The sequence below is a fragment of the Spirillospora sp. NPDC048911 genome (genome assembly GCF_043198015.1).
Classification (GTDB): domain Bacteria; phylum Actinomycetota; class Actinomycetes; order Streptosporangiales; family Streptosporangiaceae; genus Spirillospora.
The window spans coordinates 1-56,873 of record NZ_JBICUD010000021.1 but is presented as its reverse complement, the minus strand read 5'-3'; the positions used below and the strand labels follow the sequence as shown (position 1 = coordinate 56,873).

Genomic DNA, 56,873 nt, shown 5'->3' with positions numbered 1-56,873 from the left:
GCTTTCATACTGGAAGTATGTAACTGTGATTCGGAAGTTACCTACCCCGGGTATGACCGTCAAGAGGGTTGTGGATATCCGTTCGAAACTGTTCGAACACCGCAGGTGGGAGGGGAGCCCAGATGGCACGCCGGAGCCAGGCCGAACGGTCCGGCGCGACGACGGGCGAGTTGCTGACCGCGGCGCGGCGCCTGTTCGGGGCGGACGGCTACGCCGCCACCTCGATCGACGCGGTGGCCGCGGCGGCGGGCGTCACCAAGGGCGCGGCCTACCACCACTTCAAGGGCAAGGCCGACCTCTTCCGAGCGGTGTTCGTGCGCGAGCAGGAGGGGATCGCCGCCGAGCTCGAACGGGTGGCGCTGGCTGCGCCCGACTCGTGGACCGCGCTGCGGCGGGGCGTACGGACGTTCCTCGAACGGTGCACCGACCCCGCGTTCCGGCGGATCGTCCTGCTGGACGGGCCCGCGGTGCTCGGCTGGGACGGGGTCCGCGAGATCGAGTACGACCACACCCTGCGCGTCCTCACCGTGGGCATCCGCGCCGCGGCCGCGGACGGGCGACTCGCCGGCGGCGACCTGGCCGCCCGCGCTCAGATGATCTTCGGTGCGCTCTGCGAGGCGGGCATGCTCCTCGCCCGGTCGGGTGACCCCGCCGCCGCGCTGCCCGCCGTCGCGGCCGAGGCGGAGCATTTGCTGAGCGCATTCGCCCTGGCCCCGCTGAACGGGTCGGCTCAGCGCCAGTAGCCGGTCAGCCCCAGTAGCCCAGGAGGAGGCGCTCGATCATGCCGTGCAGCACGCCGGTCTCGTGCGCGTCGTCCCCGCTCTTGTAGATCTCCTCGTGGCGCTCGATCACCGCCTCGGTGATCTGCCACCCGCCGCCCTCGGCGGGCCGGAAGAAGGCCTCGAAGATCTTGTAGCCGGTCCAGCTGCGATGGAAATGGAGCCGGTCAGCCTCGACGTAGGCGAACCACTTCTCCTCCATCTCCGCCGGGATGACGCCCCGGCGGATCGTCTCCCACTCGTACTGCGTCCAGACGCGCTCCGGCGGCGGCAGCGGCGCGGGCCGCCGCATCGGCTCGGTCTTCCAGTCGCGGGCGGTCGCGGTGGCCGGTCTCGTCAGCGGCGGGAACACGAGCCACTCGGGCAGGTCCTCGGTGCCACGGTCCCACCAGACGGGCAGCGCGCCGGGCTCCATCCCGGCCGCCACCATCCCGCCGACGATCGCGCAGGTGGTGTCGACGTCCCCGCCGACCTGGGCGGTCGACCAGATCGCCTCTTCGAAGTCGCCGGCGTGCTTGGCGGCGGCCCAGAGCGTGAACGGCACCGTCTCCTGGGTGCTCATGTCGCGCCCGTTCCCCAGCTCGGCCGCCACGGTGTGCGCGTCGCCGAGCGTGAGCAGCCGCCGGGCCGCCACGATGCCGTCGCGGACGCGGCTCTCGGCGACATGCTCCAGGACGGCGTCGATGATCTGCCCGGGGGAGCGGCGGCCGGACGCGATCGTCGCGGCGGCGACGGCGACCGCCACCGCTCCGGCGACCGCCTCGGGATGGGTGTGGGTCACGGCGGCCGAACGCGCGGCCTGGTGGGCGGCGCGCCGCGGGCTGCCCGCGTAGTACGCCCCGAGGGGCGCCACCCGCATCGCCGCGCCGTTGCCCCAGGAACCCTGGCCGTCGAAGAGGCCCGCGAGCTGCTCGCGCCAGTCGGCTCCCTCCCGGACGAGCCGCAGGAACCGGTTGGTGGACGGCCCGTAGCCGCGGTCGAAGTCGTGGTGCCGGGCGAAGCGCCCGATGAGCCGGTCCTGGTCGAGGTCGCCGTCGCCGAAGGCGAGTTCGAGGACGAGGGCGCTCGCCATCTCGGTGTCGTCCGTCCACCGCCACGGCGCGGGCGGCATCGAACGGGAGTCGAGCAGGGGACGGTTGGCGGGAACGAAGAACTGGGAACCGAGCGCGTCCCCCACCGCGAGTCCCCGCAGCGAGACGAGCGCGCGCTCAAGTCGATCAATGGTCATCGCGGGACATTCTCGCACTTGGCGCCCACTCCAGGGGCGAGCGTCCCGCCGTCTCATGCCCTGCGGCTCGGCCCCGCGGCTCGCCGACCGGGCCGATCAGTCCTGTGCGGGCTTGCCGTTCTTGTCACGGCCCACCCTGCCGCGGACCTTCTGCCACTGCTCGTGGAAGCGGCCCCGGGCCCAGTCGTTCACCCGCTTGGCGGCCTCGAACTCGGTGGCCAGCAGCGCCAGCCCGGCGAAGATCGCCAGGATGCCGGGGCCCGGCAGCACGATCATCGCGACGCCCGCGACGATGAGCGCGGTGCCGCCGGCGCCGACCACGACCTTACGCAGCAGCCGTGTCCCGGGATGGCGCGGCGACCCGGTCCCGGTCGCCTCCGTCGTCGCGGGCCTCAGGCCGGTGCCGGTCGGGGATGCCATGTGTCCTCCTGTGGGCGTCGGGTGCGGCCTGCTTCGGCGGCCGCAGGGTCGCAATGGTCACAACGAGCACGGCCGTCGCAACGATCCCGTCCAGCCAGTAATGATTCGCCGTGGCGACCACCACGAACGCGGTGACCAGGGGATGAAGGACGATCAGCCAGCGCCAGGGGCCCCGGGTGGCCGCGATGATCCCGACCGCCACCAGCACCGCCCAGCCGACGTGGAGCGAGGGCATCGCCGCGAACTGGTTGGCAAGGTGATCGCTCTGCGGTGATCCGTACACGGCCGGTCCGTAGCGGGCCCCCGTGTCGACGAAGCCGAGGCCGTTCAGCATGCGCGGCGGGGCGAGCGGCACCGCGAAGTGCACGACGAGCGCGAGGCCGGTCAGCACCACGAGCACGGTGCGCGCCCAGCGATAGTGGACGGGGCGCCGGAGATAGAGCCACACCAGAAAAGCCGCCGTGACCGGGAAATGGGCGAACTTGTAATAGACGTTTGCCGCCCGGACCGCGTCCGGCTCGTTCAGCAACCAGCCCTGCACCCGCGCCTCGTCGGGCAGCCGCAGCGTCCGCTCCAGGTTCCACAGGCGGTCGGCGTTGGCGAAGGCCGTGGCGACATGGTCGGCGGCCAGGACGCGTCCGAGCTTGTAGGCGGCGAAGAGCACGGCGAGCAGGAGCAGCTCTTTGACCGCGCGCCGCCAGAGGGTCGGAACGGTCGGTGCGAACGCGGAATGCATGGAGGCCTCACCCCGTTGTGAAGAACACTCTTCGTTCCCTTTCTTTCAGCATTGACCCGTTCCAAGAAAAAAGGAATGGTCGTTTTATATGGCGCTCGTCACATCGGAGCGTCCAGGACGGGCCATTCGGGGGCGTCTCTCCTGGGCGGGAGGGGCCGTGGCTCCGGGGTGTCGGCACCCGGTCGCCGCGGCCCCCTCCCCCGGCCGCCCAGTCCCGCGGATCGCCGCCGGTGTTGAGGAACGGCCGCGGCCGTTCCTGCCCCCCACCTGCCCGGCAGCACCTCCGCAGGATTCGATGAAGCTAGCCCGGTACTGCGTAGTAGGTTCACGGCTCCGCCAGGGCAAGCGATGAGCGGCTCCTGAGGTGCGATGAGCGGTGACCTATTCGTTACAGAGCGTTATTTTGCGTCTCGCAGAGGGCTCACAGCGTCGGCCAGAACTTCGGTGACCGTGCCGGGGCGAACGCCCGTGCGGGCAGCCACATGGGCTACTTGGCGGGCGATATCAGACACCTCGGCGGAACCGTCGAGCGCAGCCGCGGCGCGGGCGATGATGCGAACGGCGGCGCGAACGGCGGTCAGGCGCTGTTCGTGTGTCTCCAGGACGCCGCCGGATCGTTCGATGGCGGCGTCCAAGACCAGATCGCTGAGCGTCTTCTCGTTGCGAAGGGCCGCACGTACGGCGGCCCGCCCCTGAGCCCCCAGAAGCCCGGCCGGGTCTTGATCTTGGCCGAACGACACCGCGCCGATCGGGCCGCGGACCTGGGCGTCCGTCAGCTTGTGCCACACGCGCAGGCTGCCCGCCCTCCCGGCCTCGTCGTCGTCGAGGGCGACGACCAGCCCCGCGATGTCCAGGTCGGTGACGCGGGAGAGGGCGCCGATCTGGGCGGTGGTGAGGGAGACACCGCAGGTCGCGACGGCGGCGTGCGTACGGGCCGCGGCGACGTTGACCGCGATCGCGTCGAGTGGCCCTTCGACGAGGACGGGGCGCACGCCGCGGCTCAGGCGGTCGCTGGTCTCGTGCAGGCCGTAGAGCAGCTCACCCTTGTGGAAATGCTCGGTGTCCGGGCTGTTGAGGTACTTCGGTCCCTTCGCGCCGTCCGGGAGGCGGCCGATGAACCCCGCGATCGCACCGTCCTGACTGCGGATGGCGAACATGGCGCGATCCCGGAACCTGTCGTACAGGACGCCAGAACGTCGGCGGCGGGCCAGCCCGGCGGACACGATGGCGTCGTCGGCATGGCCCAGCGAACGCAGGCGCGCGGTGAGGGCCTGTCCGTTCTCCGGTGCGTATCCGATCTGCCAGCGTCTTTGCACGGCACGGGAGAAACCGCGCTCGGCCAGGTAATCCGGCACCCATGAGCCGTCCAGGCAGTCTCGGAAGAAACGGTGTGCCGCACGCATGAGATCGGTCGAACGGTCGTAGTACTGGAGGCGGCGGCTCACACCGAGGATGCGATCCCCGATCTCGGGCCCGGCCCACCCGGCGACCGGCGGGAAGGACAGGCGCGGCGGTGCCAGTCCCAGATGGGCGAGGACGAGGTAGGCGACGGAATCCGCCTCCACGCGGCGCAGGCCGTGACAGCCATTCGTAGCGCCCGTAGCGGCCCCTCCGGCGGCCGCCGCTCCGGTAGCGCCCGCTCCGGGTGGGTCTGGACGGTCGCCGCGCCGAATCACATGGGCCAGCTGATGGGCCAGGACCGCGAGATCCTCCCCCTGCGGCGCCTGGTAGCCGAGACGAGCGGCGATGCGCTGAAGCTGCTCCCGGGCGTCGGCGACCGGTCGGTCCGGCAGGGGCAGCCCGTCGGTCTGGGCCACGTCGAAGACCGCCCGCAGCCTGCCGTCCCGGCCGATGACGCGGATCGCGACCTCGCCCTTGCGCACCTGCCGTCCGGCCGCCCGCCACGCCTCGTACGGGCGGACGTCGCTCGCCGCACGCCACTGGGCGGCGATCAGCAACGTGTTGGTGAACCCGTACCGCCCGTAGCGCGCCGCGCGTTCGAGCCACCACGTCCAGGGCAGCGTGCCGTCGCGCAGGCGCGCCGTCTCCTGCTCGGCGATCCCGCGCAGCACGGCCAGCAGCCGCCGCGTCTCCGCGTCGTCGCCCATGGGGCAAGTCTCGCCCGCGGCCCGCTACAGGTACAGGCCGCTACAGGTACAGGCCGCTACAGGTACAGGCCGCTACAGGTACAGGCCGATGAGCTCCGCCGGCTGCTCCCACAGGGCAGGGAGGTCGTCGGCGGTGAGCGTGACGAGCCCCCGCTTGCTGGGCTTGCGCCGGATGGTGGCGAGGCGCTGGGCCTGGTTGGCCACGGCGAGGTCGAGCAGGTTGCGCATCAGCCGGCCGTTGCCGAACGAGGGGCCGCGGGGGACGCGGGACAGCATCGACCGGAGCAGCTCGGTGGTCCCGGGGTCGAGCCGGAAGCCGTCCGCCGTCGCGAGCCGCTCGAACACGGCGACCAGCTCGTCGTCGCTGTAGTCGGGGAAGTGCAGCTGCTTGGGGAAGCGGGAGTCGAGGCCCGGGTTGGTGGCCAGGAACTCGGCCATCTGCTGCTCGTACCCGGCGACGATGACGATCAGGTCGTCGCGGTGGTCCTCCATCAGCTTGACCAGCTCGGCGATGGCCTCGTGGCCGTAGTCGCTCTTCAACGGCGACTGCGTCAGCGTGTAGGCCTCGTCGATGAAGAGCACGCCGCCGAGCGCCCGTTCGACCAGGCGGCGGGTCCGGGGCGCGGTCTGGCCGATGTACTCGCCGACCAGATGCGCGCGGGACGCCTCGACGAGATGACCGGACGACAGCACGCCGAGCCGCTTGAAGATCTGGCCGAGCAGCCTCGCGACCATCGTCTTGCCCGTGCCGGGATTGCCGGTGAACACCATGTGCCGGGTCGGCGTGCTCACCTTCAGCCCGGAGTCGCGGCGCAGCTGGGTGGCGCGGGCGGTGGCCACGACCAGGCCGAGCTCGTGCTTGACCGACTCCAGGCCGGGCAGCTCGCGCAGCTCGGCCCGCGGGTCGTCGGCCCCGCCGGACAGGTGCAGGACGCGCGGGATGTCCGCCTTGCCGATGACGATCTCGCCGTCCCCGGCCGCCGACCGCACCAGGATGTCGGCCAGGTGGGGCGCGAGCCGGGCGTTCCGCAGGGTCTGCACGGGCGGGGTCGCGGCGAGCAGCTCACCGGCGGCGGCGATGGCGTGCCGGGTGCCGCGCGCACCGCGCTCCCGCAGCGCGCGCCGGAACAGCTCCGCGTGCCCCTCGGCGGTGAATGGGCGGGTGCGGGCGACCCGGAAGCGCTGGGGCAGCACCGGGTTGATCTCGCCGATCCGCTCGTCACCGGTGGCGTCGCACAGCGCCACGACGTTCAGCTCGTCGTGCACGGCCAGCAGCCGGTGCAGCTCTTCGGCGAGGGCCTCGCCGTTGCCCGGATCGGTGATGATCTCGTCCAGGCCCTCGATGATCAGGAGCCGTTCGCCGGCGCAGTCGCGGGCGTCGGCCTGGAGCCGCGCCACCGCGTCGGACAGCCGCTGCCCGGCGAGGAGGTTGCCGGTGAGCCAGAGCGGGTCGCGGCCCAGCGCCAGCGCCTTGCCGAGCTCCTGCGCCGCGTCGCGCTTGCCGGTGCCGTCCGGCCCGACGAGCAGCAGCCGCACAGGGGTCCTGCCCGGCGTTTTCGCCTTGGCGGCGGCCGTTTTCGCCTGTCCGGCGGCCGCCGGCGTCTCACCCGTCGCCGCGGCCTCGGGCTTGCCGTCGCCATTGGTGAGCTCGGCCAGGACCGCGATCAGCTCGGGCTGGTCGACCAGCTTGGTCATCAGGTCGGGACGGGCGGCCGGCGACGACGTCCGCGCGCCCTCCTCGACCTTGAGCGTGTCGGTGAGCGGGTTCACGACACGGCGGCGCGCGGCGTACAGGCGGCGCAGGTCGGTCTGGAACTGGCCGACCGGGATCCACTCGGTCTTGGGGAACCACGGGTCGCCGGGCAGCCCCTGCACGGTCGCGACGAAGCGCATCGCCATGTCGAGCCACGCGCGGCACGCGTCGGCCGCTCCCGCGACCAGGGCACGCACCAGCCAGGCCCGGGTCTTCTCCTGCCACGCGCCCGGCTTGAAACCGCGCTTCTCGGCGGCGAACCGCTCCTGGAGCTCGCCGTAACGCTCTTCGCCGAGCGCCAGCGTCAGCTCCGCCGGAACGTGCTCCATGCTGCCCTGCAACAGCAGCTGGATCAGATGCGTCTCGACCGTCTCGTCCCGCGGCGCCACGCTCGTCAGGTGCTCGTACGCGGCCAGCAGCCCGGCGCACACCCACTCCAGGTAGCCGACCGGGCCCAGGAGCTCCGGCACCGCCGCGAGGATCTCGTCGTCGGCGTGCCAGTGCCAGAGCTCGCGCATCTCCATCTTGGGGAGGTTCACGTCGTGCACGGGCGGGTCGTCGTACAGCCGGATCAGGGCCTTCCGGCGCTGCTCCAGGGGCTCGATGCCGGCCAGCACGTCCAGGCACTCGCGCGCCAGCTCGATCGCCAGCCCCCGGTCGGGCGCCTCGATCAGCCAGTCGACCGGCGGCCGCCACCGGCCGCCGGGCGCGTCCCACCGCGTCATCCGGGTGCTGATCGGGCTCGGGTTGACCAGATGCCCGCGCAGCAGCCGCTCGGGCAGCTGCGACCACGAACCGGCCTTGATCGCCCCGCCGCCGGGCAGGAACGCCAGCATGCCGAAGATCTCGGCGATCACCAGGGAGGCGGGCAGCGTCAGCAGCTTGTGCTCGTCGGTGGTGAGCCCGGCCGCGCGCGGGTCGCGCGCCAGCCCGTCGACGCGCGCGCTGATCTCCTCGAACAGGCCGTCGGGCACCCGCCAGGGACCGTACGAGTAGACGTCGAGGACCGGCTCGTCGGTGAGCAGGAGCTCCAGATGCTCCGGAAGCCGCACACGTTCTCCCTTTTCGGGGGGTCAAGGCGGATAACAGCCTACGGTTCCGGAGGGGATGAGATACCCGTCATCGCGGTGACGGCGGCGGCCGCGAGCTCGCGGGCGCCGGCTCGCGCCTCGTTCTCCGGCATGGCCTTCTGCCCGGCGAAGACCTCGTCGCCGAACCGGTCGAGCCGGTTGGTGCCGCCCTTGAACGTGACCTCGATGACGGCGTTGCGGACGCGCACGTGGACGGTTCCGACGCCCGTTTCACCGACGACCTTCTGGACCGCGTACGTGACGAACGCCTCGTCGCCCAGACCGGGCAGCTCCTGGTAGTGGACCCGACCGCCGCTCTGCCAGGCGCTGACCGGGCTCTTGTCGGGGTTCTGGGCCCACCAGCGTTCCTGGGCCGTCTGCCTGGCGGCGGTGTAGGTCGCCGATCGCCGCCCGGCCGCCTGCTTGATCGTGATCGTGGCGGTCAGCTCCCGGGTGACGCGGGTCTTGCGGTCGGCGCCCGCGTTCTGGCTGGACTTCCAGGCGCAGGTCCACTCCTCGGTGCCCCGCCCGGGCCGCCCGGTCGCGGCCGGAACGAGGCGGGCCAGCGCCGGTTTGGGGAACAGGGCACAGGCGTTCTCGATCTGCTTGAACTCGGGGCCCGAGGGGGTCGTCATCCGAGGATCGGGCTCGACCCCGCCCAGCTGGGCGGGCAAGCTCGGCGCGGTGGCCGAGGGGATCGAGATCGAGGGGACAGGGGTTCCGGGATCTGCGGCGCGGGTGTCGCGGGAATCTCGGTCCTTCTTCGTGTCTCCGGTGACGGCCACCGCCACGCCGACGGCGGCGCCCAGCGGCACGACCGCCGCCAGCACCGCCGCGATCATGAAGGGCCGTCGCCGCGGCGAGGCCGTGCCGCCGGCCGCGGGGTCGGCGGGCGGTGGCTGCGGGGCGTACGCCGGGTCGCTCCACGGCGACCGATGATCCCGCTCCTGCATTCGTCCCGCCTTTCCTTCTCGTGGATGTGCGCCGGCCGCGTCAGGACGAGCGCTGGATCGCCGCCGCCAGCCAGCGGGCCGCCTTGATCGCCTGATCGTGGACCTGGGCGGGCGTGCGGCCCCGGTCGGATTCGAACCGGACGTCCACGAGGAGGCTCCCGGTCCGGAAGTACACCGTCGCCTTGGGCTTCGTGGCCGGTTCGACCACGACGAACGCCTGGTCGCCCGGATCCTTGATGTCGTTGAAGGGGCGGCCCGGGTCGGGAGTGCCGCCGCGCGGTGCGTAGAGGTCCCGCTTCTCGGCGAAGCGGGCCCGCGTGGACCCGGCGGCCGCCCCGGGCGCTTCGCCCTCGGCCGTCACGGCGAGCCGGTCTTCGCCCGTCGAGCCTCCGGCCACCGATGTGCTCCAGATGCAGCCCCGGCTGGGCCGCTTCGTGGACGCGTCGGTCGCGGCCTGCGGGGCGACGGTGAAGCCCGGAACGAGTTGTCCTGCCTGCGCCGGGGTGAGGAGCGTGCAGACGGAGGGAAGTTTCGCTGGAGCGGCGGCGGACGGCGCGGCCGAACGAGGCGACCCCGTTGAGGAGCCGCTCGGGCTCGTCCGGGGCTCGCTCCCGTTGCCGTCCGGCCAGAACACGATCGCGAGCGCCACCGTCACGACCGCGATCACGGCGATGGCGGCGGCCGCCAGCGGGGCCCGGCGACGTCCTCCGGGGCCGCCCGGTTCGGTCGGCCGTTCGAGGGGCCCGGCTGCCGGTGGCCCCGGTGGAAGCTGGACGGGCCGAGTCCGTGGCACGGGCTTGCCTGCGGCCACGGCGCCGAGCCACTGCTCCGCTCCCTGCGCGTTCAGCCGTACGGCCGGATCCTTGGCCAGCAACGCGAGCACCACCGGAGCCAGCGGCCCGGCTTCGCGCGGCGGCTCGACAGGCTCGGTGAGCACCGCGCCGAGCGTGCCCATGACGGTCGTCCGGCTGAACGGTGTGCGCCCCTCCACCAGCACGTACAGCGTCACGCCGAGCGACCACAGGTCCGACTCGGGGCCGCCGCGTTCGTGCCGGACGCGTTCAGGGGCCATGTAGGCGGGCGACCCGATCAGCGCCCCGGTCTCGGTCAGCGTGGTGTCGCCCGCGAGCGAGGCGATCCCGAAGTCGGTGAGCACCGCGCGCCCGTCGTCCCGCAGGAAGATGTTGGCGGGCTTGACGTCGCGGTGCAGGATGCCGCGTTCATGGGCGGTCCGCAGCGCGGCCAGCACGTCCAGGCCGATCTCGGCGACGCGTTCCGGCGGCAGCGGCCCGTCGCCGGACAGGACGGCGTCCAGCGAACGGCCGGGCAGCAGGTCCATGACGATGCAGGGCCGGCCGTCGTCCTGGACGACGTCGTGCACGGTGACGATCGACGGATGCTTGACCAGGGCCGCCGCGCGGGCCTCGCGCATGGCCCGCTGAGCCGCCGTCGCCCGCCGGTCCGCGGGGACCCCGGCGGGCAGGAGGAGCTCCTTGACCGCGACGTCCCGGCCGAGGGCCTCGTCCCGGGCCTGCCAGACCACGCCCATGGCGCCCTGGCCGAGCCGCCGCACCAGGCGATAGCGCCCGGCGAGCATCCGTTCGCCGGTCATGCCTGCCTGGCCAGTGCCTGCGCCGCCCATCGCGCGGCCTGGAGCGCGTCACCCGGGCCGCCCGCCCCCCGGAAGTAGGCGTATTCGACCTCCACGACCCTCGTCTTGAGGCGGAAGACGAGGGCCGCCTTGTCCATGGGCTTGTCCACGCCCCGGGTCTCGAACGAGTAGGCCTCGTCACCGAGACCCCGCACCGCCTGCGGGGGAGTCGTCCGCCCCCGTCCGCCGGTGAAGCCGAACTCTTCCCAGCCCCACACATGCGTCGACGGCTTCGTGTCGTTCGTCCTGGAGCTCACGAACTGCAGATGCGCTTCCGCGGGCGTCTCCGGCTTGATGGCGCTTTCGTAGCGGGGATTCAGCTCGACGGAAAGCCCGCGGCGCTGCACGCCCCACGCACAGCCCAGTACGCCCTTCTGCTGCTGGCGCTGGGGCTTGCCGTTGGGCAACAGCCGTCCCAGCTGCTCCGGCGTCAGCAGGGCGCAAACGTCGAGCTTGGCCGCGGTCGGCGTGGACTTCTCCGTAGGCGTGACGGGCGTTACGGGCTTGGTGGTCTGCTTGGTCGGATCGCCGCTGCCGCGGCTCTTGCCGTCGTCGTTCTGCGAGAGCGTGACCGCCGACGTCGCGACCACCGCGATAACGGCGACCGCCCCGACCCCTGCCAGGACGAAGCCCGTCTTGCCTCGCCCCTTGGGTTGGGCAGACGGCGGAGCCGCGGGTGGGGCTGGATCCCGCAGCCCAGACGGCCGTCCCCGCGCCACGTTCTGGAGCACCTGGCGCGTCGCCTGTACCGACAGGCGCGCGGCCGGGTCCTTGCTGAGGAGATACCAGAGGAGCGGTGCCAGCGATCCCGACCGGCTCGGCGGCAGCGGCTCCTCGGTGAGGACGGCGCCGAGCACGGCCATCGAGCTCTCGCGTTCGAACGGGGCCCGGCCCTCGACCGCCGCGTACAGCGTCGCGCCCAGCGACCACAGGTCCGACTCCGGCCCGGCGGCCTCCTCCCGCAGCCGTTCGGGCGCGATGTAGCCGGGCGACCCGACCAGCGCCCCCGTCCTGGTCAGCGACGAGTCGGCCTCGACGTCGGCGATCCCGAAGTCGGTGAGGACGACCCGGTCGCCGGCGAGCAGCACGTTGCTCGGCTTGACGTCCCGGTGCAGCACCCCGCGCGCGTGCGCGGCCTCCAGAGCGTCCAGCAGCCGCAGCCCGATCCGCGCGGCCTCCGCCGGCGGCCGAGGCCCCTGCTCCCGGATCACCTGGTCCAGCGAGACGCCCCGGACGAGCTCCATGACGATCCACGGCCGCTCGTCCTCGATCACCACGTCGTGCACCGTGATCACGCTGGGATGGTCGATCAGCGCCGCCGCCCGCGCCTCCCGCTGTGCCCGCTCGGACACGACGCGACGGTCGGCGGCCGGCAGCTCGTCCGGCAGCCGGATCTCCTTGACCGCCACCTCGCGCCGGAGCACGTCGTCCACGGCGGCCCACACCGTTCCCATGCCGCCACTGCCGAGCCGCGAGACGAGGCGGTACCGGCCGGCCAGCACACGATCGGACATGCGTGAATCCCCCTCCAAGCGCCCACACGATACCGAGCAAGCCCAAACAGGGCTGAACAGACCGCCGGATCAGGTGGGGCGGCGGAGGGCTTCTACGGCCAGGCGGGCGGAGGTGCCGATGACCGCGTCCGCTTGGGGGAGGACCGCGATCGGGAGGAGGGAGCGGGTGAAGACGGCCACCGCGTAGCGGCCGCCGTCGGGGTACTCGACGACGCCGATCTCGTTGCGGATCGTGGGCAGCGTGCCGGTCTTGCCGCTCACCCGGACGTCGTCGTAGGGGAAGCCCGACGACAGCCGGTGCGGCCATACCTGGAAGCCGAACAGCCGCCGCATCTCGGCGCACTCGTCCGGCGGGGCGGCCTCGTCCCGCCAGATCAGGCCCATCAGCCGGGCCATCTCGCGCGGCGTGCTGTGGCTGGTGGTCAGCGGGTCGAGGACGCGCAGGCGGCCGAGCATGCCGGGCTCGTCCAGCAGCCCCCACAGCTCGCCGAGGCTCTCCACGCCGCCGTCCTGGAGCATCGTCTCGAAGAGGTCGATGCCGTTGCCCGCGATGTGGGTGCGGCGCAGGCCGAGGTCGGCGACGGTGTCGTTGACCATGCCGAGGCCGACCCGGTCCATGATCGCGTCGGCCGCGGTGTTGTCGCTCACCGTGATCATGAGGCAGGCCAGGTCGCGCAGCGACATCCGCACCTCGTCGTGCATGATCGAGATGCCGGTGGGCCCGTCGCCGCGCGTCCGCGGGGCCAGCGTGACCGGCTCGCGCGGATCGAGCAGCCCGGCGGCCGCCCGCCGATAGAACGTGACCAGCAGCGGCACCTTGAAGACCGAGGCCAGCACGACCGGCTCGTCGCCCCGCACGCCGAGCTCGCGCCCGGTGTCGAGGTCGGTGGCGTGCAGGAAGCCGGTGACGCCCGCGTCCCGGAACGCCGCCTCGATCCGTGCGGTGGCGTCGAGCGGGTGGCCGGAGCTCGCGACGCGGGTCATGCCAGGAACCCCGACGCCGGCCGGGGCACGACGCGCCGCGCCGGGCCGGGCTCCAGCGGCGCCATGCCCGCCTCGCGCTTCAGCACGGCGGTGGCCACGGCGGCGAACTCCTTGACGGCGTGCTCGTCGCCGCCGCCCGACCGCCAGGCGCAGGACGTCCGCCACATCAGCGGCGCGCCGATGAGCGGGCGCCAGGTGACCCCGGCGGTGTCGTCCGTGCGGGCGGCGAGCGCCACCGCGGTGCCGGCGAGCACGAGGCCGAACGCGAACTGCGGATGTCTCGCCTCGTGGACCACCGGCGGATCGTAACCGTTCCGGCGGCACCCCGCGAGCAGCTCGTCGTAGGTGCCGGGGGCCTCCTCGCGCGGCGGGACGACCAGCTCATGGCCCGCGAGGTCGGCGATGTGGAGCTCGGCGGCGGCCGCGAGCGGGCCGGCGGCGGGCACGAGCACGCCGATCTGCTGGCTGAGCATCGGGCCGAGGCCGAGATCGCGCGAGTCGCACGGGTGCCGGACGACGCCGACGTCCAGGGCCCCCTCGGTGAGCGCGCGCACCTGCTCGGCGGTGCCGATCTCGCGCAGGTCCAGGCGCAGGTCGGGGCAGCGCTCGCGGAACGCGGCGATCAGCGCGGCGACCACGGCGCCGCCCAGGTCGGGCGGGAGTCCCGCGCGCACGGTGCCGATCTCGCCCAGCCTGGCCCGTTCCGCGAGCGAGTGCACACGTTCCACGCGGGTGAGGATCTCACGCGCCTCGTCCAGCAGGAGCCGCCCGGCGGCGGTGAGCTCCACCCGGCGGCTGGACCGGTCGAAGAGCCGCACGCCGAGCTCCTTCTCCAGCCGCTGGATCCGCTGGCTGAGCGGGGGCTGGGCCATGCCGAGCCGCTCCGCCGCGTGCCCGAAGTGGAGTTCTTCGGCGACGACGACGAAGCAGTTGAGATGCCCGACCAGATTCACGACCAGGAACTATATCAATCTTCATATTCCACCGAAATCGATACGCATCTTGGACTTTTGCCTGGTCAGCTGGTGTCCTACGGGCATGTCCAAATCGCGTAAAGTCATCGCCCTGGCCGCGGCCCTCGCCGTGCTGCTGGGAGGAGGAGCCGCCTGGTGGCTCCTGAAGGGCGACGACGGACCGGGGGACACCGCGAAGGACTACCTCGCCGCCTGGCAACGCGGCGACGTCGCCGCGATGCGCGCCCTCACCGCCGACCCGCCCGCCGACTTCGACAAACGGTTCGCGCAGCTGCGCGAGGACCTCGGGGTGGTACGGCAGAAGTACGAGCCGGGCTCGATCGGCAAGCCGAAGGACGGCGCGGCGGGCGGCTCCTACGAGGCCACGCTCACCCTCGCCGGAAACCGGGACTGGTCGTACGTCGGCATGCTCCCGTTCACCAAGCGGGACGGCGAATGGCGGGTGGCGTGGTCGCCGCAGGTCATCTATCCGGCCCTCAAGGAGGGGCAGCGGCTCAAGGCCGCCCGCACCTGGCCGGCCCGGGCGGGCATCACGGCCGCCGACGGAAGCAGCCTGGAGCAGTCGTCGTCGGGCTCGGTCCAGCAGCTCGCCGGACCGGTCAGCCCGGCCACCGCCGACGCCGCCAAGAAGCTGGGCGCCCCCTACCGTCAGGGCGACCCGGTGGGCGCCGACGGTCTCCAGCGGCAGTACGAACGTCGGCTGGCGGGGACCCCGGCGCTGGCCGTGCAGATCGTCGGGGCCGACGGGAAGGCCGTGAAGACGGTGCAGCGGTTCGGCGGCAAGGACGGGCGGCTCGTGCGCACGACCCTCGACCCGAAGGTGCAGAAGGCCGCGGGCGAGGCGCTCGCCGGCGTCGGCAAGTCCGCCTCGATGGTGGCGTTGCGCCCGTCCACCGGCGAGATCCTCGCGGTCGCGAACAAGCCCGGCGGGTACAACCGGGCGCTGATGGGCCGCTACCCGCCGGGCTCCACGTTCAAGGTGGTCACCGCCGCCGCGCTCGTGGCCGACGGGCTCGACGCCCAGAGCAGGGTGCCGTGCCCGGCGACGACCAACGTCGGCGGCCGCCAGTTCAAGAACTACAAGAACGAGGACTTCGGCACGGTCTCGTTCCGCGACGCGTTCGCGCACTCGTGCAACACCACGTTCGCGCGCCTCGCGGTCGACAAGCTGGGCCAGAAGCGGCTGGCACAGGTGGCGGCCCAGTTCGGCTTCAACGCGCCGGTCATCGCGGGGCTGCCCGCCGTCCGGGCCTCATTCCCGCAGGCCAAGGACGACACCGCGTTCGCGTCCGCCTCGTTCGGGCAAGGCGAGGTGCTGACCAGCCCGCTCAACATGGCGAGCGTCGCGGCCGCCGCCGCAAGCGGGACGTGGCGGTCGCCGCGCCTGGTCGACGCCGCGCTGGCGTCGCAGGCGGTGGACGCGGGCGGGCGCAAGCCCGAGCAGCCGCACCAGCTGGAGCCGGGCGTGCGGCGGGCCCTGCGCACGCTGATGCCCGCGGTCGTCAAGGAGGGCACGGCGGCGAACGTCGACTTCCCCGCCGGGACGGCGGGCAAGACCGGAACCGCCGAGTTCGGGTCCGGTGCGGAGCCGCCCACCCACGCCTGGTTCATCGGCTACCGGGGCGACGTCGCGTTCGCGGTCATCGTCGAGGACGGCGGCACCGGCGCCGAGGCCGCCGCCCCCATCGCCGCCAAGTTCCTGCGCGGTCTGTGAGCGCCGTATGGCCAGGTCAGAGCCAGTCGCGGAGCTTGAAGACGAGGTAGAGCGTCACGCTGCAAGCGATCATGACGACCGTGCTCACGACGAACCCCCAGTGCGCGCCGGAGCCCGGATACGGCACGTTCTGCCCGTAGAAGCCGGTGACCGCCGTCGGCACCGCGATGATGGCCGCCCAGCTGGTGACCTTCTTCATCACCTCGTTCAGCCGGTTGCCCTGCAGCGCGATCCGCGTGTCGAGGAGGTTGCCGACCATGTCGCGCAGGCTGTCGGTGAACTCCGCGACCCGCATGGTGTGGTCGTAGACGTCCTGGTAGTACGGGACGAGCGGGGTCTGGACGATCGCCAGGTCGCGGCGCAGCAGGGTGTTGACGAGCTCGCGCATCGGCAGCGCGACCTTCCGGAGGGCCACCAGGTTGCGGCGCAGGTCGAAGCTGCGCCGCTGGACGTCGCGGACCGGGTACTTGTCGTCGAAGACCAGATCGCCCAGGTCGTCGGCCTCGGCGTCGAGCACCTGGACGGCGTCCAGCTGGGCGTCCACGACCATGTCCAGCAGGTTGTAGAGCAGGTAGGGCACGCCGTGGGCGGCGAGTTCGGGCCGCTCGATGTCGGGGGTGTCGTCCCAGCGCCGGACGAGCGCGTCGACGTCGAAGCCGGTGTCCTGCCGCACCGTGACCAGGGCCCGGTCGGTGATGAACGCCGACACCTCGTGCAGGACGATGCCCCCGTCGGCGCACTCGGGCGCGTAGACGTTGAGGAACGCGTACTCGCCGTACCGGTCGAGCTTGGTCCGCTCGTGCCGGGAGACCGCGTCCTCGATGGCGATCGGGTCCAGGCCGAGCTCGTCGGCGACGACCCGCAGGCCGTCGTGGTCCGGCCCGCACAGATCGAGCCAGACGACGTGGCCGGGCTTGTCGAGATAGTCGCTGATCTCGGCGACCGGGAAGCCCTCCGCCTCGACCTTCCCGTCCCGCCACGCCCGGGTGTGCGGCGGCCGGGTGCCGAGCCGGTCGCCGGGCTGCGCGGCCGGATCCACTTCCGAGGGGAGATCAACCATGGGAACTATCTAGCCCGAGGGGACGGCTCCTAACCGGCGCCCCGGGCGCGGCGGCGGTCGAGCCCCGGACGACCAGCTCGCCCGGCAGGGAACGCGGCGGCGGATCGCCGCCCTTGAGGAGGGCGAGCAGCGCCGTCATGCCCTCCGCGCCGAGGGCCTCGGCGGGCAGCCGCACGGTGGTCAGCTCCGGCTCCAGCGCGGTGGCCAGCTGGACGTCGTCGAAGCCCGTGACCGACAGGTCTCGCGGGACCTCCAGGCCGCGGGCCCGGGCGGCCTTGTAGGCGCCGGCCGCGATGAGGTCGTCGTCGCAGACCAGTGCCGTCGGCGGGGCCGGGCGGTCGAGGAGCAGGCCCGCCGCGTCCCGCGCCGAGCCCACCTCCAGAGCGCCGCTCGCACGGGTGTAGGAGCCGCCCGGCAACGCCTCGACGGCCGCCGCGAGCGCCTCGCCGCGGGCGTGGAACGTCCACTGGTCGATCGACGCCGCGACATGCCCGATGCGGCGGTGCCCGAGATCGGCCAGGTGCGCCGCGACGGCCCGCATGCCGTCGGCGACGTCGAAGACGACCGTGGGCGCCGTGCCGGCGGGGTCGCTGTCGAGCATCACGACCGGCGTATCGCGGAACTCGCTCGTCACGTCGGCGGCCAGGGACGTCGCGATGATGCCGTCGATCGCCTCGTGCGGCGCGGCGAACGGGCTGTCGGCGGGCCCGGCGTCGTCGGGCCACGGATAGGCCACGATCCCGAAGCCGTGCTCGGCGGCGACCCGGGCGGCCCCGAGGTAGACCTCGCCGAAGAACGGCGCGGTCAGGGTCGGGACGATCAGCAGCACGGTCCGTGCCGAGCCCAGCCGCAGGTTGCGCGCGGCCAGGTTGGGCCGGTAGCCGAGCCGTTCGGCGGCGTCCCGGACCGCCTGGGCGGTGGCGGGGGAGACCCGCCCCGCCGACTTCCCGCCGAGCACGAGCGACACCGTGGACTGCGAGACCCCGGCCTCGTGCGCGACGTCCCTGCTCGTAGGGCGTCCGGTAGGCGACACGAAAATCAGGGTAGAGCCGATCGCCCTCTTAGTGGTACGTATGATGGAGCAAGTAATACGTATGACTTCGGAGAGCGGATGCGCGCGTACGGTGAATTTCTGCGGCTGCCCTACGCGGCGCGGCTGCTCGGCGGCACGCTGCTGGGACGCCTGCCCAACGGCATGGGCATGCTGGCGGTGGTGCTGCACATCCGGGCCGAAGGCGGTGGGTATCCCCTCGCCGGGGCTCTCGGGGCGGTACTCGGCCTGGCCACGGCGGCGGGCCAGCCCGTGCTCGGCCGTGCCATGGACAGGCTTGGCCAGCCACGCGTCCTGCTGGTGTCCGCCATCATGGCGGCGGCCGGATTCACCCTGCTCGCGGTGGTCGGCGCGGATCCGCTGCCGGTCGCGATCGGAGCGGTGATCCTCGCCGGGTTCGCCACACCGCCGCTGGAAGCGGGGCTGCGGGCGCTCTGGACCGCGGTCCTGCCAGGCCCGGCCCAGGTGCAGGCCGCGTACGCGCTGGACGCGGCGGCGCAGGAGATCCTCTTTACGGTCGGCCCGCTCCTGGTCGTGGCCGCCGCCGCCCTCTCCACCGAGACCGCGCTCGTGCTCACGGGCGCCATCGGCATCGTCGGGACGCTCGTCATCACCACGTCCCGGCCCTCCCGCGAATGGCGCGGCGAGCCGCGCGCCGCCGACTGGGCGGGCCCGCTGCGCTCTCCGGGCCTGCGCGTGCTGCTGCTCTCGCTCGCCTTCGCGGGCGTGGCGCTGGGCGTGTACGCGGTCGCCGTGGTCGCCTACGCCGAACGGCTGGACAACGACCTCGCCTCGGGTCTGCTGCTGGCCGCCATGTCCGCCGGGGCCCTCGCGGGCGGCCTGGTCTACGGCGCGCGGTCGTGGCCCGGCGAGGCGCACCGCCGCCTGCCCTGGCTGCTCGTCGCGCTCGCCGCGTGCTACCTGCCGCTGATGTGGGCGCCCGGCCTGACCGTCATGATGGTCCTCGCGTTCGTCAGCGGGATCTTCCTCGCGCCGGTGCTGGCGTGCAGCTTCTCCCTGGTCGACCGGCTGGCGCCGACCGGCACGGTCACCGAGGCGTTCGCCTGGGTGGTCGCCGCGATCGGCGCGGGCAGCTCGCTCGGCTCGGCGGTCTCGGGCGTCGGCCAGGACCTCGCCGGGGTCCCGGGGGCGTTCGCCGGGGCCGGGGCCGGCGGCGTGGTCGCCCTGCTGGTCTGTCTCCTGGGCGCACGGACCCTCAGCCCCGCCCGCCCGCTGCCGTCCGCCGCGCCCGTCGTGGTGGAGGCGTGACGGGCGTCAGGTCCATCTGACGGGTCAGATCCAGGAGTTGAACCAGATCCGGTCCTTCCACTGGTCGTAGGTGATCACCTTCGCGGCCAGGATCGGGTAGAAGTACGCGAAGTTGACCAGGACGAGCAGCACGAACGCGCCGGCGGCCGCGGCGCCGACGATGCGGCGCGTGCCGACCAGGGCGGCGTTCGGCTCCAGGGCGGGCCCGAACGCCGGCGCGGACGGCAGCGCGGGCTCGGGCTCCCGCGCGGGACCGATGAGATAGCCCAGCACCAGGACCACCGCGAGCACCATGAACGGGATCATCGGGGTGGCGTAGAAGAGGAACATCGTCCGGTCGGAGAAGGCGGGCAGGAACCACGGCACCCAGCCGGCCAGCACGCCCAGCAGGACGGCCCCGGCACGCCAGTCGCGCACGACCGCCCAGAGCCCGACGCAGATGACGAGGGCGACCAGGGCGCCCCACCACAACACCGGGGTGCCGATGCCGAGGATCTCGCGCGAGCACTTGGCCGCGCCGCACTGCCCCTTGGGCTCGGTGTAGAAGAACGCCACCGGGCGGTGCAGGATCGGCCAGTCCCACGGCCACGACTGGTAGGGGTGCTTGGCGTCCAGGCCGGTATGGAAGTTCAGCATCTCCCGGTGGTACTTCCACAGGTCCGGCATCGCCTCGATCGGCCGCCACGGCGCGAAGCCCGCGACCTCACCGCGTCCCCAGCCGCCGGGCCGGAAGATCCAGCCCCACCACGAGACCAGGTAGGTGATCAGGGCGATCACGACCAGCTTGAGGAAGGCCGGGCCCGCCTCCAGCGCCAGCGCCCCGGCGAAGGGCCGCTCGACGCCGGCGGCGCGGCGGGCGCCGTAGTCCCACACCACGACCAGGATGCCGAAGGCCGCGATGTAGTAGACGCCGGTCCACTTGGTCGCGAGCGCCATGCCCAGGCAGAGGCCCGCCGGGATCCGCCACCAGTGCATGATGAACGGCCCGAACGCCCCGGCGGGCGCGGCGTGGGCCCGTTCGACGGCGTCCGCGAGGCGGCGCCGGGAGACGTCCCGGTCGGCGACCAGGCAGGCGAAGGCCGCCAGGATCCAGAACATCACGAAGACGTCGAGCAGCGCGGCGCGGCTGGTCACGAACATCAGCCCGTCCAGCGCCAGCAGCAGCCCGGCCGCGCAGCCCAGCAGCGTCGAGCCGGTCATCCGGCGTGCCACCCGGCACAGGATGAGCACCGACAGCGTGCCGGCCAGGGCGGGCATGAACCGCCAGCCGAACGGCGTCGCGCCGAACACCCACTCGCCGAGGGCGATCATCCACTTGCCGCCGGGCGGATGGGCCACGAACGACGGGCCGTCGGCCCAGATGTTGGCGTTCCGGTCGGCGAGGAGCAGCTTGTCGGCGTCCTTGACGGTGCTGTGCTCCCACCCGAACTTCAGCAGGGCCAGCGAGTCCTTGGCGTAGTAGGTCTCGTCGAAGACCACCGCGTGCGGGATGGCCAGCCGGTCGAACCGCAGGAACCCGGCGAACGCGGTCACCAGCAGCGGCCCGAGCCAGCCGATCAGGGCGCCGCCCGGGATCGGCGGGGCGAGCCAGGCGCGCAGGGAACCGGTCCGGCCCCCCGGCCGCGGCCCCTCGTCGAGTGTTTCCGCCGGCGCGTAATCCGTCATCGCCATTAAGCCATCGTAGGGGCGCATCCGGTACGTGTCGGGCGGGGCGAGGGTCCGGGCGCGGCGGCACGAGGGCCTAGTCCTGGCGGGGCACCGGGGCTGGCCCTGGCGGGGCGAGGGCGTGGGCGCGGCGCGGCGGCGGGAGAATGGGGTGGTGACGGGCGACGCGACAGACGACGGAACCGGGACCCTGCTGCTCGGAGGGGCGCCGATCGGCCGGCCCGACGACGCCTCGGCGCGGCTGCGCGCCGCGCTGGCCGAGGCGGAGATCATCGCGGCCGAGGACACCCGGCGGCTGCGGCGGCTGGCCGCCGATCTCGGCGTCGAGGTGCGCGCCCGGGTCGTCTCGTACTACGACCAGAACGAGCGGGCCCGCGCCGAGGAGCTCCTCGGCGAGCTGCTCGCCGGCCGGAACGTGCTGGTGATCACCGACGCCGGGCTGCCCGGCGTGTCCGACCCCGGTTACCGCCTGGTCGTGGCGGCGGTGGCCGAGGGCGTGCCGGTCTCCGTCCTGCCCGGCCCCTCCGCGGTGACCACCGCGCTGGTCGTCTCGGGGCTGCCCACCGACCGGTTCTGCTTCGAGGGCTTCCCGCCGCGCAAGCCGGGCGACCGGAGCCGCAGGCTGGCCGCGCTCGCCGCCGAGCCGCGCACCATGGTCTTCTTCGAGTCGCCGCGGCGGCTGGCCGCCACGCTGGCCGCGATGGCCGAGGCCTTCGGCGCCGACCGGCCCGCGGCGGTCTGCCGCGAGCTCACCAAGACCTATGAGGAGGTGCGGCGCGGGCCGCTCGGCGAGCTGGCCGGCTGGGCGGACGAGAACGTCAAGGGCGAGATCACGCTGGTGGTCGGCGGCGCCCCGGAACCCGAGGGGCTGTCCGACCCGGCCGATCTCGCCGCCGAGGTCGGCGCGCGGGAGGCCGCCGGAACGCCGCGCAAGCAGGCCATCGGGGACGTGGCGAAGGAGAACGGCGTGCCCAAACGCGTCGTCTACGACGCGGTGGTGGCAGCCAGGAAACCGTGACCGGCGCGTCGTGTTGTGTTGCCTGGTCACGGGGTATGACACTGGTGGATAAGAAGGGCCATATGGCCCCCCATCGCGGCTTGTCACCATGTGGACGGCGGCTGCGGAATGGCCGGGGACGCCCCGGCACCAAGGGGGTGGGGCCGTGCGCGACGCATGGTCGAGCCACGAGAGCTGGGTCTATGAGTGCCTGTGCTGCTTCACCACATGGGAGGAGCAGTTCGAGGTCCGGCACACCGCCGACGGACACGGTGGAGAGGGCGTGGTGTACGAGCACGACGGTCACCGCTGCACGACACCCTGGACCGATCATGTGTGCCCCAACTGCGAGAGCCAGAACGTCAAGGCGTTCTCGGCACCGTGGGGCAAACGACCGGCCGTCCCCCCGGCCCGCCGGACGGACGACCTAGAGCTGGTGTTCCGGCTCCGGCGCCTGCACGCCTGGTAGCGGGGCCCCGGAGGGCTCGGCAGGGTCCGGACGGCCTCGCGTGAAGGCCAGCCCGGCGGCGAGGCACGCCAGCGGCACCGCGACCAGCACGTACCGGTAGTCGAAGTCCGTGGTGACCGGCGGTACCGACACCAGGGCGACGGCCCCGGCGAAGGGCAGCAGGATCCGCGGCCGGTCTTTCCGCGCGAGGGCGATGCCGTCGCGCCGCCGGCGCCACCACGCCACCGCCGGCAGTAGCAGGATGCCCGCGAGCACGATCCCGGGCAGGTAGGCGACCCGCTGGTAGCCGCGCATGAACGTGGCGAACGGCTCGACCGGGTGCGTGGCCGCCGGCCCGCGCTCGTACCCGGCGGTCACCGAGGCGGGCGTCCCGCCGCCGTACACCGCCCAGCCCGGCGGCGGTTTCGGCTGCTCGGGGAACTTGTAGAGGTCGGTGACGAACGCCGTGGGATAGGGCGAGCGGGTCACCCAGAAGGTGCGGACGGTCGAGCCGTAGAGCACGGTCCCCAGATAGTCCAGCGGCTGCGCCTTGATCGCGTCGAGCGCGAACCGCATGGCCCGGTCGTTGAGCTCGGGGGAGAAGACCTCGCCATAGGTCCATCCGATCGGGGAGTACTCGTGCCAGACCTGGTTGGAGGAGGCCCGTCGCTTGCCGGGCTCGCCCGGCGGGCAGAGCGAGGCGAGCTCGGGCGGCGGCTTGATCTTCGCGCAGTCGGCGAAGTCGGCCGTCCGCCCCCACAGGAAGACGCCGTCGGTGCGCGACAGGGCGTACTGCCCGTTCTCCGCGTGGAACCAGGCCGTGTAGGCGGCCAGCGGCAGCAGCCCGGCGACCGCGACCACCCCGAGCCGGCCCCGGCCGACCCGCCACAGCACCAGGACGCCGAGCGTGAGCAGCAGGACGGGGAGGCCGATCGTCCGCGTCAGCGTCGCCAGCGCCAGCAGCAGCCCGGCAAGGGCGCACCACCGCGCGGGCGGCAGGCGGCTCTCCCTCGGCCACAGCAGGACCGTGAACGCGCAGACGACCAGGAAGAGGAACAGCGTGTCCGACAGGGCCATCTGCTCCAGCTGGATCTGGTAGGCGTCCAGGAGCACGGGCGCGGCGGCCAGGGTCGCTCCCCAGGCGGGCAGCCCGTAGCGACTTAGCAGTGTGTAGATGGCGACACCGATGCCCAGGCCCATCAGGTGCTGCAGGGCCATCACGAGCGTGAGGCTGTGGAACGGCTTGAGCAGCCAGAGGAAGATCCCGTATCCGGCAGGACGAATCGGGTGCGGGAACGGGCCGAGCGCGATCCGCACGTAGTCGTAGCTGTCGTTGAACCACAGGGTCGGCGGGAATCCCGCCATCGTGACCACGCGCAGCGCCGCGCCGAGGCCGAGCAGCGTGAGGAAGAGCCTGTGACCGCGAAGCCGCAGGGTCATGGAACGAGCACCTCGCCGGGCCGGTCGTCGCCCGTCCCCGAACCGGACGCGGTGTCAGGCGTGATGTCGGGTGCGATGTCGGCGGGGGCGCCGGAGCGGCCCGGCCGGCGGGTCGCACGGAGCCGCAGGCGCACGTCGGGGGAGAACGCGATGGCCGCGGCGACGCAGGCCAGCGGCACCGCGGGGAGCACGTACCGATAGTCGAACTCGGCGGTCGCGGCCGGAGCCAGCAGCAGGCCGGTGGCCAGCGTCCACGGCAGCAGGGCGCCGCCGCCCAGCCGCCGCCACATCGCGCCGATGCCGGCCAGGCCGATCAGCAGGAGCACCCCGACCATGGTGCCGCGCAGGTAGAAGAAGTCTTGGTAGACGCGCAGGAACCCGGCGAACGGATCGACCGCGCGGGGGGTGACCCGGCCGTGCTCGTAGGCCACCGCCTCCTCGACGTGGGTGTCCTGCATCCACTTGGGCAGGGCGCTGCGCCGGGTGCCGAACTCGTACTGCCCGTAGGTGGCGCGGTCGGGGAAGACCGTGCGGTCCCAGGCGAAGACCCGCAGGAAGTCCTTGGCCACGACCCGGCCGTAGTCGCCCGGCTGCGCCATGATCACGCGCTTGGAGAAGTCGTTGGCGGTCTGGTTGGTCTCCGGGCTGAACTTCTTGCCGGTGTAGCGGGCCAGCGGGGAGCCGGCGTTCCAGATGCCGTCCTGGGAGTTGGGCAGCCGGTTGACCAGCTCGGTGCAGAGCGGCATCTCCTCGACCGGCAGGTTCTTGATCTTGTGGCAGTCGGCGAACTTGTAGACCCGCGCGTACAGGAAGATCCCGTTGCTCTCGGTCATCGCGAACTTGCCGTGGTCGATCTTGTACCAGCCCATGTAGGCGATGACCGGCAGGACCGCGGCGGCCAGCATGACCAGGATCATCCGCCGGTCCACCCGCCTGATGATCATGAATGCGAGCAGGCAGAGCAGCACCAGCAGGCCGACCGAGCGGGTCAGCCACGCCATCCCGGCCAGCAGGCCCAGCGCGGTCGCCAGCCGCCAGGTGAGGCGGTCGTGCCAGAGCAGCAGGCAGACGGCGCTCACCGCCAGGAAGGTGAAGAGCGTGTCCGACAGGATGAGGTGTTCGAGCTGGATCTGGTAGGCGTCGAGCAACACCGGGGCGGCGGCCAGCGCCGCGCCCCAGCCGGGCAGCCGGAACCGCCGCCGGGCCAGCGCGTAGATCATGACGCCCATGGCGAGGCCCATGAGGTGCTGGACGGTCGTGACCAGCGCGAAGCTGTGGAACGGCCGCAGGATGAGCAGGACGAAGGCGTAGCCGTCGGGCCGCAGCGGATGCGGGGCCGGCCGCATCGCCACCTGGATGTAGTCGTAGCTGTCGTTGAAGAACAGCGCCGGCTGGTAGCCGATCATCGCGACGAGGCGCAGCAGGGCCGCGACGGCCAGCATGGCCATGAAGATCGGATGCCGGCGGGCCCGGGCCCGCAGCCGGCCGCCCAGCGGCGGCTCCAGCGCGGTGGCCAGCCGGGCCTCCAGCCGCAGCCGCAGCGCGCCCAGCCGGACCCGCGCCCACCACCGCGCGGCCGCCACGCGGCCGGCCGGTGCGGGCCGCCCGTCGCCCGGCGGGCGCTCGGCGTGCGGAGTCGTCGTGGCCGGTCGCATCGCGCGGCTCAGCTCGGGGACGACTCGCGGCGCGCCCGCGACGGGCGGACGAGGCGCGAGCCGGCGACGCGGACGAGGCGGTCGCGGACCGGACGGCGGGGACCGCCGGCGGGACCGTCGCGCTCGTCGGGGGACGGGGGGACGCCGGGGCGGCGGTGGCGGCCGGGGACCCAGGCGAGAGCGGCGGCCAGGCAGGCCATCGGGATCGCGGGCACCACGTACCGATAGTCGAACTCGGCGCTGGCGGCGGGGGTGACCAGGAGCCCGGCCACGGCGCCGAGGGGCAGCAGCGCGCGGCCGAACCAGTCGCGCCGGCGGATCAGGCCCGCCGCCGCGACCAGCAGGATCACGCCCAGCAGGGTGCCGCGCAGGTAGAACCACTTCTGGTAGAAGCGCATCACGCCGGCGAACGGCTCGACCACCCGGGTGTCGGCGGGGCCGTGCTCGTAGGCGTCGGTGAAGGGCACGGCCCAGTCGGGATTGGGGGCGGCCGTGGTGCGGAACTGGTAGAGCTCGTACGTGAACTTGTCGGGAAAGACCGTCCGGTTCCAGAAGAAGACACGGACGACGTCGTAGGCCATCGCCTGGAAGTAGTCGCCGGGCTGGGCGAGGATGGCGCGCTTGGCGAACCGGCCCGCCTCGGCGCTCTTGTCGTTGTTGAACATGTCGCCCGGGAGCCGCAGCAAGGGCGAGGAGTTGCCCCACACATAGAACTGCGACGACGGCCGGTCGGTGGCCGGGACCTGCGTGCAGAGCGGCATCTCCTCGACCGGCAGGTTCTTGATCTTGTGGCAGTCCGCGAACTTCATCACCCGGGCGTACAGGAACGGGCCGCTGCTGTTGCTCAGCCCGAACTTCCCGTGCTCGGCCTTGAACCACATGGCGTAGCCCATCAGCGGGATCGCGCAGGCGACCACGGCCGCGGCGAGCGTCGTCCACCGGACCCGGCGGATCACCAGGTAGACCAGCACGACCAGGAGCAGGGCCATGCCCACCGAACGGGTCAGCACGGTGAGGGCCAGCAGCGCGCCCAGCGCGGCGCCGCGGACGGCGGTGATGTCGCGCCACCACAGGATGAGCGTCACCAGGCCCGTCATCAGGAAGGTGAACGGCACGTCCGAGAGGATCATGTGCTCGAGCTGGATCTGGTACGCGTCCAGCACGACCGGGGCGGCGGCGAGCGTGGCGACCCAGCGGGCGGCGCCCAGCCGGCGCCGCAGCAGCGCGTAGATCATGACCGCGATGCCCAGCCCCATCAGGTGCTGCACGGTCGTGATGAGGGCGAACGAGTGGAAGGGCTCCAGCGCCTGGAGGAAGAAGACGTATCCGTTGGGCCGGACGATGTGGGGCTCGTTCTCGAGCGCGGTCTGCACGTACTGGAACGCGTCGTTGAACCACATCGCCCAGCGGTAGCCGAGCATCGTGATCACGCGCAGTGACAGGCCCGCGGCCAAGATGATCAGAAAGGGCCAGTGCGCGGAGAGGAACGGCCTGACCCGTGCCCCGAGCCCCTGGAGGCGCGCCCGGCGGGGCGAGGTGCCGGTGCCGGTGCGTCCGCCGCCCGTGGCGGAATCGTTGCGGTCGAGACCTTCGGCCTGGTCAGGCGTCTCGAGCAGGTCGGTCGCGCCCGAGGCGTGCGCGTCGGCATCAGCGGCAAATGTCAAGGCGCCAATACCTCCCCCGGAGAGCCCGTAGCATGTTACTCAGCCTGTCGTCCGCGCACCGGGCCGCGCTCGTCTTCGAGTTGCGGCTTGACAACAAGATGGCGTGATTGATCGTTACTCGCGGTGTATCGCGGACCGTCGCAGGTATTACGGGTACCCTCTTGCCCCTGAGCCCGTCCGCGCGCCGTGCCAAGATTAGTCGAAATCCCCAGATCCCGTATCCGAGGGGACAACAAGGAGTCGACATGGAACTGACCGTAGTGATGCCGTGTCTCAACGAGGCCGAGACCGTCGAGACCTGCGTGCGCAAGGCGGTCGCGTGCCTCAAGGAGAACGGCATCGACGGTGAGGTCGTCGTCGCCGACAACGGCAGCACCGACGGCAGCCAGGCGCTGGCCGAGGCGGCCGGGGCGCGCGTCGTCCATGTCGACCGCAAGGGCTACGGCAACGCGCTGATGGGCGGCATCCGCGCCGCGCGCGGCGAGTACGTGATCATGGGCGACGCCGACGACAGCTACGACTTCACCTCGCTGCGGCCGTTCGTCGACGAGCTGCGCAAGGGCGCGGACCTGGTCATGGGCAACCGGTTCGAGGGCGGCATCGCCCCCGGCGCCATGCCGCCGCTGCACCGCTACCTCGGCAACCCGGTGCTCAGCTTCGTCGGCCGGCTCTTCTTCAAGAGCAAGATCGGCGACTTCCACTGCGGCCTGCGCGGCTTCCGCCGCGACGTGGCGCTGTCGCTGGGCCTGCAGTCCAGCGGCATGGAGTTCGCCAGCGAGCTGGTGGTGAAGTTCACGCTCTTCGGCTACAAGATCACCGAAGTGCCGACCACGCTGGCGGTCGACGGCCGGTCGCGGCCCCCGCACCTCAACACGTGGCGGGACGGCTGGCGGCATCTGCGCTTCCTCCTGCTCTACAGCCCGCGATGGCTGTTCCTGATCCCCGGCCTCGTCCTTATGACGCTCGGACTCGGCGCGGGGATCGCACTGTCCTTCGGGCCGGTGACGGTCGGCGAGATCGCGTTCGACGTCGACACGCTGGTCGGCGCGTCGGCGATGCTGGTGATCGGCTTCCAGGCGGTGCTCTTCGCGCTGCTCACCAAGGCGTACGGGGTCGCGGAGGGCTTCCTGCCGCAGACCGCGCGGGTGGGCAGCTTCCTCAAGTCCTGGTCGCTCGAACGCGGCCTGGTGATCTCCGGCGTCCTCGCCGTGCTGGGTCTCGCGGGCCTGGTCGCCTCGCTGGTGCACTGGCAGGTCCGCAGCTTCGGCGAGCTCGACCCGCGCGAGTCGCTGCGGCTCGTGGTGCCGTCGGCCACCGCCCTGATGATGAGCTTCCAGGCGCTGCTGGGCACGTTCTTCCTCTCCATCCTCAACATCCGCCGCTCCTCGCACCCGGCCACCGAGTCCGCCGAGGGCGACTCGACCGTGCAGGACGCGCTGCGCGCTCGCGGCAAGGCCGAGGGCAAGGTGGAGGCCGTCGACCTGGCCGAGGCCGAGTCGGCCAAGGCGGAGTCGGTCAAGGCGGAGCAGGTCACGGTCGAGGCGGGCGAGCCGGTCGAGGCCGGCGAGGTCAAGGCCGAGCAGGGCCACCGCGACTGACCCTGGCGCATGTCCATGATCGTCGACCCCCTGGATCTCGCGGCGCGGCTCGCGGTCTTCGCGCTCTGCGCCGTGCTGCTCCTGGTGGGCTGGCGGCGCGGCTGGGCCCCGTCCCTGAAGGTCACCCTGCTGGTGGCGCTGGGCCTGCGGGTCCTCATGGCGCTCGTCGCGGGTGACTTCAAGCCGTACGACCTCGACATCGACTTCCACCGGGCCGGCGTCAACGCGCTGGAGCACCGCGACCCGATCCTGAACGCGCCGCAGACCGGCTGGAACTACCTGCCCACCTACGCGCTGTTCCTGGCGGGCAACGTCTTCGTCGAGCGGCAGTTCGACGTGCCGTGGATGGTCGTCAGCCGGGTCGGGCCCATCCTGTTCGACCTCGGCGTGGTCGCGCTGGTCGGGTTGCTGGCGGCGCCCTCGTTCCGGCCGACGGCGCGGTTCCTGTACGCGGCCAACCCGCTGACCGTGCTGGTCTCGGCGGTGCACGGGCAGATGGAGCCGCTGTGCCTGCTCTTCGCCCTCGGCGCGTTCGTGCTGATCTTGCGGGGGCGTGGACCGGAGCGCGAGGGCGAGCGCGGAGCGTTGACCACGCGCCGCGTCCTGCTGGCCGGAGCGCTCATCGCGCTCGCCATCTCGGTGAAGACGTGGCCCGCGCTCTTCCTGCCCGCACTGCTGATCGCACTGCCCACCTGGCGTTACCGCGCGCAACTCGTCGGGGCAATGGGCGCGGTCCTGGCCGCGCTCTTCGTCACCATGCCGCTGACCGTCGGCACGCCGGTCTCCAAGCTGCCCGACGTCATGAGCGTCATGCTGGGATACCACCCCGTGGTCGGCACGTTCGGCTGGAGTTCGGTGTTGCTGTGGCTCAACCCCGTCCCCAAGGGGCAACTGCTGCACGATCCGTTCTCCCAGACGATCGGCACCATCGGCACGGTGCTCACCCTGGCCGCGATCACGGCGGCCGTCTGGTGGTGGCGCCGCGCCCATCCGGTCGACATCGCCATGGTCAGCGCCTCGGCCTTCCAGGCGGTCACCGCCTCGCACGGCGTGCAGTACCTGGAGTGGGCGATGCCCTACGCGACCGCCCGTCCCACCCGGTGGACGTGGCTGATGAGCATCGTGATCAGCCTCTACGCGGGAACGGGCTACCTGGTGATGACGTTGCTCCGCAACTGGAACGACATCGCCCCGTACTACTACATGGGCGGCCTGGCCGTCGTCGCGGCGATCCTGGTCGCGCTGCCCTGGGCCCGGCGCCGGTGGGAGCCTGACGACGGCCGGCCCGGTTCCGCCGAGCCCGCTCTCGTGGGAGCCGCCAAATGACCGATGTCCTGACCGGCTCCGAGAAGGCCGCGGAGCCGGCGCCCGGCCGCGGTCCGGTCCGGCGCCTGCGGGCCGGGCTGGGACGGCATCGGCTGTTCGCCGGGGTGCTCGTGCTGGCCGTGGTGGTCCGGGGGCTTGCCCTGCTGGGGCAGCGGCCCGGCGAGATGTACTGGTACGACTCGTACGAGTACCTGCGGTTCGCGCTCGAACCGCATCCCGCGCGGAACCTGCACCCCGGCGGCTACGGCTTCTTCCTCTGGCTGCTCAAGCCGTTCCACAGCATCCCGCTGATCATCGTGCTCCAGCATCTGATGGGGCTGGCCGTGGGCGTGCTGGGCTACGCGGTGCTGCGGCGCCGCGGGCTGCCCGCGTGGGGCGCGTCGCTCGCGATGATCGCTCCGCTGTTCGACGTCGAGCTGCTCCATCTGGAGCACGCGGTGCTGTCCGACACGCCGTTCATGCTCCTGGTGACCGGCGCCGTCATCGTCCTGCTGTGGTCGCCGGAGATCACCTGGCGGGCCGCGACGGGCGCCTCGCTGCTGCTGGCGTGCGCCGCGCTGGTCCGCACGATCGCGCTGCCGCTGCTGGTCCTGGTGCTGATCTGGATGGCCGTGCGGCGGGTGGCGTGGCGCTCGCTGCTCGTCGCGGCGCTGGTGGCGGCCGTCCCGATCGTCTCGTACGCGACGTGGTACCACTCCGAATACGGGCGGTTCAAGCTCGCGGGCGGCGACGGGGCCTCGCTCTGGGCGCGGACGCGGACGTTCGTCGACTGCGACAAGGTCAAGCCGCCGCCCGCCGAGGCCAAGCTCTGCCCGGACGGCGTGCAGACCGACGCCGCCTCGGAGTACTACTGGATCGGCGAGATCAACCGGCCGCCCGGCCGGACCGCCAACGAGGACCTGGCCCGGTCGTTCGCGCTCCGCGCGATCATGGCGCAGCCGCTCGACTACCTGTGGGCCGTGACCGTGGACGTGTCGCGCACGTTCGCCTATCCCGCGGTCGCGCATCCCAAGCGCCTGCCGCCGGTCTACTACTTCACCGCGGGCACCGTCCCGCTGTCGGGCGAGCCCGGGGCCCGCGGCACCGCTCTCGCCTACGACCCCGGCGTCAGCGAGGGCACCCGCTCGGTCGGGCCGTACGACGGCTGGCTCGCCGCGTACAAGGTCCACATCCCCGGCCCGGCCCTCCTCATCGTGCTCCTGCTGGGGGCCTGGGGCCTCGTCCGCCGCCGGGGCGGCGGGCCGGGCACCCGGCGCGCCGTCCTGCTGCCGTGGGGCGTGGCGGTCTCGCTGCTCGTGGCGCCGGTGGCCGTGCTCGGCTTCGACCACCGGTACGCGATGCCCGCGCTGCCGCTGGCCTGCCTGGCCGCCGCCCTCATGTTCGCCCGCCACGCGAAGGCGCCCGCCGAGCCGAACGAGACGGACGAGACGACCGCCATGGTGGGCGAGACGACCGCCACGGTGGGCGAGACCGCTTAGCGGCGGTCCCAGAGCTCCAGCACGTCATCGGACGAACGCCACTCCAGTTCCCAGCCGCTCTCTGTGCTCGGCCGGACGCCGTTGGAGCTGGGCGGCTCCTGGCCACGCCACTCGGTGTAGAGCAGCGGGCCGTTCACCGCGGCGACGGGCAGTTCACCGTCGATCTGGCGGAACGTGCGGATCTCGCCGTCCCACACCTGCTCGCCCCACACGTCCTGGGTATAGAACGACAGCGTCTGCCCGAGCCGTTCGTCCGCCCAGATCGTCTCGACCGGGGGATCCTCCTCCGCGGACAGCCAGCCGCGCAGTTCGGCCCAGGCCGTGTCGCGCGGCTGCTCGGCGATCTGGACGCCGGCGGGCACGAGGTAGGCCGCGGCGACGGCGATCGCGAGCGCCCCGGCGGTCACCGTTCCGGCGCGCCGCGCCACCGCGCGGCGCTTTCCGCGGGGCACGCCCAGGCGGTCGGCCAGCGGGGCGCCGAAACGGATCGCCGGCGGGACGAGGGAACGGGCCAGCGGCGGCCCGAAGCGCCGGGTCAGCAGGATGAGCGACCCGAGGCCGCCCGCCGCGAGGGCAGGCAGCACCGCGAACCAGTAGCGCACGAGCCAGCCGCGCAGCGAGATGTCGGTCGGGTCGAGGGTGCCCGACATCAGCGTCAGCGGTGCCCACAGCGTCGCGAACCACACCAGCGTGAACGCCAGCCGCCGGTCGCGGGTCGCCAGGAACCCCACGACGTTGAGCGCCAGCGCCACGATGAAGATCGTGCCGAGCGCGTCCCACTCGTACATCGCGCGGGGGAACGAGGTCAGCGCGTCCATCCGGGTGACCGGCTCGGCCGGCATCCCGCCGTGGCCCGCGGCCGAGCGCAACTCGGTCAGCGGATCGCCGAACACCACGGCGTTGTGAACGAGGTTGACGGCCAGCACGCCCAGCATCGGCGCCGCGATCACGGTGAGCCTGCGCAGCGGGACGCGGAGAAGGGCCACGAAGGCCGGGATGGCCAGGTACATGAAGGCCAGGAACTCGCGGGCCAGGAACGCGCAGCCGAAGAACAGCCCGGCCATCAGCAGGAACTGCGTCTGGCGGCGGCCCGCTCTGCGGCTCGCGGTGACCAGCGCCGCCACGCCGAGCGCGAAGAGCCCCGCGCCCGGCATGTCGGGCAGGATCGCCCCGGTAGCCCAGGTGACCTCGCTGCCGTACGGGTTGACCAGGATGAAGAACGGGTGGACCAGCAGCACCAGCGCGGTCACGAGCCCGGCCGTCTCGCCGAAGAGCGACCGCACCGCGAGGAAGGCGCCCACGAAGAACAGGCAGCCGCCGAGCGCCGCGACCGCGAAGTAGGCCGCCTGGCCGTCGCCGAGCAGCCGTTCGGCGACCATCGTCGGCAGCACCAGGCCCATCCGGGTGATCTGGTGCGGGACGTCGAGGAAGGGCTCCTCGCCGATCGGGATGTCCGGCCAGAGCTTTCCGGCGGTGAAGACGTAGAACGGATCCGCGTACAGCGGCGGCGGCATGATCATCCACTGCACGAGCAGGCCGGCGGCCGCGACGAGCAGCGACTTCCAGACCACGCCGCGGCGCAGCAGGCGTAGGGGCAGCGGCCGCCGGGGCGGCGCGGGCCGCCGGGGGGCCTCGGGGGCCGCCGTGGCGGGGTTCCGACCGGCGTCGGGCGAGCGCAGTGTGGTTTGGGTCATGCCTGCCGGGGTCTCGGGCGGTGGTCCGTCGCTGGTCGGCCATGGCCCTGGCGGGCGGCGGCCGCGCAGCGGTCCGGTGGGTCGCCCGCCAGGGTATGGCGTCGATCTGCCTTTTCGGTGCTCGATGATTTCAGTTGCCCAGGTCAGCGGCCAAGGGCTAGGGAAGACTCTCAGCAAATTTTCAGGGAGCCGGCCGGGACTCTGCGCCGTGGGCGATATCGATTCGATAGGGCCGGGAGCGCCCTCTAGTCTTGACCCCATGTCCTCGTCGAGCCGACACATCCTGACCGCGCCCGCCTGGCCGTACGCCAACGGGCCCCGTCACATCGGGCACGTCTCCGGATTCGCGCTGCCCGCCGACATGTTCAGCCGCTACCAGCGGATGGCGGGCAACAAGGTCCTGATGGTCAGCGGCACCGACGAGCACGGCACGCCGATCCAGGTGCAGGCCGACAAGGAGGGCGTGACCGCCCGCGAGCTGGCCGACCGCTACAACCGCGTGATCGCCGAAGACCTGGTCGGGCTGGGCATGTCCTATGACCTGTTCACCCGCACCACGACGCTGAACCACTACGCGATCGTGCAGGAGCTCTTCAAGGGGCTCTACGACAACGGCTACATCTTCCCCAAGACCACGATGGGCGCGATCTCGCCGTCCACCGGCCGCACGCTGCCCGACCGCTACATCGAGGGCACCTGCCCGATCTGCGGCTACGACGGCGCGCGCGGCGACCAGTGTGACAACTGCGGCAACCAGCTCGACCCGATCGACCTCATCAATCCGGTCAGCCGGATCAACGGCGAGACGCCGAAGTTCGTCGAGACCGAGCACTTCATGCTCGACCTGCCCGCGTTCACCGAGGTGCTGGGGCGTTACCTGCGGTCCAAGCAGGGCGACTGGCGGCCCAACGTGCTGAAGTTCGCGCTCAACCTGCTCGACGACATGCAGCCGCGCGCGATCAGCCGCGACCTCGACTGGGGCGTGCCGATCCCGCTCGACGGCTGGCGCGACAACCCGTCCAAGAAGCTGTACGTGTGGTTCGACGCCGTGATCGGCTACTTCTCCGCGTCGGTGGAGTGGGCGCGCCGGAGCGGCGACCCGGAGGCGTGGCGGGCCTGGTGGCAGGACCCGGACGCCCTCTCGTATTACTTCATGGGCAAAGACAACATCGTCTTCCATGCCGAGATCTGGCCCGCGATCCTCCTCGGCTACAACGGCGAGGGTGACAAGGGCGGCACGGCCGGCTCGCTCGGCAAGCTCAAGGTGCCCGACGAGGTCGTGTCGTCGGAGTTCCTGACCATGGAGGGCCGCAAGTTCTCCTCGTCCCGCCAGGTCGTCATCTACGTGAAGGACTTCCTGGAGCGCTACGACGTCGACGCGCTGCGCTACTACATCGCGGTCGCCGGCCCCGAGAACCAGGACACCGACTTCACCTGGCAGCACTTCCGCGAGCGCAACAACAACGAGCTGGTCGCCCAGTGGGGCAACCTGGTCAACCGGTCGATCAACATGGCGGCCAAGGACTTCGGCGCGATCCCCGCTGCGGTCGACCTGACCGACGCCGACCGCGCGCTGCTCGACCGCTCGAAGGCGGGCTTCGCCGCCGTGGGCGCCGAGCTGGGCCGCTCGCGGTTCAAGAACGCGGTCACCGAGGCGTTCGACGTCGTCCGCGAGGCCAACGGCTACCTGTCCGCCCAGGAGCCCTGGAAGATCAAGGACGATCCGGAGCGCAAGGGCACCGTGCTGCACGTCGCGCTGCAGGTCGTCGACGACGCCAAGTCGCTGCTCACCCCGTTCCTGCCCGAGTCCTCGCAGAAGGTGTTCGAGATGCTCGGCGGCGAGGGGGAGTGGAGCGGCAAGCCGCGGCTGGAGACGGTCTCCGAGCCCGGCGGGCCCGACTACCCGATCCTGACCGGCGACTACGACACCCAGGCGCGCTGGGAGTCGCGGCCGATCAAGCCCGGCGTGCCGCTGGTCAAGCCGACCCCACTGTTCAAGAAGCTCGACGAGTCGATCGTGGACGAGGAGCTGGCCCGGCTGGAGGGCGAGTGAACCCGGAGGAGATGGGCGGGCAGGCACCGCGCGCGGTGCCGCCGCTGCCTGACCGCCTTCCGGTCGACGTCTTCGACAGCCACTGCCATCTCGACATCGTCGAGACGCCCGTGGTCGAGCAGGTGGCCGCCGCGAAGGCGGCGGGCATCACGCGGATCGTCACGATCGGCTGCGACCTGCCGTCGTCGCGCTTCGCCGCCGAGACCGCCTTCGAGCACGACGCGGTCTACGGGGCCGTGGCGATCCACCCCAACGAGACCACGGGCATCGACGACGCCGTGATCGACGACATCGCCCGGCTCGCCGAGCAGCCCGGCGTCCGGGCGATCGGCGAAACCGGCCTCGACTACTACCGCGACTGGGCGCCCAAGGACGACCAGCAGCGCTCGTTCCGCGGCCATATCGAGATCGCCAAGCGCACCGGCAAGGCCCTGGTCATCCACGACCGCGAGGCCCACGACGACGTGCTGCGCGTCCTGCGCGAGGAGGGCGCCCCGGAGAAGGTGGTCTTCCACTGTTTCTCCGGCGACGGCGAGATGGCCAAGGTCTGCGCCGACCACGGCTACGTGATGAGCTTCGCGGGCAACGTCACGTTCAAGAACGCCGAGCCGCTGCGCGACGCCCTGCGCGTCGCGCCGCTCGACCTGATCCTGGTCGAGACCGACGCCCCGTTCCTCACCCCGATCCCGCACCGTGGCAAGCCGAACGCGTCGTACCTGATCCCGCACACCGTGCGCTTCATGGCCGAGGTCAAGGGCGTCGAGGTCGCCGACCTGTGCACGGCGATCGCCACCACCGGAGAACGCGTCTTCGGCCCCTGGTAGGGGCGTTCACGTAGGCCTGGTCGGGGCCCTCGCTCAGGCCTGGTCGGAGCGGCGGGCCGCGTCCAGGAAGTCGACGCAGCGGTCCAGAAGGGCCATCAGCGTCTCGCGTTCGGCGTCGGTGAACTCGGCGGCGAGCCCGCGCTCGACCTTGACCGCGCGGGCGTCGGCGTCGGCCAGGGTCTTCTCGCCCTTGGCGGTGAGCCGGGTCTCCAGGACGTTGCGGTGCCACTCGTGCGGTGTGCGCTCGACCAGGCCGTGCTCCAGGAGGTTCTTGAGCACGGTGTTCATGGTCGGCGGGGTGACCGCGCACAGCCGCGCCAGACCGGCCGCCGAGATGCCCGGGTTGTCCGACAGATGCATCAGCGCCGCGTACTGCGGCCCCGTCACGCCCGCCGGCTTCAGCACGGAGTTCTTCGTCGCGCTGAGTGCCTGCTCGGCGCGCTTCAGGTAGGAACCCAGGCGCTCGGGAAAGGGCATCGACGTCATCTCCGCATGATAACGGGCAAGCAGATTCGCCCCTTGACGAGCATTAGAGTTCTAACTATCGTTCGTATGCGTTCTAAGACATCACCTCTATTGTTCGTCCCCAGAGAGAGGTCTCATGCGCACGATGCGCCGATCCATCGCTCTCACCGTCACCGCTCTCGCGGCGGCGTCCCTGCCGCTGGCGGCCCCCGCCGCCGCGTCGCAGCCGTCCGCCGCGCAGGCATCAGCCGCACCGGCATCAGCCGCACAGGCGGCGTCGCGCGTTCGGGTCTCCGCCGCGTACGAGCTGCCCGGCACGAAGGTCTATCCCGAGGGCATCGCCGCCGACCCCCGTGGCGGCGCTCTGTACGCCGGTTCGTACACCGACGGCACGATCTACCGGACGGTGCCCGGCCGCCGGGCCGCGGAGGTCTTCCTGCCCGCCGGGGCGGACGGGCGCCACACCGCCAACGGCCTGCGGGTCGACCGGGCCGGCCGGCTGTGGGTGACCGACTCCACGGCGGGCGTCACGGTGTACGACACCCGAAGCCGCCGCCTGCTGGCCCGTTTCGACGTTCCCGGCGAGGGCGCGAGGTTCGTCAACGACATCGCCATCGCCCCCGACGGGAGCGCCTACCTGACCGACAGCACCCGCGCCGTGGTCTACCGCGTGACGCCGCGGGAGGTCGCCCGGGGCGGCCGCGGCACGTTGACGCCGCGCTTCGACCTCAGCGGGATCCTCGACCCCGGCGCCGGTTTCACGCTCAACGGGATCGTCGCCGACCCGCGCGGCCGCTACCTGCTCACCGCCGACATGTCCGGCGGTGGCCTCTACCGCCTCGACCTGGCCTCGGGCGCCGTCCGCAAGGCGGGCCTCAGTGGCGGCGACATGCTCCACGCCGACGGCCTGGAGCTCCAGCACGGCCGGCTCTGGGTGGTCCACAACACCGCCTACGCGATCAGCCGCTGGCGGGTGAGCGCGGACGGTACCGCGGCCCGCCTCGAACGCCGGATCTCGGACAAGGCGCTGCAACTCCCGACCACGGCCGTGCGCCGGCATGGCGTTCTGTACGTGGTGCGTTCGCAGTTCGACAAGGGCGGCCCGATGGGGCCGGGCACCCCCGAGGTGCCGTTCACCATCGCGGCGGTCCGCGGCATCTGACCGTTCCCCTTGTGAGGGCCGAGGACACCGTTCGCGGCCCTCACAAGGGGCCCGTGGAGGCCATACGACCGTCTTCGGCAGGGTGATATCCGTCGTTGCGGTAGCCAGATATACCCGTGGGGCTCTAGTGTCTGGCCGTTGAGCAGGGCACCCCCCGGGCCCTGCTGGCGGTCCTGGAGGACAAAGGTGCGTTCCACACCCCCCGCGATTTCTGTGCTGGTCGCCGCGGCGCTGCTCGCCGCCGGATGCGGCGGTGGCGGCGGCGAAAAGAAGCCACCGCCACAGGCCCCCGTCGCCGATGCGCCCAAGGCCAGCACCCCGGCGCCGCGCAAGGTCGTCCTCGTGGTCGACGGCAAGCGGACCGAGACGATGACGACGGGCACGACCGTCCAGGAGGTGCTCACCCAGGCGCAGGTGCAGCTCGGGAAGCACAACCTGGTCAAGCCGCCGCTGACGGCGCCCGCCGCCGGCACCAAGATGATCAAGGTGCTGCGGTTGCTGTCGAAGCCGGTCACCAAGACGCTGACGACGTCGGCGCCCACGATCAAGAAGAAGAGCTCCAAGCTGCCGCCGTTCAGCGAGAAGGTGCTGCGCAAGGGCAAGCCGGGCATCAAGGTCGTCCAGGTCGCCTGGGTCAAGCGGCGCGGCAAGAAGGTCAAGACCGTCATCGACCAGAAGGTCAAGCGCAAGCCGGTCGCGGAGATCCTGGCCGTCGGCCCGCAGTCGGCCGGCGCCGGTTCCGCCGCGCGGCTCAACTGGGCGGGGCTGGCCAAGTGCGAGTCCGGCGGCAATCCCAGGGCGGTCAACTCCGCGGGCGGCTACTACGGGCTCTACCAGTTCTCGCTGGCGACCTGGGGGTCCGTCGGCGGCAAGGGGCTGCCGTCCAACGCGACCCCGGCGGAGCAGACCTACCGCGCCCAGATGCTCTACAACAAGGTGAACGGCCGCTGGCAGGGGCAATGGCCGGTCTGTGGCAAATTCCTCTTCAGCTAGAGCAGGCCCTCATCGTTCACGCGGACCTGAAAGACTGCTCCGGTGGGGGACATCAGGGACACGCACGCGCTGCTCGGGCCCGCGGACGTCCGTGAGCTGGCCGGCCGGCTCGGCATCCGGCCGACCAAGACGCTCGGGCAGAACTTCGTCATCGACGCCAACACCGTTCGCCGGATCGTTCGCGCCGCGGAACTGACGCCGGAGGACGTGGTGATCGAGGTGGGCCCGGGGCTGGGCTCGCTCACCCTGGCGCTCCTCCCCGAGGTACGCCGCGTGACCGCCGTCGAGATCGACCCGTCGCTGGCCGCCGCACTCCCCGAGACCGTCGCAGGCCGGGCCCCCGATCTCGCCGGCCGGCTGCACGTGGTCCAGGCCGATGCCCTCCGCATCACAGCCGCCCCCAGATCCGACCCAGCGTCCGGCCCGGCGTCTGGTGCGGCGTCCGGTGCGGCGTCCGGCTCGGCCGCGGCCGGGGTCAGGGCCGCGTCTGCCGAGCCGCGGCGTGGCGGGCGGGGGGCCGTGCGTGGTGAGCCGGTGGTGTTGCCGGGGCCGGAGCCGACGGCGCTGGTGGCCAACCTGCCCTACAACGTGGCGGTTCCTGTCGTGCTGCATCTGCTGGCCGAGCTGCCGTCGCTGCGGCGCGTCCTGGTGATGGTGCAGGCCGAGGTCGCGGACCGGATGGTCGCGGAGCCCGGCGGCAAGATCTATGGCGTGCCGTCGGTGAAGCTCGCGTGGTACGGCGACGCGCGGCGGGCCGGGCCGGTCGGGCGCGCGGTCTTCTGGCCGGCGCCGAACGTGGATTCGGGTCTGGTGGCGTTCACGCGCCGCGAACCCCCCGCCACGACCGCGAGCCGCGACGAGGTGTTCGCCGTGATCGACGCCGCGTTCGCCCAGCGCAGGAAGACGCTGCGGGCGGCGCTGGCGGGCTGGGCCGGCTCCCCGGCGCAGGCCGAGCGGGCGTTGCGCGCCGCCGGGATCGACCCCCAGACCCGTGGCGAGACTCTGGACGTGGCCGCATTCGCCTGCCTTGCCCAGTATGGTCCTGGGGGCGCTAAGGATCAGAATGAGGCGGAGGAGCATGGTGAAGGCGCGTTCGCGGGCGACGAAGGTGATGACGCCCGCGACGAAGGCGATGATGCCCGCGGTGGCGGCGCTGGCCGCGATGGCGGTCACGGGCGCCCTGGTGGCGGCCGGCTGCAGTAACGGCGCGACCGCGACGCCGAAGATCACGGTGACGGCGCGGGCCGGGGTGGCCCCGCTGCCCCCGGCGCAGGGCGCGTACTTCGGCGCCTGGGTCCCGCCCGTGCTGGGGCCCACGTACGCGACACGCGGTGATCAGGGCAAGGGCAAGCGCCCGTCCGGCAAGGCCTCGTCGTCTCCCTCGGTCTCGGCGCCCGCGACGGGCTCTCCGGCGTCCGGCGAGGAGGAGGTCGAGGCCCGGAACGGCCGGACCGCGCTGACCGGCTTCGAGCGCGACCTCGGCCGCCGGCTCGACATCGTGCAGAGCTACGTCGACTGGAAGACCGAGTTCCCCCGCAAGGTCGACACCGCCCTGCTGGAGGGCGACCGGACCATGCTGCTCACCTGGTCCGGCACCGACACCCAGGAGATCGTCGCCGGCAAGCACGACGCGCTGATCCGCGCGCGGGCCCGGGCGATCAAGGCCACCGGCAAGCCGATCTTCCTGCGCTGGCAGCGCGACATGGACAAGTCGAGCCTGCGCGACATCAAGATTCACTCACCGGCGGCCTACATCGCGGCCTGGAAACATCTGCGCACGATCTTCAAGAAGGAGAAGGTCGACAACGTCGCCTGGGTCTGGTGCCCCACCGCCCGCGGCTTCGGCTCGCGGGCGGCGCAGCCGTTCTACCCGGGGGACGACCAGGTCGACTGGATCTGCGTGGACGCCCAGCCCGGCGGCGAGTACGAGTACCGCGACCTGATCGAGACGCTGAAGATCTTCATGGAGTGGGCGCGGGGCCACTCGAAGCCGATCATGGTCGCCGAGTTCGGCGTGCCGCAGGCGTACGGCACCCGCCGGGCCGAGTGGCTCCGCAAGGCCGCCCAGACCCTGCAGAACCCGCAGATCAAGGCCGTCGTGTACTTCAACTCCAACGAGCAGGCCCAGGAGCCGCGCGACAGGCGGCGCCGGTACGAGGTGACCGGCGACCGCGCCGCCGTCTCGGCGCTGCGCGAGTTCGCCACCACCCCCTACTTCAACCCCCGCAACCTGCCGGTGACGAGCGGCGGCTGACCGGCCGCCGCGACCCCGTTTCGGCCATCGGGCGCCCCGTCCCGTACGCTTCCCTCTCGTGACAGCTGTGACCGTGCGCGTGCCCGCGAAGGTCAACCTCCAGCTCAGTGTGGGGCCGCTTCGCGACGACGGGTACCACGATCTCGTCAACGTCTTCCACGCCGTCTCGCTCTTCGACGAGCTGACGGCCGTTCCGGCGGCCGGGCTGACGGTGACCGTCCAGACCGCGCCCGGCTCCCGGGTGGCGGTCGACGGCGTCCCGACCGACGACGGCAACCTGGCCGCCCGCGCGGCGCGCCTGGTCGCCGGCCGGCTCGGCGTGGAGCCCGCGGTCGCGCTCCGCATCCGCAAGGCGATCCCGGTCGCCGGCGGCATGGCGGGCGGCAGCGCGGACGCCGCGGCGGCCCTGCTCGCGTGCGCACGGCTGTGGGACTCGCCGGACGAGCCGCTGCTGAGCCGCGACGATCTCCTGGAACTCGGCGCCGAGCTCGGCAGCGACGTCCCGTTCGCGCTCATCGGCGGCACCGCGATCGGTACCGGCCGGGGCGAACAGCTGACCCCGGCGCTCGCACGCGGCACGTTCCACTGGGTCTTCGCGACCGCCGACGGCGGCCTGTCCACCCCCGCCGTCTACGCCGAGTGCGACCGGCTGCGGGACGCGCAGGGCGAGGAGACGCCCTGGCCGGAGGTCTCCGAGGAGCTGATGACCGCCCTCGCCACAGGCGACGCCAAGGCCCTCGGCGCGGCCCTCACCAACGACCTGCAGGCCCCGGCACTGCTCCTGCGGCCCTCGCTGCGCCGTACGCTCGACGCCGGCCGGGAGTCCGGCGCGATCGGCGCGCTGGTCTCCGGGTCCGGGCCCACCTGCGCCTTCCTCGCCGAGAGCGTGGAGCACGCGGCCGAGCTGGCGGCGATCCTGGACGTCGAGGGCGTGGCCGAGTCCGTCGTGCGGGCCACCGGTCCCGCGCCCGGGGCCACCGTGATCTGACCCGAGAACTCCGGACACGACGGCCGGGTATCGGTTATGAAAGAACCCCCGGCAGTGAGGTGGACGCGGCATGTCCCTGGCCGTACTTCTGATCTTCGTCATCTTGCTGGCCCTGATCGTCGCGGTCGTCGTGATCGTCGTGGTCGCCGTCAACGCCTCGAAGCGCAACTCCGGTCCGCGCCCGCCCTATGGTCCGCCGGGCTACGGCCCTCCACAGCAGGGCCATGGCCCGCCGCAGCTCGGCTATGGCCCCCCGCAATCGGGTCATGACGCGCAGCTGCCGGGTTACGGCCAACCGCACGCTGGCTACGGCCAACAGCAACCGGAGTACGGCCAAGCGCAGCCTGGGTACGGGCAGCCGCAGCAGGGCTACGGTCCGCCGCAGCCTGGATATGGCCCGCAGCCGGGCTACGGGCATCCGCACGCTGGCCATGGGCCGCAGGGCGGGCCGAGCCACTACGACGCGGGCAGCCCGTACGACGCCTCGTACAACCCCGGCGGCCATTCATCCGGAGGGGGCGGCGACCCGTACGGCGGCGGCTCCGGCTACGACAGCGGCGGCGGCTCGTCGAGTTCATCGAGCTCGGACAGCGGCGGCTCGTCATCGTCCAGCTCCGACAGCGGCGGTTCGAGCTCGAGCAGCTCCTCCAGCGACTGAGCCAGCCGCCTTCCGCAGTTGGACCGCCTTGCCGGAGGGCCGCCCGTACGAGGCGGGGGCTGACGGGCATTAGCCTTGATGGCGTCGTGAACCTCATCAATGTTGAGAATGTCAGCAAGGCCTACGGGCCTTCTCCGCTGCTCGCCTCGGTGTCCCTCGGGCTGGACGACGACGATCGCATCGGCGTCGTCGGCCGCAACGGCGGGGGCAAGAGCACGCTGGTGTCCGTCCTCGCCCGCCAGACCGAGCCCGACGGCGGCCGCGTGACCCACACCCGCGGGCTGCGGCTCGGTTACCTGACCCAGCGGGACGAGTTCCCCGACGGCGCCACCGTGCGTTCGATCGTCATCGGCGACCGGCCCGAGCACGAGTGGGCCGGCGACACCCGCGTCCGCGACATCCTGGGCGGGCTCCTCGCCGATCTCGACCTGGACGCGCCGCTGGCCGGGATGTCCGGCGGCGAGCGGCGCCGGATCGCGCTCGCCCGGCTGCTGGTCCCCGAGTCCGACCTGCTGATGCTCGACGAGCCGACCAACCATCTCGACATCGAGGCCATCGACTGGCTGGCGCGGCACCTGAAGGAACGCAAGGTCGCCCTGCTCGTCGTCACCCACGACCGGTGGTTCCTGGACGAGGTCACCGACCGCACGTGGGAGGTCGTCGACGGCGGGGTCGAGCGCTACGAGGGCGGCTACTCGGCGTACGTGCTGGCCAAGGCCGAGCGTTCGCGCATCGCCGCCGCCACCGAGGCCAAGCGCCAGAACCTCCTCCGCAAGGAGCTGGCCTGGTTGCGCCGCGGCCCGCAGGCCCGCACGTCCAAGCCCAAGTTCCGGGTCGACGCCGCGCAGGCGCTGATCGCCGACGAGCCGCCCCTCCGCGACTCGGTCGAGCTGACGCGCTTCGCCACGGCACGGCTCGGCAAGACCGTGTTCGACCTGGAGAACGTGGACGTCGAGCTCGGCGGCCGCGACATCTTCGCGAACCTCACCTGGCAGCTCGGCCCCGGCGACCGGATCGGCCTCGTCGGCGTGAACGGCAGCGGCAAGAGCACCCTGCTGCGCCTCCTCGACGGCGACGTCACCCCCGCCGCGGGCAAGGTCGTCCGCGGCAAGACCGTCCAGCTGGCACATCTGTCGCAGAACCTCGAAGACCTCGACCCGTCGCGGCGGGTCCTGGAGTCGGTCGAGGAGATCCGCGGCCGCATCACGGTCGGCAAGCGCGACTGGACGGCCAGCCAGTTGCTCGAACGCCTGGGTTTCCGCAGCGACCGCCAGTGGACGCCGGTCGGCGACCTCTCGGGTGGCGAGCGGCGGCGGCTGCAGGTGCTGCGCCTCCTGATGGCCGAGCCGAACGTCTTCCTGCTGGACGAGCCCACCAACGACCTCGACATCGAGACGCTGACCGAGCTCGAAGACCTTCTCGACGGCTGGCCGGGCACCCTCGTCGTGGTCAGCCACGACCGCTACTTCCTCGAACGGGTCACCGACCGCGTCGCCGCGCTCCTGGGCGATGGCCGCGTCTCGATGCTCCCCGGCGGCGTGGACGAGTACCTGGATCGGCGCCGCAGCGGCACCGCGGTCAAGCCCGGCCAGCCGGGTTCGCCTCCACCTTCGCCTTCGTCCCAGGCCGCGACGCCGGTGGCCAAGCAGGGCAAGGGCAGCGGACAGGACTGGAAGGCCCGCAAAGAGCTCGACAAGCTCGAACGCCGCCTGGAGAAGCTGGGCCGGCAGGAGGCGAAGCTCCACGAGAGGCTGGCCGAGCACGCCACCGACTACGAGAAGCTCCAGGAGCTGAACGCTCAGCTCAAGGACGTCCAGAACGAGGCCGCGCAGGTCGAGGAGGAGTGGCTCCTCCTGGCCGAAGATCTCGGCTGACTCAGGGGCCGTCCGAGCCGTTCGGGCCGTCGGAGCCGTCCGTCCCGTCGGGACTGTCGAACGGGACGAGCAGGGTCCGCAGCAACCCGGCGAGGGACTCGCGCTCGGCCGGGCTGAGGCCGTCGAGGATATCGTGCTCGCGCCGCAGGAGATCGGCGAACGCGGCGTCCACCCTGATCTGACCGGCCTCGGTGAGCCGCACCAGGACGCCGCGCTTGTCGCCGGGGTCGGGATGCCGTTTCACCAGCCCGGCCGCGGCCAGCCGGTCGATCCGGTTGGTCATGGTGCCGGACGTCACGAGGGTCGCGCGGAGCAACCGGCCGGGACTGAGCTCGTACGGGGCGCCGGCCCGGCGCAGCGCGGTCAGCACGTCGAACTCCCACGGCTCCAGATCATGGGCGACGAACACCGCGCGGCGGGCCCGATCGAGATGCCGGGCCAGCCGGGAGACCCGGCTGAGGACGTGCAGGGGCTGGACGTCGAGATCCGGGCGTTCGTTGTGCCATGCCTCGACCAGTCGATCGACCTCATCCCGCATGCGCGACAGCCTACCTGTCTTGATATCGAGAATACTTTCTTGACATCAAGATAAGCGCCGGGGCATCATGTCTCTTGATGTCGAGACAAGCAGGCGCCGCCGTGTGGGATCCCGCGCAGTACGGGATCTTCGGTGACGAGCGCGCACGGCCGTTCGCCGAGTTGCTCGCCCGGGTGGACCTCGAAGCCCCCGGCCATATCGTCGACCTCGGCTGCGGGAGCGGTGAGCTGACCGCCTCGCTGCTGCGCCGCTGGCCGGACGCCACGATCGACGCGTTCGACAGCTCGCCCGAGATGATCGCCGCGGCTCGCGGCATCCCCGGCAAGCTGACCTTCTCGGTGGGCGACGTCGCCACCTGGCAGCCCGAACGGCCCGTCGACCTGATCGTCTCCAACGCCGTGCTCCATTGGATCCCGGCCCACCCGGACCTGCTCCCGCGCTGGATCGGCGCGCTGGCTCCCGGCGGCCGCCTGGCCTTCCAGGTGCCCGGCAACTTCGACGCGCCCAGCCACACGCTGCTTCGCGAGATGTGCGCGTCCCCCCGCTGGCAGGCCGAGCTGGGCGATGCCGTCCGGCCGCGCCCGGTGCTGGACCCGTCCGGCTATCTCGACCTCCTCTCCCGCCACGGCTGCACGGTCGACGCGTGGGAGACCACCTACGCCCAGCTCCTGCAGGGCGAGGATCCCGTCCTCGAATGGGTCAAGGGCACCGCTCTGCGCCCCGTCCTCACCCGGCTCGGCCCGGCCGACCGAGCCTCGTTCCTGGCCGAGTACGGGGCACGCCTGCGCGAGGCATACCCACCCGCCCCGCACGGCACCGTCTTCCCGTTCCGGCGCATCTTCGTCGTAGCGGGAGGCCCATAGCCAGGAGCCCCGAGGTCGGCAGGTCCATGCCCGGCAGGTCTATGCACCCACAGGCCCACGAACGGGCAGGCCCATGAACCGGCAGGCCCATGAACCGGCGGGCCCACGGACGGGGTGCCGCCCGCCGCGCGAGAGAAGCCAATCGTTCCCCTGCGGTGTGCCCTCTCGCGCGGCGGGCGGCATCCATCACCGCCGCTCGGCTCAGGCGGCCACGATCTCGGCCTCCCATTCGACGAGGACGCGGTGGAGGCGGTAGAGGACGCGGCGCAACTCGTCGGCGTGGTCGGACTGGCGGATCGCGTTGCGGAAGGCGTTCGGATTCGCGCGGCGGGCGTCGTCGTAGATCCAGAGCGACTCGTCGAGATCGCAGAGCAGATCGAGGGCGCAGTCGTCGGCCGGGGTGTCGTCGGCGGTGTCGGCGGCGCGGCGGGCGATCACGGCACGGCCCTCGCGGTGGCGCGTGGCGGGCGTAAGGCCGGGCAGGGCGTTGACGGGTCCATCGGCTTCCCTCCTTCTCGGATGAGACCGAGGCTAGGGGAGGGGTGTGACAGTTCGCCGATGGACCGTCACGCTCGGTATCGCGTCACGAGTGGTGGGCCGGCTCGGAGGCGGGCTCGTCGATCCGTTCGGGGAGGTCGTCGTCGGCCGGGCGGGTCTTGCGCTGGGCCTTGGCGGCGGCCTTCTCCTCTTTGGCGGCCTCCTTGGCGGCGGCCTTCTCCTCCTTGGCCGCCTCCTTGGCGGCGCGCGACTTCATGCGTTCGAGCTCCTTGCGCCGCCGCCGGGGGTCGAGGGACGGCCGGGGCTCCAGGCCCGACAGGCCGTTCCAGGCGAGGTTGACCATGTGGGCCGCGACCTCCTCCCGGCGGGGCTTGCGCGCGTCCAGCCACCACTGGCCGGTGAGGGCGACCATGCCGACCAGCATCTGGGCGTACATGGGCGCGAACTTCTCGTCGTAGTCATGGCGGTCGAGCTCCTGCGCCATGACGTGCTCGACCTCGCCGGCGATCTCGCTGAGCAGGCTGGCGAAGCTGCCGGTGCCGGTGCCGCCGTGCGAGTCGCGGACGATGATCCGGAAGCCGTCGGGGTTCTCCTCGATGTACTCCAGGAGCGCGAGGGCCGCCTTCTCCAGCTTGCCGCGGTAGTGCACCGCCGAGCCGAGCGCCTCGGTGATGAGGCCGAGCAGCCGCTCGAACTCGCGGTCGACGACGACGGCGTAGAGGCCCTCCTTGCCGCCGAAGTGCTCGTACACCACGGGCTTGGAGACCCCCGCCGCGGCGGCGATCTCCTCGACCGAGGTGCCGTCCAGCCCCCGCTCGGCGAACAGCGTGCGCCCGATGGTGAGCAGCTGCTCGCGTCGTTCCTTGCCGGTCATGCGCTTCCTGCGCGACCGTGGCGGGACCGGTTCAGTCATGGGATCAATTGTGACGCTCACGCGGGCACGTTCGTACGCTTGCTCGCAAGACGCTCGGAATCGGGCCAGCGGACGTCGTGCGCCCAGCCGGCCTTCTCGAAGACCCAGATGACGCGGGCGCTGATGTCGACCTGGCCCTTCAGCACGCCGTGCCGCGCGCAGGTCGGGTCGGAGTGGTGCAGGTTGTGCCAGGACTCGCCGAGCGACGGGATCGCCAGCCACCAGACGTTGCGGGACTTGTCGCGCACCTCGAAGTGCTCCTTGCCGAACGTGTGGCAGATCGAGTTGATCGACCACGTGACGTGGTGCACGAGGGTGATGCGGACGAAGCCGGCCCAGAAGAGCGCGGTGAGGGCGCCCTGCCAGGACATGGTCAGCAGGCCGCCGAGGACGGCGGGCAGAAGGAAGGAGACCGCGACCAGGCCGGGGAACCACTTGTGGATGCGGACGATGTCCTTGTCGTTCAGGAGGTCCTTGGCGAACCGCTCCTTGTTGGTGCGGTTGCCGTCGAAGAGCCAGCCGTAGTGGGCCCAGGCGAGGCCCTTGGTCAGGGCCTTCCAGTCGTTGCCGAAGCGCCACGGCGAGTGCGGGTCGAACTCCTTGTCGGAGTGCTTGTGATGGCGGCGGTGGTCGGCGACCCAGGTGATGACCGGGCCCTCCATGGCCAGCCCGCCCGCGATCGCCATGAAGATCTTCAGCCCGCGGTTGGCCTTGAACGAGCCGTGCGTGAAGTAGCGGTGGTAGCCGACCGTGATGCCGCCGGCGGAGACGAAGTAGAAGACCGCCATGATCGCGATGTCGGTCCACCCGAGGAACCGCCCCCAGGCCAGCGGGACCGCGGCCATGAGCGCGATGAACGGGACACCAGTGAAGACCCCGACGAGGACCCGCTCGGAAACGCTGGTCGGCTCCGGCTCGATCTCGGGTCGCGAGGGCCGACGTGTGGAGGGTTCTAGGACGGGGGCTGTAGTCATGTGGTCACCACTTCTTCCTGCTGCTGAGGCCTACCTACGCCAACGTAACCTACGCTGCCGTAGGTTGGACAGTCTCGAATCGTAAAATCAGTGGAATCGCGTCCCAGGGGGCACAAAGCTCACGTGCGAGTCACGCGGATGTCACCTCGCTGTGACCGGCCGGACGACCCCCTTGAACGGCGCGTCGAAAGTCGGCGCGTGCCGCCTCTTTCAGCGTCAACGCTTCAGCCCGGACAATGGTTCGCCGGACGGGCTTCGCGTGGGCGTGGGGTACGGGGCTCAGGGTCTTCCTCCTGGTGAACAGGCTGATCCTTCGGTCGCCCGGCCCTCTCCCGCCCCCAGGAGCGAAGCGGACGACTCAGACATTGCTTGCTCGTTTGAGGCCGTCCTAAACAGGCGCTCGAATTGATCAATAGGTCCCCGCGCAAGGTCCCGTGCCTAAGCGATGAGTGACCACCGGGGTAGATGATCTTTGATATCGGTCATAGAGGCCGGATCGGGCCGAGTTCCGGCTCGGTCGGTCGTCGACGCTCGGGATCGGAAGTCACTTCTGGTAGTCGGATGCGTCACCAGGGTGAAGGTGTGAGGCGTGTCCGCGCGCTCAGGGGAAGAGGTCCTGGACGGGGTGAGCGGCTCCCGGCCGGGGTGCGGCCGGGGCGCGGCCGGGCAATATAGGTGAAGGCTGCGCTGTTGGCTCGGTATCGTTGGGGCCGGTAGATCGGCCATGTGTCCGATCTGTCGCCTTCGATCCGGCGTGGTGTAATTGGCAGCACAAGGGTTTTTGGTGCCCTTAGACAAGGTTCGAGTCCTTGCGCCGGAGCCGTCCTCTGTGTCGGATACTGCCTGGTGGGTGACAAGGCGGGGCTGGGCGGTATCCTTCGGGTGTCGGGCGAGTTACGACCTGCGGTCCCTCCATCGCAGCAGGTAGACGGCAGGTCGGATACCGAGTCGCGCCCGAGTCCGATCCAGTCCGCGACGCCGAGGAGCCTCCGTAGTGAGTGTCGGCCGTGCACGGAGCCGGGCGAGCCGCCCGGCCGCCGTCGTCGTTCTCGCCGCAGGCGAGGGCACCCGGATGAAGTCCCGCACCTCCAAGGTCCTGCACGAGCTGTGCGGCCGCTCCATGCTCGGCCACGTCCTGGCCGCGGCCGGAGAGCTCGACCCCGAGCGGACCCTCGTGGTGGTGGGCCACCGGCGGGAGCAGGTGGTCGCCCACCTCGAGCGGCACGCGCCGGACGCCGAGGCGGTCGTGCAGGAACGGCAGGGCGGCACCGGTCACGCCGTCCGGATGGTCCTCGAGCAGGTCGGCGAGCTGCGGGGCACCGTCGTCGTCACGAACGGCGACCACCCGCTGCTGCGCGGCGAGACCCTCGAACGCCTCGTCCAGACTCATGAGGACGAGGGCAACGCGGTGACGATTCTCACCACCGAGATGCCCGACGCGACCGGTTACGGCCGGATCCTCCGTGAGGCCGACGGCGGCGCGGTCACGGCGATCGTGGAGCACAAGGACGCCGACGACGAGCAGCGGGCCATCCGCGAGATCAACGTCGGCATGTACGCGTTCGACGGTGCCCTGCTGGCCGCCGCGCTCAAGCGGGTCACCACCGACAACGCCAACGGTGAGGAATACCTCACCGACGTCGTGGCCATCCTCCGCGGCGACGGCCACCGCGCCGGCGCCTATCCGGCCGCCGACTGGGTCGAGACCCAGGGCGTCAACGACAAGGTCCAGCTGGCGCAGGCGCGCCGGCAGCTCAACGACCGGATCCTCGAAGCGCACATGCGCGCGGGCGTCACCGTCGTCGACCCGCAGAGCACCTGGATCGACGTGGCGGTGACCGCGGCCGCCGACGCCGTCGTCCACCCGGGCACGCAGTTGCACGGGCGGACGCACCTGGACGAGGGCGCCGAGGTCGGGCCGGGCTGCACGCTGACCGACACGCAGGTGGGCGCCGGGGCACGGGTGATCAACGCGGTCTGCGACGGCGCCGAGATCGGGCCGCAGTCCTCGGTCGGCCCGTTCGCCTACCTGCGGCCCGGCACCAAACTGGGACGCAAGACCAAGGTCGGCGCGTACGTCGAGACCAAGAACGCCGAAGTGGGCGAGGGCGGCAAGGTCCCGCACCTCACCTACGTGGGCGACGCCACGATCGGCGCCGGAGCCAACATCGGCGCCGGCACGATCTTCGCCAACTACGACGGCGTCAACAAGTTTCACACCGAGATCGGCGAGCATGCCTTCGTGGGCAGCAACTCCGTGCTCGTCGCGCCGGTGACGGTCGAGGACGGCGGCTTCACGGCGGCCGGCTCGACCATCACGGGCGACGTGCCGCCCGGGGCGATCGCGGTCGCCCGCGGCAAGCAGCGCAACATCGAGGGCTGGGTCGAGCGCAGGCGCGCCGGCACCCGGTTCGCCGAGGCGGCGGCCAAGGCCAGGGCGGAAGCCGAGGCCGGGGCCGAAGTCGACGGCAAGGGCGAGGACGCCGGATGACGAGCTCCGGGGGCGTTCGCTCCCGGTAAGCCCGGAGGGTCACCCTTCCGGGACAAACGCTCGGAGGACTCCCTCCGGGGCATAAGAGACCACCGTGGGTCGGCTACCGGTCTTCTTCGGCCCGCGGAGTGTGGGGCACACCCACGGCATGCAGGTTCCGTTGAGGGGGAGTTGTCAGAGGTGAGTGGGATCAAGGCGAGCGGCCAGAAGAAGCTGATGCTCTTCTCCGGCCGGGCGCACCCGGACCTGTCCAAGGAAGTAGCCGACAATCTCGACGTCGAACTCACGCCGACGTCGGCCTACGACTTCGCGAACGGTGAGACGTTCGTGCGGTTCCTGGAGTCGGTCCGCGGTTCCGACGCCTTCGTGATCCAGAGCCACACAGCTCCCATCAACCAATGGATCATGGAGCAGCTGATCATGGTCGACGCGCTCAAGCGCGCCTCGGCCAAGCGGATCACCGTCGTGGCGCCGTTCTTCGGGTACGCCCGGCAGGACAAGAAGCACCGCGGCCGCGAGCCCATCTCGGCCCGTCTCATGGCCGACCTGTTCAAGACCGCGGGCGCCGACCGGCTCATCACGGTCGACCTGCACACCGCGCAGATCCAGGGCTTCTTCGACGGCCCGGTCGACCATCTGTTCGCGCTCGACATCCTGGCCGACCACTTCGAGCAGCGGCTCGACCTGACCCAGGTCACCATGGTCGCGCCGGACGCCGGCCGGGTGCGGGTCACCGAACGCTGGTCCGACCGGCTCGGCGGCGTGCCGATGGCGATCATCCACAAGAAGCGCGACCCGGACGTGGCCAACGAGGTCAAGGTCTTCGACGTCGTCGGTGAGGTCCGGGGCCGGACCTGTGTGATCGTCGACGACATGATCGACACCGGCGGCACGATCGTGAAGGCCGCCGACGCGCTCTTCGACCAGGGGGCCACCAAGGTCGTCGTCGCCGCGACGCACGGCGTGCTCTCCGGCCCGGCCGTCGACCGCCTCAAGAACTCCCGGATCTCCGAGGTCGTCCTCACCGACACCCTGCCCATCCCCGAGGAGAAGCGGTTCGACAAGCTGACCGTTCTCCCGATCGCCCCGCTGGTCGCCCAGGCCATCCACGAGGTCTTCAGCGACGGCTCGGTCACCAGCCTCTTCGGCGGCCACAGCTAACCCGCTCGCGCCAAGCGAACCGAGCAAACGGAGCAAACGGAGCGTCGAGCGGATCCGGGCCTAGCTCGCCGGGCGCCGACCGACGGCAGAGCAAGTGGAACGCTCCGCACCCTTATGGGTCGCGGGGCGTTCCGCATTCCGCCCACGATGCTCGGTGCGATGGCATTCACCCCTCTTGCTGCGAAAAGACCTGGCCGGCGCGCACGCGTCACCGCGCGAGCGGCGGCGGCTCCGCTTCACGATCGGTTCAGGCTCCGTACCTATGGCGCTCGCTGTGGCGACGATCGGCTAGACTTGATGAATCCGCGTATGCCTCGGGTCGTTCAGTACGGCTCCGATCGGACTCGCACTCCCCGGGGAACGCAAAGAATCTTCGAGGCGCCAGACGCGTCGAGCACCGCCTGATTCGCTTATGTCCGTAGCGGACGTCCATGACGGACGGCCGTGGATCGCAACAACAAGGAGTTTTCGCCGTGTCCGAGGTACGCATTGCCGCCGAGCCGCGCACCGAGTTCGGTAAGGGTGCCGCGCGGCGCACCCGCCGGGCCGGCAAGGTGCCCGCCGTCCTCTACGGTCACGGCACCGACCCGCAGCACATCTCGCTGCCCGGCCACGACCTGATGCTGGCCCTCAAGACCCCCAACGTGCTGCTCCGTGTCGAGGGCCTCGGCGCGGGCGTCGAGCTCGCCCTGCCCAAGGACGTGCAGCGCGACCCGATCAAGGGCTTCCTGGAGCACGTCGACCTGCTGCTGGTCAAGCGCGGCGAGAAGGTCACCGTCTCCATCCCGGTGAACGTGACCGGCACCGTCGTCGCCGGCGGCCGTCTGGTCCAGGCCGAGGTCGAGATCTCGGTCGAGGCCGAGGCCACCCACATCCCGACGGGCGTCGACCTCGACATCGAGGGCCTGGACGTCGACAGCCAGGTGCTCGCCAAGGACCTGAAGCTGCCCGCCGGCGCCAGCCTGGCCGCCGACGAGGAACTCCTCATCGTGCAGATCGCCGACGCGACCGTCTCCACCGAGCCGGCCGACGAGGCCGCCGACGAGGAGGCCGCCGCCGCCGAGACCGAGGCCGCCGCCGAGGGCGACGCCGCCGAATAGGCTCGGGCGCCCGCCCGCCGACCGCCCTGGTCGGCCTGCCGTCTGCACGGCCCCCGGCCCGGTGTGCGCACCGGCGGGGGCCGTTCGGCTGTCCAGGCGGTCCCGTGCGTGCAGGCTGTGCGTGAAGGCCCGCGCGTGGAACGTGCGTGAAGGCCCTTGCGTGAAGGAGAGAGTTCGTGAGCGCTGATCTCTGGCTGGTCGTGGGGCTGGGCAATCCCGGGCCCTCGTACGCCGGGAACCGCCACAACGCGGGCTTCATGGTCCTCGATACGCTGGCGGCGCGGGCCGGAGGCAAGTTCAAGACGCACAAGAGCCGGTCCGAGGTCATCGAGGGACGGCTCGCGGGCGCGCGCGTCGTCCTGGCCAAGCCGCGCACGTACATGAACGAGTCGGGCGGGCCGGTGAAGGCCCTCCGCGACTTCTACAAGGTTCCGCTCGAACGGATCGTCGTCGTCCACGACGAGCTCGACATCCCGTACGGCGCGGTGCGGTTGAAGCAGGGCGGTGGTGACAACGGCCACAACGGGCTGCGGTCGATCACCAGGTCGCTGGCCGAGAAGGACTACCTGCGGGTGCGGTTCGGCGTCGGCCGCCCGCCGGGCCGCATGGACGCCGCGGCCTTCGTGCTCAAGGACTTCGCGGCGGCCGAACGCAAGGAGCTCGACCTCAACGTCGAGCGCGCCGCCGACGCGGTCGAGGCTTTGATCACCGATGGCCTCGCGGCGGCCCAGAACACCTTCCACGTCTCCTGAACGATGCGGCGCCGGGGTGGGGCGATTGGGCCCGTCCGTTCCGGGTGTCCGTTTCTGACGCCATGGCCGGCCGATTCAAGCGAGCCACCGGGGATTGATCCTGCTTTGTCGATCTTGTGCCCCTGAAGTGCGTCTTTGGTCTGCGGAGGAAGTAAACCGCCCGTAAGATGCATCCCCAACGGGGTTCGTGGGAGATGTGAACCTCAAGTGCCTTTCCAGCGTCTTGCGTGTGTGACTACACGCGTGTGGCGCGTGTTGCAGGGGTGGTTAGGTAGGCATTGATGGCCGTCGTTGACAAGGTCCGGGTTGGCATCTCGCCCAGAGACGAACTGCGACGCGCCCATACCCAGAACTGGACGGGATCGTATCGGCGTCGCGCCGGGGCCGTGGACTTTCTGAGCATGCTGCTGGCCGGCCTGGTCGCGTTCTTCCTCCGCTTCCCCGGCACCCCGAGCCGCATGACCGCGCCGTACATCGTCCTCACCGTCGCCCTGCCGGTCCTCTGGGTGACGATCCTGCTGATCGGCCGGGCGTACGAGCCGCGTTTCATCGGCGTCGGCTCGGAGGAGTTCCACCGGGTCCTGCGGGCCGGATTCATCATCACCGCGACCGTCGCGATCGTCGCGTACGCCACCAAGACCGAGGTGGCGCGCGGCTACGTGGTGATGGCGCTGCCGTTGGCCACCGTCCTCAACGTCTTCGCGCGGTACCGCCTGCGCAAATGGCTGCACCGGCGGCGCTGGCAGGGCGAGTGCATGCGCCGGGTGGTCGCCGTCGGGCACCGGGCGGCGCTCGCCGACCTGATCCGGCTGCTGCGGCAGAAGCGCTACCACGGCATGGACATCGTCGGCGTCTGCCTGCCCCCGGTCCTGTTCGAGAGCGACGACGCGCTGCGGGCCGGGTCGCTGGACGGCGCCGCCGGCGACCGCGGCAACGACGGCAACGACGGCTTCCTGGACGTGAGCACCGTCGAGGGGGTGCCCGTGCTGGGCGACTTCGGCCAGACGGCCAAGGTCGTCGAGCAGATCGGGGCCGACTCGGTCGCCGTCCTCGCCTGTCCCGAGATGGACGGCGTCGCGCTGCGCCGGCTGGCCTGGCAGATCGAACGCGACGACGTCGAACTCGTCGTCGCCCCGGCGCTCATGGACGCCGCCGGGCCGCGGATCTCCATCCGCCCGGTCGCCGGTCTGCCGCTGCTGCACGTCGAGCACCCGGAGCTGGACGGCGGCCGCAAGTTCCTCAAGAGCCTGTTCGACCGGGTCGGCGCGCTCGCCGGGCTGGCCTTCCTCAGCCCGCTGATCCTCGCCATCGCCATCGCCATCAGGGTCACCAGCAGCGGGCCGGTGCTGTTCCGCCAGGTGCGGGTCGGCCGCGACGGCGGCGAGTTCACCGTGCTCAAGTTCCGCACGATGGTCGTGGACGCCGAGGCCCGCAAGGTCGATCTCATCGAGCGCAACGAGAACGACGGCGTGCTCTTCAAGATCAGGCACGATCCGCGCATCACCCGTGTCGGCCGCTGGCTCCGCCGCTACTCGCTGGACGAGCTGCCCCAGCTGATCAACGTCGCCCGCGGCCACATGTCCCTGGTCGGCCCGCGCCCGCCGCTCCCCGACGAGGTCGCCAAGTACGGCGACGACGTCCGCCGCCGGCTGGTCGTCAAGCCCGGCATGACCGGCCTGTGGCAGGTGAGCGGCCGCTCCGACCTGACCTGGGAGGAGTCCGTCCGGCTCGACCTGCGCTACGTCGACAACTGGTCGCTCGCCCTGGACCTCCAGATCATGTGGAAGACCTGGTCGGCCGTCTTCCGCGGCTCCGGCGCCTACTGAGACGAGGCCCGATCCGGCCGCCGGCCGCCGCGTGTGCGGGGCACGGCGTGCGCAGGACACGGCGCCGAACGTGGCACGCTGGAGGGTGAACGTCACGGCCCCCGGCGGGGAGCATGGCCGGGGAGGCGTGAGAATGTATACCGAACAGATCAACCGAGTCGGGAATGTGGTCGAGCGATGACGGAGAGCGGTGGCGTGCCCGCGGCGGCGGACGACCACGCGTTGGCGGCGGAACTCGCCGGGACAGCGGGCCGGATCCTGCTGGACGTACGCGCGGAGATCGGCTTCGCCGACTCCCGCGTCCTCAAGGACACCGGGGACCTGCGTTCCCACGAGTACCTCATGGCCGCGCTCGCCGAACGCTGTCCGGGCGACGCGGTCCTTTCCGAGGAGGGCCGCGCTTCCGCCGCGGACAAGAGGGCCTCGGGCGGCGACGGCAGCCCTACGGCGAACACCGCCGATGAGGTGCGGCTTCAGGCGGACCGTGTCTGGATCATCGACCCGCTCGACGGGACCCGGGAGTTCTCGGAGGAGGGCCGCCACGACTGGGCCGTCCATGTGGCGCTCTGGGAGAAGGGTCGCCTGACGGCGGGTGCGGTCGCGCTCCCGGCACAGGGTAAGACTCTTGTCACCGGTCCGGACGGAGCCGTCGTGATCGATGTCACAGGGACCGGGCCGCTGCGGGTCGGCGAGCCCGCGCCCGGCCGGCTGCGGATCGCGGTGAGCCGTACCAGGCCGCCCGCGTTCGTCCAGCGACTGGCCGAAATCCTCGACACGAACGTGGAACTCGTGCCGATCGGATCGGCCGGAGCGAAGATCTCCGCGGTGCTGCTCGGCGAGGTCGACGCGTACGTTCACGCGGGCGGCCAGTACGAGTGGGACTCGGCCGCACCGGTCGCGGTGGCGCTCGCCGCCGGGGCCCACGCGAGCCGGATCGACGGGTCCGAGGCCGTCTACAACCAGAAGGACCCCCGGTTGCCGGATATCCTGGTCAGCCATCCCGTGTCGGCATCGACGCTGCTGACCGGCATCCGGGACGTGAGCGACGCCCTGCCGGAGTGACCCGTCCGGGTACACAACCCAGCCGGTGGGAGAGCGTTCCCCCGGAGCATCTGCCAGAAAGCGTGGAGAGAGCCCTAGACCATGCAGCGCTGCGATTACCTGTTGTCCCAGTTGGACGTGCTTGAGGCCGAGTCGATTCAGATCATTCGGGAGGTGGCCGCTGAGTTCGAGCGGCCGGTCCTGTTGTTCTCGGGT

46 protein-coding genes, 1 tRNA gene and 1 pseudogene are annotated in these 56,873 nt (G+C 71.6%); 26 read left to right on the top strand and 22 right to left on the bottom strand.

Annotated elements, in window-relative coordinates; all coding sequences use genetic code 11:
- Positions 1-122: 122 nt before the first annotated feature.
- Positions 123-743, top strand: a complete 621-nt coding sequence (locus tag ACGFNU_RS50335; RefSeq protein WP_392604033.1) for a TetR/AcrR family transcriptional regulator — start codon at positions 123-125, stop codon at positions 741-743.
- 4 nt (positions 744-747) lie between these two features.
- On the opposite strand, the gene ACGFNU_RS50330 is transcribed toward ACGFNU_RS50335, so the two are convergent.
- The 10 genes from ACGFNU_RS50330 to ACGFNU_RS50285 all read right to left on the bottom strand — a co-directional run bounded on the left by ACGFNU_RS50330 (position 748) and on the right by ACGFNU_RS50285 (position 14,149).
- Complete coding sequence (locus ACGFNU_RS50330) at positions 748-2,007, bottom strand: ADP-ribosylglycohydrolase family protein (protein ID WP_392604031.1); 1,260 nt, start codon at positions 2,005-2,007, stop codon at positions 748-750.
- Between the two features lie 96 nt (positions 2,008-2,103).
- A complete protein-coding gene (locus tag ACGFNU_RS50325; RefSeq protein ID WP_392604029.1) occupies positions 2,104-2,328 on the bottom strand; it encodes a PGPGW domain-containing protein in 225 nt (74 codons plus the stop codon).
- A gap of 4 nt (positions 2,329-2,332) precedes the next feature.
- Entirely contained in the window at positions 2,333-3,163 is an 831-nt protein-coding gene (locus tag ACGFNU_RS50320; protein ID WP_392604027.1) for a phosphatase PAP2 family protein, read from the bottom strand.
- Positions 3,164-3,561: 398 nt separating this feature from the next.
- The gene (locus tag ACGFNU_RS50315; RefSeq protein WP_392604025.1) at positions 3,562-5,271 is read right to left on the bottom strand and encodes a toprim domain-containing protein; all 1,710 of its coding nucleotides are present in this window, start codon (positions 5,269-5,271) and stop codon (positions 3,562-3,564) included.
- Positions 5,272-5,343: 72 nt separating this feature from the next.
- Positions 5,344-8,076: an AAA family ATPase gene (locus tag ACGFNU_RS50310; RefSeq protein ID WP_392604023.1), complete on the bottom strand. Its 2,733-nt coding sequence runs from the start codon at positions 8,074-8,076 to the stop codon at positions 5,344-5,346.
- 38 nt (positions 8,077-8,114) lie between these two features.
- Entirely contained in the window at positions 8,115-9,047 is a 933-nt protein-coding gene (locus ACGFNU_RS50305) for a hypothetical protein (RefSeq protein ID WP_392604021.1), read from the bottom strand.
- Positions 9,048-9,087: 40 nt separating this feature from the next.
- Positions 9,088-10,659: a serine/threonine-protein kinase gene (locus ACGFNU_RS50300; RefSeq protein WP_392604019.1), complete on the bottom strand. Its 1,572-nt coding sequence runs from the start codon at positions 10,657-10,659 to the stop codon at positions 9,088-9,090.
- The gene (locus tag ACGFNU_RS50295) at positions 10,656-12,212 is read right to left on the bottom strand and encodes a serine/threonine-protein kinase (RefSeq protein WP_392604017.1); all 1,557 of its coding nucleotides are present in this window, start codon (positions 12,210-12,212) and stop codon (positions 10,656-10,658) included. Before ACGFNU_RS50295 ends, ACGFNU_RS50300 begins: the two co-directional genes overlap by 4 nt.
- Before the next feature lie 69 nt (positions 12,213-12,281).
- Positions 12,282-13,196, bottom strand: coding sequence for a serine hydrolase (locus ACGFNU_RS50290; protein ID WP_392604015.1), 915 nt, complete (start codon positions 13,194-13,196; stop codon positions 12,282-12,284).
- The gene (locus ACGFNU_RS50285) at positions 13,193-14,149 is read right to left on the bottom strand and encodes a LysR family transcriptional regulator (RefSeq protein WP_392604013.1); all 957 of its coding nucleotides are present in this window, start codon (positions 14,147-14,149) and stop codon (positions 13,193-13,195) included. Before ACGFNU_RS50285 ends, ACGFNU_RS50290 begins: the two co-directional genes overlap by 4 nt.
- An 85-nt stretch (positions 14,150-14,234) precedes the next feature.
- Here ACGFNU_RS50285 and ACGFNU_RS50280 point away from each other — a divergent pair, with 85 nt between their 5' ends.
- Positions 14,235-15,884 (top strand): penicillin-binding transpeptidase domain-containing protein, encoded by a 1,650-nt coding sequence (locus tag ACGFNU_RS50280; protein ID WP_392604011.1) that lies wholly within the window; start codon positions 14,235-14,237, stop codon positions 15,882-15,884.
- A 16-nt stretch (positions 15,885-15,900) separates the two neighbouring features.
- Here ACGFNU_RS50280 and ACGFNU_RS50275 read toward each other — a convergent pair whose 3' ends face one another.
- Both ACGFNU_RS50275 and ACGFNU_RS50270 read right to left on the bottom strand, forming a co-directional pair.
- Complete coding sequence (locus ACGFNU_RS50275; RefSeq protein ID WP_392604009.1) at positions 15,901-16,944, bottom strand: magnesium transporter CorA family protein; 1,044 nt, start codon at positions 16,942-16,944, stop codon at positions 15,901-15,903.
- Entirely contained in the window at positions 16,937-17,977 is a 1,041-nt protein-coding gene (locus tag ACGFNU_RS50270) for a LacI family DNA-binding transcriptional regulator (RefSeq protein ID WP_392604007.1), read from the bottom strand. The genes ACGFNU_RS50275 and ACGFNU_RS50270 overlap by 8 nt, the downstream gene beginning before the upstream one ends.
- A 78-nt stretch (positions 17,978-18,055) precedes the next feature.
- Between ACGFNU_RS50270 and ACGFNU_RS50265 the strand changes: the two genes are divergently transcribed.
- Positions 18,056-19,264: an MFS transporter gene (locus tag ACGFNU_RS50265; protein WP_392604005.1), complete on the top strand. Its 1,209-nt coding sequence runs from the start codon at positions 18,056-18,058 to the stop codon at positions 19,262-19,264.
- 24 nt (positions 19,265-19,288) lie between these two features.
- On the opposite strand, the gene ACGFNU_RS50260 is transcribed toward ACGFNU_RS50265, so the two are convergent.
- Positions 19,289-20,935 (bottom strand): dolichyl-phosphate-mannose--protein mannosyltransferase, encoded by a 1,647-nt coding sequence (locus tag ACGFNU_RS50260; protein WP_392604003.1) that lies wholly within the window; start codon positions 20,933-20,935, stop codon positions 19,289-19,291.
- A 148-nt stretch (positions 20,936-21,083) separates the two neighbouring features.
- Here ACGFNU_RS50260 and rsmI point away from each other — a divergent pair, with 148 nt between their 5' ends.
- Both rsmI and ACGFNU_RS50250 read left to right on the top strand, forming a co-directional pair.
- On the top strand, positions 21,084-21,947 hold the full coding sequence (gene rsmI / locus ACGFNU_RS50255; RefSeq protein WP_392604001.1) for a 16S rRNA (cytidine(1402)-2'-O)-methyltransferase: 864 nt from the start codon (positions 21,084-21,086) through the stop codon (positions 21,945-21,947).
- Between the two features lie 145 nt (positions 21,948-22,092).
- Entirely contained in the window at positions 22,093-22,395 is a 303-nt protein-coding gene (locus ACGFNU_RS50250; protein ID WP_392603999.1) for a hypothetical protein, read from the top strand.
- Here the strand turns inward: ACGFNU_RS50250 and ACGFNU_RS50245 are convergent.
- From ACGFNU_RS50245 to ACGFNU_RS50235, 3 genes are read right to left on the bottom strand one after another with little or no spacing between them, the layout of a single operon-like run.
- Positions 22,354-23,814, bottom strand: coding sequence for a phospholipid carrier-dependent glycosyltransferase (locus ACGFNU_RS50245; RefSeq protein ID WP_392603997.1), 1,461 nt, complete (start codon positions 23,812-23,814; stop codon positions 22,354-22,356). The two genes, ACGFNU_RS50250 and ACGFNU_RS50245, sit on opposite strands and share 42 nt — an antisense overlap.
- Complete coding sequence (locus tag ACGFNU_RS50240; RefSeq protein WP_392603995.1) at positions 23,811-25,469, bottom strand: hypothetical protein; 1,659 nt, start codon at positions 25,467-25,469, stop codon at positions 23,811-23,813. The genes ACGFNU_RS50245 and ACGFNU_RS50240 overlap by 4 nt, the downstream gene beginning before the upstream one ends.
- A gap of 8 nt (positions 25,470-25,477) precedes the next feature.
- On the bottom strand, positions 25,478-27,133 hold the full coding sequence (locus tag ACGFNU_RS50235) for a hypothetical protein (RefSeq protein WP_392603993.1): 1,656 nt from the start codon (positions 27,131-27,133) through the stop codon (positions 25,478-25,480).
- A 245-nt stretch (positions 27,134-27,378) separates the two neighbouring features.
- Here ACGFNU_RS50235 and ACGFNU_RS50230 point away from each other — a divergent pair, with 245 nt between their 5' ends.
- Genes ACGFNU_RS50230 through ACGFNU_RS50220 form a run of 3 tightly spaced genes read left to right on the top strand, consistent with a single transcriptional unit; the run spans position 27,379 to position 31,535 of the window.
- On the top strand, positions 27,379-28,731 hold the full coding sequence (locus tag ACGFNU_RS50230; RefSeq protein ID WP_392603991.1) for a glycosyltransferase family 2 protein: 1,353 nt from the start codon (positions 27,379-27,381) through the stop codon (positions 28,729-28,731).
- A 15-nt stretch (positions 28,732-28,746) separates the two neighbouring features.
- Positions 28,747-30,057, top strand: a complete 1,311-nt coding sequence (locus ACGFNU_RS50225; RefSeq protein WP_392603989.1) for a glycosyltransferase 87 family protein — start codon at positions 28,747-28,749, stop codon at positions 30,055-30,057.
- Positions 30,054-31,535, top strand: coding sequence for a hypothetical protein (locus tag ACGFNU_RS50220; RefSeq protein WP_392603987.1), 1,482 nt, complete (start codon positions 30,054-30,056; stop codon positions 31,533-31,535). The genes ACGFNU_RS50225 and ACGFNU_RS50220 overlap by 4 nt, the downstream gene beginning before the upstream one ends.
- Here the strand turns inward: ACGFNU_RS50220 and ACGFNU_RS50215 are convergent.
- Entirely contained in the window at positions 31,532-33,229 is a 1,698-nt protein-coding gene (locus ACGFNU_RS50215) for an ArnT family glycosyltransferase (RefSeq protein WP_392603985.1), read from the bottom strand. The genes ACGFNU_RS50220 and ACGFNU_RS50215 overlap by 4 nt on opposite strands.
- A gap of 259 nt (positions 33,230-33,488) precedes the next feature.
- Between ACGFNU_RS50215 and metG the strand changes: the two genes are divergently transcribed.
- Complete coding sequence (metG, locus tag ACGFNU_RS50210) at positions 33,489-35,282, top strand: methionine--tRNA ligase (RefSeq protein ID WP_392603983.1); 1,794 nt, start codon at positions 33,489-33,491, stop codon at positions 35,280-35,282.
- An 11-nt stretch (positions 35,283-35,293) separates the two neighbouring features.
- Positions 35,294-36,106 (top strand): TatD family hydrolase, encoded by an 813-nt coding sequence (locus ACGFNU_RS50205; protein ID WP_392604082.1) that lies wholly within the window; start codon positions 35,294-35,296, stop codon positions 36,104-36,106.
- Positions 36,107-36,139: 33 nt separating this feature from the next.
- Here the strand turns inward: ACGFNU_RS50205 and ACGFNU_RS50200 are convergent, their stop codons facing one another.
- Positions 36,140-36,592, bottom strand: coding sequence for a MarR family winged helix-turn-helix transcriptional regulator (locus ACGFNU_RS50200; RefSeq protein ID WP_392603981.1), 453 nt, complete (start codon positions 36,590-36,592; stop codon positions 36,140-36,142).
- Between the two features lie 124 nt (positions 36,593-36,716).
- Between ACGFNU_RS50200 and ACGFNU_RS50195 the strand changes: the two genes are divergently transcribed.
- The 7 genes from ACGFNU_RS50195 (at position 36,717) to ACGFNU_RS50165 (ending at position 44,500) form a co-directional block, all read left to right on the top strand.
- Positions 36,717-37,733: an SMP-30/gluconolactonase/LRE family protein gene (locus tag ACGFNU_RS50195; RefSeq protein ID WP_392603979.1), complete on the top strand. Its 1,017-nt coding sequence runs from the start codon at positions 36,717-36,719 to the stop codon at positions 37,731-37,733.
- Positions 37,734-37,919: 186 nt separating this feature from the next.
- Positions 37,920-38,726, top strand: a complete 807-nt coding sequence (locus ACGFNU_RS50190) for a transglycosylase family protein (protein WP_392603977.1) — start codon at positions 37,920-37,922, stop codon at positions 38,724-38,726.
- 51 nt (positions 38,727-38,777) lie between these two features.
- A complete protein-coding gene (locus ACGFNU_RS50185) occupies positions 38,778-39,929 on the top strand; it encodes a ribosomal RNA small subunit methyltransferase A (RefSeq protein ID WP_392604080.1) in 1,152 nt (383 codons plus the stop codon).
- On the top strand, positions 39,838-40,980 hold the full coding sequence (locus ACGFNU_RS50180; RefSeq protein ID WP_392604078.1) for a glycoside hydrolase family 26 protein: 1,143 nt from the start codon (positions 39,838-39,840) through the stop codon (positions 40,978-40,980). Before ACGFNU_RS50185 ends, ACGFNU_RS50180 begins: the two co-directional genes overlap by 92 nt.
- A gap of 67 nt (positions 40,981-41,047) precedes the next feature.
- Entirely contained in the window at positions 41,048-41,968 is a 921-nt protein-coding gene (locus ACGFNU_RS50175) for a 4-(cytidine 5'-diphospho)-2-C-methyl-D-erythritol kinase (protein ID WP_392604075.1), read from the top strand.
- A 70-nt stretch (positions 41,969-42,038) separates the two neighbouring features.
- The gene (locus ACGFNU_RS50170) at positions 42,039-42,626 is read left to right on the top strand and encodes a hypothetical protein (protein ID WP_392603975.1); all 588 of its coding nucleotides are present in this window, start codon (positions 42,039-42,041) and stop codon (positions 42,624-42,626) included.
- A gap of 86 nt (positions 42,627-42,712) precedes the next feature.
- Positions 42,713-44,500: an ABC-F family ATP-binding cassette domain-containing protein gene (locus tag ACGFNU_RS50165; RefSeq protein ID WP_392603973.1), complete on the top strand. Its 1,788-nt coding sequence runs from the start codon at positions 42,713-42,715 to the stop codon at positions 44,498-44,500.
- Between the two features lies 1 nt (position 44,501).
- On the opposite strand, the gene ACGFNU_RS50160 is transcribed toward ACGFNU_RS50165, so the two are convergent.
- Positions 44,502-45,038 carry a MarR family winged helix-turn-helix transcriptional regulator gene (locus ACGFNU_RS50160; protein WP_392603971.1) on the bottom strand — a complete coding sequence of 179 codons (537 nt, stop codon included), beginning with the start codon at positions 45,036-45,038 and terminating at the stop codon, positions 44,502-44,504.
- A gap of 77 nt (positions 45,039-45,115) precedes the next feature.
- Between ACGFNU_RS50160 and ACGFNU_RS50155 the strand changes: the two genes are divergently transcribed.
- Positions 45,116-45,901 (top strand): trans-aconitate 2-methyltransferase, encoded by a 786-nt coding sequence (locus ACGFNU_RS50155; RefSeq protein WP_392603969.1) that lies wholly within the window; start codon positions 45,116-45,118, stop codon positions 45,899-45,901.
- Positions 45,902-46,102: 201 nt separating this feature from the next.
- Here the strand turns inward: ACGFNU_RS50155 and ACGFNU_RS50150 are convergent, their stop codons facing one another.
- The 3 genes from ACGFNU_RS50150 to ACGFNU_RS50140 form a co-directional block, all read right to left on the bottom strand.
- Positions 46,103-46,339 carry a hypothetical protein gene (locus tag ACGFNU_RS50150; protein WP_392603967.1) on the bottom strand — a complete coding sequence of 79 codons (237 nt, stop codon included), beginning with the start codon at positions 46,337-46,339 and terminating at the stop codon, positions 46,103-46,105.
- A 145-nt stretch (positions 46,340-46,484) separates the two neighbouring features.
- Complete coding sequence (locus tag ACGFNU_RS50145; RefSeq protein WP_392603965.1) at positions 46,485-47,312, bottom strand: TetR/AcrR family transcriptional regulator; 828 nt, start codon at positions 47,310-47,312, stop codon at positions 46,485-46,487.
- A gap of 17 nt (positions 47,313-47,329) precedes the next feature.
- Positions 47,330-48,286: an acyl-CoA desaturase gene (locus ACGFNU_RS50140; protein ID WP_392603963.1), complete on the bottom strand. Its 957-nt coding sequence runs from the start codon at positions 48,284-48,286 to the stop codon at positions 47,330-47,332.
- A 748-nt stretch (positions 48,287-49,034) separates the two neighbouring features.
- Between ACGFNU_RS50140 and ACGFNU_RS50135 the strand changes: the two genes are divergently transcribed.
- The 8 genes and pseudogenes from ACGFNU_RS50135 to ACGFNU_RS50100 form a co-directional block, all read left to right on the top strand.
- Positions 49,035-49,106 (top strand) — tRNA-Gln (locus ACGFNU_RS50135).
- 174 nt (positions 49,107-49,280) lie between these two features.
- Positions 49,281-50,777, top strand: coding sequence for a bifunctional UDP-N-acetylglucosamine diphosphorylase/glucosamine-1-phosphate N-acetyltransferase GlmU (glmU, locus tag ACGFNU_RS50130; protein WP_392603961.1), 1,497 nt, complete (start codon positions 49,281-49,283; stop codon positions 50,775-50,777).
- Positions 50,778-50,957: 180 nt separating this feature from the next.
- Complete coding sequence (locus tag ACGFNU_RS50125) at positions 50,958-51,938, top strand: ribose-phosphate diphosphokinase (RefSeq protein ID WP_151565669.1); 981 nt, start codon at positions 50,958-50,960, stop codon at positions 51,936-51,938.
- Between the two features lie 473 nt (positions 51,939-52,411).
- On the top strand, positions 52,412-53,038 hold the full coding sequence (locus ACGFNU_RS50120) for a 50S ribosomal protein L25/general stress protein Ctc (protein WP_392603958.1): 627 nt from the start codon (positions 52,412-52,414) through the stop codon (positions 53,036-53,038).
- 176 nt (positions 53,039-53,214) lie between these two features.
- Positions 53,215-53,790 (top strand): aminoacyl-tRNA hydrolase, encoded by a 576-nt coding sequence (gene pth / locus ACGFNU_RS50115; protein WP_392603956.1) that lies wholly within the window; start codon positions 53,215-53,217, stop codon positions 53,788-53,790.
- 281 nt (positions 53,791-54,071) lie between these two features.
- Positions 54,072-55,616 (top strand): sugar transferase, encoded by a 1,545-nt coding sequence (locus tag ACGFNU_RS50110; protein WP_392603954.1) that lies wholly within the window; start codon positions 54,072-54,074, stop codon positions 55,614-55,616.
- A 177-nt stretch (positions 55,617-55,793) separates the two neighbouring features.
- Positions 55,794-56,678 (top strand): 3'(2'),5'-bisphosphate nucleotidase CysQ, encoded by an 885-nt coding sequence (locus ACGFNU_RS50105; RefSeq protein ID WP_392603952.1) that lies wholly within the window; start codon positions 55,794-55,796, stop codon positions 56,676-56,678.
- 81 nt (positions 56,679-56,759) lie between these two features.
- Positions 56,760-56,873 (top strand): annotated as a pseudogene (locus tag ACGFNU_RS50100) (sulfate adenylyltransferase small subunit); the annotation flags it as partial.

What these genes read in the sequence shown, in the direction of transcription:
- ACGFNU_RS50335 (WP_392604033.1), top strand. Translation starts at nt 123, where the DNA reads ATGGCACGCCGGAGCCAGGCCGAACGGTCCGGCGCGACGACGGGCGAG.
- ACGFNU_RS50330 (WP_392604031.1), bottom strand. Translation starts at nt 2,007, where the DNA reads ATGACCATTGATCGACTTGAGCGCGCGCTCGTCTCGCTGCGGGGACTC.
- ACGFNU_RS50320 (WP_392604027.1), bottom strand. Translation starts at nt 3,163, where the DNA reads ATGCATTCCGCGTTCGCACCGACCGTTCCGACCCTCTGGCGGCGCGCG.
- ACGFNU_RS50315 (WP_392604025.1), bottom strand. Translation starts at nt 5,271, where the DNA reads ATGGGCGACGACGCGGAGACGCGGCGGCTGCTGGCCGTGCTGCGCGGG.
- ACGFNU_RS50305 (WP_392604021.1), bottom strand. Translation starts at nt 9,047, where the DNA reads ATGCAGGAGCGGGATCATCGGTCGCCGTGGAGCGACCCGGCGTACGCC.
- ACGFNU_RS50300 (WP_392604019.1), bottom strand. Translation starts at nt 10,659, where the DNA reads ATGACCGGCGAACGGATGCTCGCCGGGCGCTATCGCCTGGTGCGGCGG.
- ACGFNU_RS50295 (WP_392604017.1), bottom strand. Translation starts at nt 12,212, where the DNA reads ATGTCCGATCGTGTGCTGGCCGGCCGGTACCGCCTCGTCTCGCGGCTC.
- ACGFNU_RS50290 (WP_392604015.1), bottom strand. Translation starts at nt 13,196, where the DNA reads ATGACCCGCGTCGCGAGCTCCGGCCACCCGCTCGACGCCACCGCACGG.
- ACGFNU_RS50280 (WP_392604011.1), top strand. Translation starts at nt 14,235, where the DNA reads ATGTCCAAATCGCGTAAAGTCATCGCCCTGGCCGCGGCCCTCGCCGTG.
- ACGFNU_RS50275 (WP_392604009.1), bottom strand. Translation starts at nt 16,944, where the DNA reads ATGGTTGATCTCCCCTCGGAAGTGGATCCGGCCGCGCAGCCCGGCGAC.
- ACGFNU_RS50265 (WP_392604005.1), top strand. Translation starts at nt 18,056, where the DNA reads ATGCGCGCGTACGGTGAATTTCTGCGGCTGCCCTACGCGGCGCGGCTG.
- ACGFNU_RS50260 (WP_392604003.1), bottom strand. Translation starts at nt 20,935, where the DNA reads ATGGCGATGACGGATTACGCGCCGGCGGAAACACTCGACGAGGGGCCG.
- ACGFNU_RS50245 (WP_392603997.1), bottom strand. Translation starts at nt 23,814, where the DNA reads ATGACCCTGCGGCTTCGCGGTCACAGGCTCTTCCTCACGCTGCTCGGC.
- ACGFNU_RS50240 (WP_392603995.1), bottom strand. Translation starts at nt 25,469, where the DNA reads ATGCGACCGGCCACGACGACTCCGCACGCCGAGCGCCCGCCGGGCGAC.
- ACGFNU_RS50230 (WP_392603991.1), top strand. Translation starts at nt 27,379, where the DNA reads ATGGAACTGACCGTAGTGATGCCGTGTCTCAACGAGGCCGAGACCGTC.
- ACGFNU_RS50225 (WP_392603989.1), top strand. Translation starts at nt 28,747, where the DNA reads ATGATCGTCGACCCCCTGGATCTCGCGGCGCGGCTCGCGGTCTTCGCG.
- ACGFNU_RS50220 (WP_392603987.1), top strand. Translation starts at nt 30,054, where the DNA reads ATGACCGATGTCCTGACCGGCTCCGAGAAGGCCGCGGAGCCGGCGCCC.
- ACGFNU_RS50215 (WP_392603985.1), bottom strand. Translation starts at nt 33,229, where the DNA reads ATGACCCAAACCACACTGCGCTCGCCCGACGCCGGTCGGAACCCCGCC.
- metG (WP_392603983.1), top strand. Translation starts at nt 33,489, where the DNA reads ATGTCCTCGTCGAGCCGACACATCCTGACCGCGCCCGCCTGGCCGTAC.
- ACGFNU_RS50205 (WP_392604082.1), top strand. Translation starts at nt 35,294, where the DNA reads ATGGGCGGGCAGGCACCGCGCGCGGTGCCGCCGCTGCCTGACCGCCTT.
- ACGFNU_RS50200 (WP_392603981.1), bottom strand. Translation starts at nt 36,592, where the DNA reads ATGACGTCGATGCCCTTTCCCGAGCGCCTGGGTTCCTACCTGAAGCGC.
- ACGFNU_RS50195 (WP_392603979.1), top strand. Translation starts at nt 36,717, where the DNA reads ATGCGCCGATCCATCGCTCTCACCGTCACCGCTCTCGCGGCGGCGTCC.
- ACGFNU_RS50180 (WP_392604078.1), top strand. Translation starts at nt 39,838, where the DNA reads ATGACGCCCGCGACGAAGGCGATGATGCCCGCGGTGGCGGCGCTGGCC.
- ACGFNU_RS50170 (WP_392603975.1), top strand. Translation starts at nt 42,039, where the DNA reads ATGTCCCTGGCCGTACTTCTGATCTTCGTCATCTTGCTGGCCCTGATC.
- ACGFNU_RS50160 (WP_392603971.1), bottom strand. Translation starts at nt 45,038, where the DNA reads ATGCGGGATGAGGTCGATCGACTGGTCGAGGCATGGCACAACGAACGC.
- ACGFNU_RS50155 (WP_392603969.1), top strand. Translation starts at nt 45,116, where the DNA reads ATGTCGAGACAAGCAGGCGCCGCCGTGTGGGATCCCGCGCAGTACGGG.
- ACGFNU_RS50145 (WP_392603965.1), bottom strand. Translation starts at nt 47,312, where the DNA reads ATGACTGAACCGGTCCCGCCACGGTCGCGCAGGAAGCGCATGACCGGC.
- ACGFNU_RS50140 (WP_392603963.1), bottom strand. Translation starts at nt 48,286, where the DNA reads ATGACTACAGCCCCCGTCCTAGAACCCTCCACACGTCGGCCCTCGCGA.
- ACGFNU_RS50110 (WP_392603954.1), top strand. Translation starts at nt 54,072, where the DNA reads ATGGCCGTCGTTGACAAGGTCCGGGTTGGCATCTCGCCCAGAGACGAA.
- ACGFNU_RS50105 (WP_392603952.1), top strand. Translation starts at nt 55,794, where the DNA reads ATGACGGAGAGCGGTGGCGTGCCCGCGGCGGCGGACGACCACGCGTTG.